General features: G+C 62.2%; 50 protein-coding genes, 2 tRNA genes, 1 other RNA gene and 1 pseudogene (1 of these 54 running past the window's edge). 33 read left to right on the top strand and 21 right to left on the bottom strand.

The window, feature by feature from the left end:
• A protein-coding gene (ccmC, locus tag BT108_RS02915) for a heme ABC transporter permease CcmC (RefSeq protein WP_072293056.1) crosses the window boundary here: on the bottom strand, positions 1-172 show its beginning. Its footprint begins 569 nt before the window's first position; only the first 172 of its 741 coding nucleotides appear in the window; its start codon is at positions 170-172; its stop codon lies beyond the left edge, outside the window.
• Between the two features lie 236 nt (positions 173-408).
• On the opposite strand from ccmC, the gene BT108_RS13765 reads away from it, so the two are divergent.
• From BT108_RS13765 to BT108_RS13920, 4 genes are all read left to right on the top strand, one after another.
• A complete protein-coding gene (locus tag BT108_RS13765; RefSeq protein WP_177257236.1) occupies positions 409-585 on the top strand; it encodes a hypothetical protein in 177 nt (58 codons plus the stop codon).
• Positions 586-632: 47 nt separating this feature from the next.
• A complete protein-coding gene (locus tag BT108_RS02910; RefSeq protein WP_072293055.1) occupies positions 633-896 on the top strand; it encodes a type II toxin-antitoxin system ParD family antitoxin in 264 nt (87 codons plus the stop codon).
• Positions 896-1,174 carry a type II toxin-antitoxin system RelE/ParE family toxin gene (locus tag BT108_RS02905; protein WP_072293054.1) on the top strand — a complete coding sequence of 93 codons (279 nt, stop codon included), beginning with the start codon at positions 896-898 and terminating at the stop codon, positions 1,172-1,174. The genes BT108_RS02910 and BT108_RS02905 overlap by 1 nt, the downstream gene beginning before the upstream one ends.
• Positions 1,175-1,671: 497 nt before the next feature.
• Complete coding sequence (locus BT108_RS13920; protein ID WP_369816915.1) at positions 1,672-2,220, top strand: SIR2 family protein; 549 nt, start codon at positions 1,672-1,674, stop codon at positions 2,218-2,220.
• Positions 2,221-2,561: 341 nt separating this feature from the next.
• On the opposite strand, the gene BT108_RS02895 is transcribed toward BT108_RS13920, so the two are convergent.
• Positions 2,562-2,638: transfer RNA gene (locus BT108_RS02895), tRNA-Arg, on the bottom strand.
• Between the two features lie 239 nt (positions 2,639-2,877).
• Here BT108_RS02895 and BT108_RS02890 point away from each other — a divergent pair.
• The 6 genes from BT108_RS02890 to rluB all read left to right on the top strand — a co-directional run bounded on the left by BT108_RS02890 (position 2,878) and on the right by rluB (position 7,947).
• On the top strand, positions 2,878-3,942 hold the full coding sequence (locus BT108_RS02890) for an ADP-ribosylglycohydrolase family protein (RefSeq protein WP_072293052.1): 1,065 nt from the start codon (positions 2,878-2,880) through the stop codon (positions 3,940-3,942).
• A 184-nt stretch (positions 3,943-4,126) separates the two neighbouring features.
• An RNA gene (ffs, locus tag BT108_RS02885) (signal recognition particle sRNA small type) lies at positions 4,127-4,225 on the top strand.
• A 146-nt stretch (positions 4,226-4,371) separates the two neighbouring features.
• Positions 4,372-6,063 carry a DNA polymerase III subunit gamma/tau gene (gene dnaX / locus BT108_RS02880; protein WP_083566155.1) on the top strand — a complete coding sequence of 564 codons (1,692 nt, stop codon included), beginning with the start codon at positions 4,372-4,374 and terminating at the stop codon, positions 6,061-6,063.
• A 15-nt stretch (positions 6,064-6,078) separates the two neighbouring features.
• The gene (locus BT108_RS02875) at positions 6,079-6,402 is read left to right on the top strand and encodes a YbaB/EbfC family nucleoid-associated protein (RefSeq protein ID WP_177257243.1); all 324 of its coding nucleotides are present in this window, start codon (positions 6,079-6,081) and stop codon (positions 6,400-6,402) included.
• Positions 6,403-6,472: 70 nt separating this feature from the next.
• Positions 6,473-7,075, top strand: a complete 603-nt coding sequence (gene recR / locus BT108_RS02870) for a recombination mediator RecR (protein ID WP_072293049.1) — start codon at positions 6,473-6,475, stop codon at positions 7,073-7,075.
• An 8-nt stretch (positions 7,076-7,083) separates the two neighbouring features.
• A complete protein-coding gene (gene rluB, locus BT108_RS02865; RefSeq protein WP_143142371.1) occupies positions 7,084-7,947 on the top strand; it encodes a 23S rRNA pseudouridine(2605) synthase RluB in 864 nt (287 codons plus the stop codon).
• A gap of 38 nt (positions 7,948-7,985) precedes the next feature.
• Here the strand turns inward: rluB and prmB are convergent, their stop codons facing one another.
• The 4 genes from prmB to dapC form a co-directional block, all read right to left on the bottom strand.
• Complete coding sequence (prmB, locus tag BT108_RS02860; RefSeq protein ID WP_072293048.1) at positions 7,986-8,897, bottom strand: 50S ribosomal protein L3 N(5)-glutamine methyltransferase; 912 nt, start codon at positions 8,895-8,897, stop codon at positions 7,986-7,988.
• Positions 8,898-8,933: 36 nt separating this feature from the next.
• Positions 8,934-10,082, bottom strand: coding sequence for a succinyl-diaminopimelate desuccinylase (dapE, locus tag BT108_RS02855; protein ID WP_072293047.1), 1,149 nt, complete (start codon positions 10,080-10,082; stop codon positions 8,934-8,936).
• A gap of 33 nt (positions 10,083-10,115) precedes the next feature.
• The gene (gene dapD / locus BT108_RS02850) at positions 10,116-10,937 is read right to left on the bottom strand and encodes a 2,3,4,5-tetrahydropyridine-2,6-dicarboxylate N-succinyltransferase (protein ID WP_072293146.1); all 822 of its coding nucleotides are present in this window, start codon (positions 10,935-10,937) and stop codon (positions 10,116-10,118) included.
• A 67-nt stretch (positions 10,938-11,004) separates the two neighbouring features.
• Positions 11,005-12,198 carry a succinyldiaminopimelate transaminase gene (gene dapC, locus BT108_RS02845; protein WP_072293145.1) on the bottom strand — a complete coding sequence of 398 codons (1,194 nt, stop codon included), beginning with the start codon at positions 12,196-12,198 and terminating at the stop codon, positions 11,005-11,007.
• A 375-nt stretch (positions 12,199-12,573) separates the two neighbouring features.
• Here dapC and BT108_RS02840 point away from each other — a divergent pair, with 375 nt between their 5' ends.
• The 3 genes from BT108_RS02840 to BT108_RS02830 all read left to right on the top strand — a co-directional run bounded on the left by BT108_RS02840 (position 12,574) and on the right by BT108_RS02830 (position 15,135).
• Positions 12,574-13,473, top strand: coding sequence for a DMT family transporter (locus BT108_RS02840; protein ID WP_072293046.1), 900 nt, complete (start codon positions 12,574-12,576; stop codon positions 13,471-13,473).
• 72 nt (positions 13,474-13,545) lie between these two features.
• Positions 13,546-14,508: a D-2-hydroxyacid dehydrogenase gene (locus BT108_RS02835; RefSeq protein WP_072293045.1), complete on the top strand. Its 963-nt coding sequence runs from the start codon at positions 13,546-13,548 to the stop codon at positions 14,506-14,508.
• 105 nt (positions 14,509-14,613) lie between these two features.
• Positions 14,614-15,135: a CNP1-like family protein gene (locus BT108_RS02830; protein ID WP_072293144.1), complete on the top strand. Its 522-nt coding sequence runs from the start codon at positions 14,614-14,616 to the stop codon at positions 15,133-15,135.
• Positions 15,136-15,147: 12 nt separating this feature from the next.
• Here BT108_RS02830 and BT108_RS02825 read toward each other — a convergent pair whose 3' ends face one another.
• The 3 genes from BT108_RS02825 to proB are packed head-to-tail and all read right to left on the bottom strand — an operon-like array spanning position 15,148 to position 17,396.
• A complete protein-coding gene (locus tag BT108_RS02825; protein ID WP_072293044.1) occupies positions 15,148-15,894 on the bottom strand; it encodes an MBL fold metallo-hydrolase in 747 nt (248 codons plus the stop codon).
• Positions 15,895-15,918: 24 nt separating this feature from the next.
• Positions 15,919-16,251 carry a protein tyrosine phosphatase family protein gene (locus BT108_RS02820; protein WP_072293043.1) on the bottom strand — a complete coding sequence of 111 codons (333 nt, stop codon included), beginning with the start codon at positions 16,249-16,251 and terminating at the stop codon, positions 15,919-15,921.
• Positions 16,248-17,396, bottom strand: a complete 1,149-nt coding sequence (gene proB, locus BT108_RS02815; protein WP_072293143.1) for a glutamate 5-kinase — start codon at positions 17,394-17,396, stop codon at positions 16,248-16,250. The genes BT108_RS02820 and proB overlap by 4 nt, the downstream gene beginning before the upstream one ends.
• Positions 17,397-18,102: 706 nt before the next feature.
• On the opposite strand from proB, the gene BT108_RS02810 reads away from it, so the two are divergent.
• A complete protein-coding gene (locus BT108_RS02810) occupies positions 18,103-18,888 on the top strand; it encodes a PEP-CTERM sorting domain-containing protein (RefSeq protein ID WP_072293042.1) in 786 nt (261 codons plus the stop codon).
• 104 nt (positions 18,889-18,992) lie between these two features.
• Here BT108_RS02810 and BT108_RS13760 read toward each other — a convergent pair whose 3' ends face one another.
• Positions 18,993-19,169 carry a hypothetical protein gene (locus tag BT108_RS13760; RefSeq protein ID WP_177257235.1) on the bottom strand — a complete coding sequence of 59 codons (177 nt, stop codon included), beginning with the start codon at positions 19,167-19,169 and terminating at the stop codon, positions 18,993-18,995.
• Positions 19,170-19,182: 13 nt separating this feature from the next.
• Between BT108_RS13760 and BT108_RS02805 the strand changes: the two genes are divergently transcribed.
• Both BT108_RS02805 and BT108_RS02800 read left to right on the top strand, forming a co-directional pair.
• Positions 19,183-21,462 (top strand): TonB-dependent hemoglobin/transferrin/lactoferrin family receptor, encoded by a 2,280-nt coding sequence (locus tag BT108_RS02805; RefSeq protein WP_072293041.1) that lies wholly within the window; start codon positions 19,183-19,185, stop codon positions 21,460-21,462.
• 92 nt (positions 21,463-21,554) lie between these two features.
• A complete protein-coding gene (locus BT108_RS02800) occupies positions 21,555-23,345 on the top strand; it encodes a sirohydrochlorin chelatase (protein WP_072293040.1) in 1,791 nt (596 codons plus the stop codon).
• 299 nt (positions 23,346-23,644) lie between these two features.
• Here BT108_RS02800 and BT108_RS02795 read toward each other — a convergent pair whose 3' ends face one another.
• From BT108_RS02795 to BT108_RS02785, 3 genes are all read right to left on the bottom strand, one after another.
• Positions 23,645-24,076 carry an OsmC family protein gene (locus BT108_RS02795; protein WP_072293039.1) on the bottom strand — a complete coding sequence of 144 codons (432 nt, stop codon included), beginning with the start codon at positions 24,074-24,076 and terminating at the stop codon, positions 23,645-23,647.
• Positions 24,077-24,178: 102 nt separating this feature from the next.
• A complete protein-coding gene (locus tag BT108_RS02790; RefSeq protein WP_072293038.1) occupies positions 24,179-24,700 on the bottom strand; it encodes a helix-turn-helix domain-containing protein in 522 nt (173 codons plus the stop codon).
• Between the two features lie 167 nt (positions 24,701-24,867).
• Positions 24,868-28,323 carry a bifunctional diguanylate cyclase/phosphodiesterase gene (locus BT108_RS02785; protein WP_072293037.1) on the bottom strand — a complete coding sequence of 1,152 codons (3,456 nt, stop codon included), beginning with the start codon at positions 28,321-28,323 and terminating at the stop codon, positions 24,868-24,870.
• 85 nt (positions 28,324-28,408) lie between these two features.
• Between BT108_RS02785 and BT108_RS13450 the strand changes: the two genes are divergently transcribed.
• Positions 28,409-28,639 (top strand): hypothetical protein, encoded by a 231-nt coding sequence (locus BT108_RS13450; RefSeq protein ID WP_218184800.1) that lies wholly within the window; start codon positions 28,409-28,411, stop codon positions 28,637-28,639.
• 264 nt (positions 28,640-28,903) lie between these two features.
• On the opposite strand, the gene BT108_RS02780 is transcribed toward BT108_RS13450, so the two are convergent.
• Both BT108_RS02780 and BT108_RS02775 read right to left on the bottom strand, forming a co-directional pair.
• Positions 28,904-31,501: a putative bifunctional diguanylate cyclase/phosphodiesterase gene (locus BT108_RS02780; RefSeq protein ID WP_072293036.1), complete on the bottom strand. Its 2,598-nt coding sequence runs from the start codon at positions 31,499-31,501 to the stop codon at positions 28,904-28,906.
• A 376-nt stretch (positions 31,502-31,877) separates the two neighbouring features.
• Positions 31,878-32,405 (bottom strand): DUF4142 domain-containing protein, encoded by a 528-nt coding sequence (locus tag BT108_RS02775; RefSeq protein ID WP_072293035.1) that lies wholly within the window; start codon positions 32,403-32,405, stop codon positions 31,878-31,880.
• Positions 32,406-32,988: 583 nt separating this feature from the next.
• Between BT108_RS02775 and azu the strand changes: the two genes are divergently transcribed.
• From azu to BT108_RS13755, 7 genes are all read left to right on the top strand, one after another.
• Positions 32,989-33,435: an azurin gene (gene azu, locus BT108_RS02770; RefSeq protein WP_072293034.1), complete on the top strand. Its 447-nt coding sequence runs from the start codon at positions 32,989-32,991 to the stop codon at positions 33,433-33,435.
• A gap of 578 nt (positions 33,436-34,013) precedes the next feature.
• The gene (locus BT108_RS02765; protein ID WP_072293033.1) at positions 34,014-34,763 is read left to right on the top strand and encodes an MlaA family lipoprotein; all 750 of its coding nucleotides are present in this window, start codon (positions 34,014-34,016) and stop codon (positions 34,761-34,763) included.
• 235 nt (positions 34,764-34,998) lie between these two features.
• Complete coding sequence (locus BT108_RS02760) at positions 34,999-36,711, top strand: autotransporter assembly complex protein TamA (RefSeq protein WP_072293032.1); 1,713 nt, start codon at positions 34,999-35,001, stop codon at positions 36,709-36,711.
• 37 nt (positions 36,712-36,748) lie between these two features.
• Positions 36,749-40,783, top strand: a complete 4,035-nt coding sequence (locus tag BT108_RS02755) for a translocation/assembly module TamB domain-containing protein (protein ID WP_072293031.1) — start codon at positions 36,749-36,751, stop codon at positions 40,781-40,783.
• Positions 40,784-40,971: 188 nt separating this feature from the next.
• The gene (locus BT108_RS02750; RefSeq protein WP_255369584.1) at positions 40,972-42,090 is read left to right on the top strand and encodes a sensor histidine kinase; all 1,119 of its coding nucleotides are present in this window, start codon (positions 40,972-40,974) and stop codon (positions 42,088-42,090) included.
• Positions 42,087-42,713 (top strand): response regulator, encoded by a 627-nt coding sequence (locus tag BT108_RS02745; protein WP_072293141.1) that lies wholly within the window; start codon positions 42,087-42,089, stop codon positions 42,711-42,713. The genes BT108_RS02750 and BT108_RS02745 overlap by 4 nt, the downstream gene beginning before the upstream one ends.
• A gap of 27 nt (positions 42,714-42,740) precedes the next feature.
• A complete protein-coding gene (locus tag BT108_RS13755) occupies positions 42,741-43,058 on the top strand; it encodes a hypothetical protein (protein WP_177257234.1) in 318 nt (105 codons plus the stop codon).
• 1,021 nt (positions 43,059-44,079) lie between these two features.
• Here BT108_RS13755 and BT108_RS02735 read toward each other — a convergent pair.
• A complete protein-coding gene (locus tag BT108_RS02735; protein WP_143142368.1) occupies positions 44,080-44,397 on the bottom strand; it encodes a hypothetical protein in 318 nt (105 codons plus the stop codon).
• 144 nt (positions 44,398-44,541) lie between these two features.
• Between BT108_RS02735 and BT108_RS02730 the strand changes: the two genes are divergently transcribed.
• A complete protein-coding gene (locus tag BT108_RS02730) occupies positions 44,542-45,876 on the top strand; it encodes an OprO/OprP family phosphate-selective porin (protein ID WP_255369583.1) in 1,335 nt (444 codons plus the stop codon).
• 46 nt (positions 45,877-45,922) lie between these two features.
• Here the strand turns inward: BT108_RS02730 and efp are convergent, their stop codons facing one another.
• Complete coding sequence (gene efp, locus BT108_RS02725; protein ID WP_072293028.1) at positions 45,923-46,489, bottom strand: elongation factor P; 567 nt, start codon at positions 46,487-46,489, stop codon at positions 45,923-45,925.
• 78 nt (positions 46,490-46,567) lie between these two features.
• On the opposite strand from efp, the gene BT108_RS02720 reads away from it, so the two are divergent.
• From BT108_RS02720 to BT108_RS02695, 6 genes are all read left to right on the top strand, one after another.
• Positions 46,568-47,248 (top strand): uracil-DNA glycosylase, encoded by a 681-nt coding sequence (locus BT108_RS02720; protein ID WP_072293027.1) that lies wholly within the window; start codon positions 46,568-46,570, stop codon positions 47,246-47,248.
• Between the two features lie 3 nt (positions 47,249-47,251).
• Complete coding sequence (locus BT108_RS02715; protein WP_072293026.1) at positions 47,252-47,440, top strand: tautomerase family protein; 189 nt, start codon at positions 47,252-47,254, stop codon at positions 47,438-47,440.
• Between the two features lie 5 nt (positions 47,441-47,445).
• The gene (gene uvrC / locus BT108_RS02710; protein WP_072293025.1) at positions 47,446-49,284 is read left to right on the top strand and encodes an excinuclease ABC subunit UvrC; all 1,839 of its coding nucleotides are present in this window, start codon (positions 47,446-47,448) and stop codon (positions 49,282-49,284) included.
• A 62-nt stretch (positions 49,285-49,346) separates the two neighbouring features.
• Positions 49,347-49,919, top strand: coding sequence for a CDP-diacylglycerol--glycerol-3-phosphate 3-phosphatidyltransferase (gene pgsA / locus BT108_RS02705; RefSeq protein WP_072293024.1), 573 nt, complete (start codon positions 49,347-49,349; stop codon positions 49,917-49,919).
• Between the two features lie 68 nt (positions 49,920-49,987).
• A tRNA-Gly gene (locus BT108_RS02700) sits at positions 49,988-50,062 on the top strand.
• 225 nt (positions 50,063-50,287) lie between these two features.
• Positions 50,288-52,240, top strand: coding sequence for a tyrosine-type recombinase/integrase (locus BT108_RS02695; protein WP_072293023.1), 1,953 nt, complete (start codon positions 50,288-50,290; stop codon positions 52,238-52,240).
• Between the two features lie 49 nt (positions 52,241-52,289).
• On the opposite strand, the gene BT108_RS02690 is transcribed toward BT108_RS02695, so the two are convergent.
• Positions 52,290-52,931 carry a substrate-binding domain-containing protein gene (locus BT108_RS02690; RefSeq protein ID WP_072293022.1) on the bottom strand — a complete coding sequence of 214 codons (642 nt, stop codon included), beginning with the start codon at positions 52,929-52,931 and terminating at the stop codon, positions 52,290-52,292.
• A 124-nt stretch (positions 52,932-53,055) separates the two neighbouring features.
• Here BT108_RS02690 and BT108_RS02685 point away from each other — a divergent pair, with 124 nt between their 5' ends.
• A complete protein-coding gene (locus BT108_RS02685; RefSeq protein ID WP_072293021.1) occupies positions 53,056-53,349 on the top strand; it encodes a helix-turn-helix domain-containing protein in 294 nt (97 codons plus the stop codon).
• Positions 53,350-53,354: 5 nt separating this feature from the next.
• On the opposite strand, the gene BT108_RS02680 is transcribed toward BT108_RS02685, so the two are convergent.
• The 3 genes from BT108_RS02680 to BT108_RS02670 form a co-directional block, all read right to left on the bottom strand.
• Positions 53,355-54,251 (bottom strand): LysR family transcriptional regulator, encoded by an 897-nt coding sequence (locus tag BT108_RS02680; RefSeq protein ID WP_072293020.1) that lies wholly within the window; start codon positions 54,249-54,251, stop codon positions 53,355-53,357.
• A 235-nt stretch (positions 54,252-54,486) separates the two neighbouring features.
• The gene (locus BT108_RS02675; RefSeq protein WP_072293019.1) at positions 54,487-56,160 is read right to left on the bottom strand and encodes a RimK family protein; all 1,674 of its coding nucleotides are present in this window, start codon (positions 56,158-56,160) and stop codon (positions 54,487-54,489) included.
• Between the two features lie 39 nt (positions 56,161-56,199).
• Positions 56,200-56,730, bottom strand: coding sequence for a GNAT family N-acetyltransferase (locus BT108_RS02670; protein WP_072293018.1), 531 nt, complete (start codon positions 56,728-56,730; stop codon positions 56,200-56,202).
• A gap of 719 nt (positions 56,731-57,449) precedes the next feature.
• On the opposite strand from BT108_RS02670, the pseudogene BT108_RS02665 reads away from it, so the two are divergent.
• A pseudogene (locus tag BT108_RS02665) lies at positions 57,450-57,671 on the top strand (helix-turn-helix domain-containing protein); the annotation flags it as partial.

Genomic DNA, 57,671 nt, shown 5'->3' with positions numbered 1-57,671 from the left:
AGATGATGCGGTAGGCTTCCCCCTGCTGGAAGTCGGTGGGAGCGACGAAGAATCCTATGTAGAGGCCTATCGCGCACAGCACGATGGCGGCGATCGAAAACCATGGAATCATCCTGCCCGCCAGCACGTAGAAACTCGCCGGAGAGGAATACTTGAACCAGTTTATCGCCATATTAAAGAAGTATGCGCTCCTTCGTTCACACGCCTTCCGCTGCCCATCCGGTTGTCCGGCCGATCGGCTCGCAACGCGTGCAACTCATAATTTTAACCTAAAAACCATGAATCCAGAACCGGTTTCTGTGGATCGGAAACAGGGAATATGGAGGGCCATTCCGTGAAGGCTGGAGGTCCACATCGGGAAATGCTGTGCAGGTGGGCAGAGTGAATAGAGTGAATTCGGCGGATTCCATGGCACACACCGCCGAATATGGTACAAAACAAGAATGCGGCTCCTCGAAGAACCGCATGAAATGGCGCGCCCGAGAGGACAAACTTCGGGATGAGTTGATTGACTGGAATGCCCGTCTTGAACGTTGCTTCCAGGCTCCACTTAGCCAAGAAAGCGGGCTTGCAGTTCAACCATGAGGGCGTATAATTAAATATCTATTATTAATAGTTAGTGGATATCAGCCATGCCTATTAGCGTAGCTCTCGGTAATCACTTCGAGGAATTCATCAAGGAACAGCTTGAGTCAGGACGTTTCAACAACGTCAGCGAGGTCGTGCGCGCCGGATTAAGGTTGCTTGAGGACGAGGAAAAGCTGCGTCAGATTCGTCACGCGGAACTCAAGGCTGCAATTCAAGAAGGGATCGACAGCGAAGATGCCGGCACGATTGAAGAAGTCATAGCCAGAAACCGTGCGCGGCGGCAGGCACGGGCGGCGCAGAACAAGTAATGCGCGTCCGCCTGTCGCGCTGGGCGGAGACGGATCTCATCGAGATAACGGACTTCATCGCTCTCGATAACCCCAAACGCGCCAGCGAGTTTGAAGATGAACTGCTTGAACACGCGCACAAGATTGCCCACGCACCGCTCGGCTACGTCGAACGGCCAGAGCTGAAAAAAGGGATTCGGTCCTGCGCTCACGGCGCCTACGTCATTTTCTTCAAGGGTGTACGTATCGAACGTATCCTGCATGGTGCGCGCGATCTGGGACCGCTGCTGAACCAGTAAACAGGCTGCAGAAGTGGCCCACATGGCGCAAGGCGCGTGAATCCGTCAAATTGACTCTGCCTGCAGCCAGATTCGCTGAGCAACAGCGCGGGCGCTGCAACACAGCCTAGAATCAGTCTCAGAACCAAAGCCAGATGGCTGAGACCCGTGCAAGTAGGGGCGGATCGCGAGAGCCCCAGAGCGTCCGTCCGGCAAGGGACGGACCACGTGACTTATTGATCTTCAATCATTTTTAAACCATTGTAAGGTTTTTGCATACGTGTCATCTGGGGCGGCCGGTCGATGGATTGTGGCGAGCTAATCGGAATCATCAGCGAACGTCCGCGCAACTTCGCTTGGCTTCTAGGCGCTGGTGCATCACGGCCGGCAGGTCTTCCGACCGCCACCGACGTCCTTTGTGGGACCTCAAGCGGCGCTACTACTGCCGCTCCGAGAACCAGGATATCTCTCAACAGGATGTTCAGAACCGAGCTATACGCGAGAAAATCCAGTCGTTCATGGCATCGAAGGCTTCCCTGAGCCTTGGGCGGACAACGAATATACGGCCTACTTTGAGAAAATATTCGGCGACGACCGCGAGCGGCAGAATGCCTACCTTCAAAAGATTCTCTCAGAGGACCGCGTATCGCTGTCCGTCGGAAACCGGGCGCTCGGGGCGCTCAACGCCATGGGCGAGGCACGCGCCCGTTTTTACGACCAATTTCGACACCGTGTTGGAGAAGGCCGTTGCGGAAGTATCGGGACGCCCGCTCGCCGCGTTTCACATCGAGGGTTCCTACGCCGCGAACGACGTGCTCAGCAACGAGCAGTATCCGATCTACTGCAAGCTGCACGGCGATTTTCGCTACCAGAGCGTCAAGAACCTCTCCGCCGACCTCAAAGCCCAGGACGACGAGCTGGGCAAATGTCTTGTTGCGCCCGGCACCGGCGCTGTTCCGCGTCACACGGGCAATGTTCAAAGACATCTGGAACCGGCGCCTTGCGACGGCGGAAACCAGCAGAAGCGGCCTGGAAACCGAGCTGGCGAAAGTCGAGCGCGACGTTGAGCAGTTCCTCGACCGGATCGCGCAGGCGCAACTGCCTTCGGTCATCGCCGCCTACGAAAACCGCATCCGCCGACTCGAAGAACGGAAGATCGAGATCAGCGAGAGAATCGCGAACTGCGGCCGTCCGCTACGCAGCTTCGACGAAGCACTTAGAACTTCGCTCGACTTCCTGGCAAACCCCTGGAATCTCTGGGCGTCGGAGCGCCTGGAGCACAAAAAAGCGATACTGAAACTGGCCTTCGCCGACCGGCTGGCCTACGTCCGGGATAAGGGGTTTAGAACTCCCGATCTCGCCTTATCTTTCAAGGTCTCAGCGGACATCAGAAGCTCCAAAAGCAAATTGGCGCGCCCGGCAGGATTCGAACCCACGACCCCTTGGTTCGTAGCCAAGTACTCTATCCAACTGAGCTACGGGCGCTTGAGAGTGAAACAGGTTTGAGTGTAATTGTGTTAACTTTACTCCAGATTGCCATGATGATTATATCAGACTGGCCGGCTGCCGAGTGCAAAGTGTCTTTTGCTCCGGGCATGCCGGGATGAGGGATGGATGGGGTTAGGGGGTGGCGATGCCCGAGGGCGTTGTCCATGGATGCACGGTTCGCTGCGGGCTCGCGTCGGGTTCACCGGGTGGGTTGCCTGACGGCACGGGAGGAAGGTATGGATCGAGTCTCGGGCGCCATCATGGGTGCCCTGGTTGGCGATGCGCTCGGGCTGGGGTGCCATTGGTACTATGACCTGGACGAGATGCGCAGGGACCACGGTCCCTGGATCGATGGCTACACCACTCCGAAACCGGGGCGCTACCACGATGGCATGCGCGCGGGCCAGCTTTCCCAGACGGGGCTGATCCTCGTCATGCTGCTGCGCTCGGTGGCGGAGCATGGCGCGTACCGCGAGGCGGATTTCACCCGCAGGCTCGACGAGGAGCTGTTTCCACTGCTGGATGGCACGCCCGTGTGCGGGCCGGGCGGATACACCAGCCAGTCGATACGAGAAGCGTACCGCAGGCGGGTGGAGCAGGGGAAATCATGGCGCGAGACGGGCGGGCATGCGGACACCACGGAGGCGGCGGAACGCTGCGTGGTGCTGGCGGCGCATCACGCGCTTGATCCGCGCCGGGTCGCCGAGACGGTATCCGCCAATTGCCTGCTCACCCAGGGGGACGAGGCCGTGGTCGCCATGACGACCGCCTACAACGTGATTCTTTCGCGGCTGGTCGCGGGTGAACGGCTGACGCCGGCGCTGTCGGACGCGCTCATGCAACGGGTGCACGACGGCGAATTGCCGTTCCATGCCGTGACCGGCGACGATCTTGCCCCGCCCCGTCCCGGCGACCCCGATCCGCCGCGCGCGGGCCGTTTTTCCTCGCCGGATGCGCTGCTGACGCCGCATTACATGGCACTTTCCGCGTTCGATCCGGATATCCGCATCGAGCCCGCGTGGAAGGTTTCCCTCGTCTACGGCATGCCCTGTGCCATCTACCACCAGCTTCCCGCGGCCTACTACCTCGCGGCGCGCTTTTCCGACGACTTCGAGTCCGCCGTGCTGCATGCCGTCAACGGCGGCGGGCAGAACATGTCGCGCGCATTGCTGACCGGCGCCCTGGTCGGTGCGCAGGTTGGACTCGAAGGCATTCCGGCGCGCTTTCTGGATGGGCTGGAAAATGGGAAGGAGTTGCTCGCGCTTGCCGGAAGAATCGGAGATGCGCGCGCGGGACGGTGATTTCCGGTCATGATAGTGGACGCACACACCGACTCGGGGCACAATAGGGATATCGGAAGATATGTGCGGTACTCTTGAAGATTCCGGATGGATTGTAGATAATATGATGATTGTCAAGGAATAGTTTTGTGTTTGGCAGGCCGCCCGCATGGGGCGGCAGGTGCCGGGTCTTTGGTTTTTTTATGGCGGGCCTCCCCGCATTGCATGGTAGTGAACCTGGTCAGGTCCGGAAGGAAGCAGCCACAGCTATTTCCTGCAAGTGCCGGGGGTTGGGCTCGCCACCCGTTTTCTCAAGAGGATGAACAGGGCCGAATCGGTATCGCAGCGGCTGCCGTTTCTGTTTCGCTCCTGAGTTTTTCGCAAGGCGTGTCCCGGCCCGACACGCCCATGGCGGTTTGCGTACGTCTTTTCGGTCATCATTCTCGCATCGTGTCGCAGTCACAGGTTCTCGCCCGTAAATGGCGCCCCAGGAGTTTCTCGGAGCTGACGGGGCAGGAGCACGTGGTCCGGGCGCTCACCAACGCGCTGGAGCAGAAGAGGCTGCACCATGCCTACCTGTTCACCGGTACCCGCGGCATCGGCAAGACCACCCTTGCGCGCATCCTGGCAAAGGCGCTCAACTGCCAGACCGGCATCACGCCCTCGCCTTGCGGCACCTGCTCCACCTGCACCGAGATCGACGGCGGGCGCTTCGTCGACCTCATCGAGGTGGATGCCGCATCCAGCACGCAGGTGGACGCGATGCGCGAGTTGCTGGAGAACGCGCTGTACGCACCCACCAGCGGCCGCTACAAGGTCTACATCATCGATGAAGTGCACATGCTGTCCAAGCAGGCCTTCAATGCCATGCTGAAGACCCTGGAAGAGCCGCCGGAGCATGTCAAGTTCATCCTTGCCACGACCGATCCGCAGAAGATTCCCGTCACCGTGCTGTCTCGCTGCCTGCAGTTCAACCTGAAGCAGATTCCGCAGTCCTTGATCGCCGCGCGCCTCGAGCATGTGCTGGAGCAGGAGGGAATCCACCGCGATGCCGCGTCGCTGCAGCTGCTGGCACGGTCGGCCCAGGGCAGCATGCGCGATGCACTGAGCCTGCTGGACCAGGCAATCGCCTTCGGCGAGGGGATTGTAGGAGAAGCGGGGGTGCGGGAGATGCTGGGTGTCGTCGATCAGGGCTATCTGTATGATCTGCTCGATGCGTTGTCGCAGATGGACGGTTCCCGCATGCTGGCGATCGCCACCGGGATGGAGGCGCGCAGTCTCTCCTTCGGCGTCGCCCTGCAGGAGCTGGCCGGCCTGGCGCACCGTATCGCCCTGGCACAGGTGGTTCCCGCGGCGATCGCCGAGGATGAATTGGAGCGCGAGCGCATTTTTGCGCTGGCGCAAGCATTCGCCCCGGAGGACATGCAGCTCTTCTATCAGATTCTCATCCACGGGCGTTCCGACCTGGCGTTGGCCCCGGACGAGTATGCCGGTTTCACCATGACGCTGATGCGCCTGCTGGCGTTCATGCCGGAAGGGATCCCGCGTGCCGGCGCATCCGGGCACGATGGCGGGGCGGGAAGGGCTGCCTCCATTGCTTCTTCCACGCCCATGCCCGTTCCTGCGCCCGCCAGGGCAGGTTCGCCGAAAACATCTGCCGTGCCTGCCGTCGACGGGTCATCCGGCGTTACGGGAGTGGGTCAGGAAGAAACGCACGGCGAGGCGGCAGGGGCACCCGATCCATCGTCCGGCGGGCATTTTTCCAGCGATGACTGGCCGGTGATAGCCGCCCGGCTCAAGCTGGCGGGGTTGCCGAGGATGCTGGCCCAGCACAGTGAAGTGAAGCGCGCATCCCAGGATGAAATCGAATTCTGCGTGCCGGAAAAGCACAGGGCTCTCTTCGACAGGAAGCACCAGCAGAAGGTGAACGCGGCGCTGGACGAATATCTGGGCAGGCCGGTACGGCTCAGGTTCTCGATCGGCACCGTCACCGGCCTGAATCCGGCTGCGCTGGAGGATCGTGACAGGCAGGACCGGCAGTCGCGGGCGGTTGCGGCCATCGAGTCGGATCCGTTCGTGCGCGACCTGATAGAGAAATTCGATGCGAAGGTGATTTCCTCCTCGATCAAATCCATTCAATAGCGGAGACGGCACATGATGAAAGGTGGCTTGGGAAATCTGATGAAACAGGCGCAGCAGATGCAGGAAAGCATGAAGAACATGCAGGAGAAGCTGGCGTCGATCGAGGTGGAGGGCCAATCCGGCGCCGGCCTGGTCAAGGTCGTGATGACCTGCCGGCATGATGTCAAGCGGGTGATCATCGACGACAGCCTGATCGGGGACGACAAGGACATGCTCGAGGATCTGGTCGCGGCCGCCGTGAACGATGCGGTGCGGCGGGTGGAGACCACCACGCAGGAAAAGATGGCGGGTCTGGCCTCCGGGATATCCCTGCCGCCGGGAATGAAGCTGCCATTCTGACATACGAGAATACGAGAGTGCGGCCCGACGGTCCGGACGCCATGCCGACAGCCTCCTTTTCTCATGGGTCATGAAAGCGCCCGCCAGTCTCGAGGACCTGGTCGAATCGTTGCGCTGCCTGCCCGGCGTGGGGCCCAGGTCAGCGCAGCGCATGGCCTACCATCTGCTGCAGCGGGACCATGCGGGGGCACAGCGGCTCGCCCATTCGCTTGCCTACGCCCTGGAGCATATCCGCCACTGCGAGAAGTGCAACAACTTCACCGAGGAGATCGTATGCGGCCTGTGCCGCTCCGAGCGGCGTGACGCGGGGCTGCTGTGCGTCGTGGAAATGCCGGCTGACCTGCTGATGATGGAGCAGGCGCACTGCTATCGGGGCATGTACTTCGTGCTGATGGGAAGGCTCTCGCCCCTGGACGGCATCGGCCCGCGGGAAATCCATCTCGATCGCCTGTTGCGGCGGGCCCAGGATGGACAGGTGCGGGAGATCGTACTGGCGACCAATTTCACCGTCGAAGGAGAGGCGACCGCACACTATATCGGCGAGATGCTGCACGGCAAGGGCATGAGAGTCACCCGCATCGCCCGGGGATTGCCGGTGGGCGGGGAGCTGGAGCACGTCGACAGCGGCACGCTGGCGCAGGCCGTGCTCGAACGCCGCGAAGTGCGGGAATAGGGCGCGCCTTGTCTTCCGCGAAGGCACGGCCATTCAGGCCACCCCGGTCACCCCGGCAATCCCCGCGGGGACGATCCGCCGCGAAACGGGATGACGACCCCGGCCGCAAGGGCACCGGCGCCGCTTTCCCTCCCGCGGCTCCCGTCACGCACAAGCTCCACAAGCTGCTGGCTCAGGCAGGCCTGGGCTCCCGCCGCGAGATGGAGGCGCTGATCGCCGGCGGCGGCGTCACCCTCAACGGAAAAGTGGCGACGATCGGAGATCGCGCCGGGCCGGGCGACCTCATCCGTGCCGGCAGGCGTACCGTCCGTCCCGCGCATGGTGGACGGGTGCCCCGGGTCATGCTCTATCACAAGCCCGAAGGGGAGATCGTCAGCCGCAGCGACCCGGAGGGCCGGGCGTCGGTGTTCGACCGGCTGCCGCAGCTGCGGTCCTCCAGATGGATTGCGATCGGCAGGCTGGACTACAATACCAGCGGCCTGCTGGTCTTCACCACGGACGGAGAGCTGGCGAACCGGCTGATGCATCCGCGTTTCGAGGTCGAGCGTGAGTATGCGGTGCGCATCATGGGGCGCCTGGCGCCGGAGACGGTCTCGCGCCTGACGACGGGCATCGCACTGGAAGACGGGCCGGCAAGATTCGAGGAGCTGCTGGATCAGGGTGGCGAGGGCTCCAACCACTGGTACCGGGTGATGCTGAAGGAGGGCAGGAACCGGGAGGTGCGCCGCATGTTCGAGGCGGTGGGCGTGACGGTCAGCCGCCTGATGCGGGTACGCTTCGGTCCCATCGATCTGCCGCCGCGCCTCAGGCGCGGGCAGTGGATGGAGCTGGACGAGACGCAGACCAGGCGCCTGCTGGATCTGGTTGCCTGACTCCCGCCGCGGCTGCATCCCGCGCAGCGCCACCGCGTTCAGGCGAGCTGGTCGCGCTTCAGCAGGAAGACGAATGGGTCCCCGGCGCTGGTTTCCAGCCATGTGAAGGGCAATCGCGGGAATTCCCGTTCCAGGGCGGCGCGGTGGTGGCCGATCTCGACAACCAGCAATCCCTGCTCGTCCAGGTGATGGATCGCCTCGCGCAGTATCCTGCGGGTGGCTTCCAGTCCGTCCGCCCCGCTCGAGAGCGCGATCTCCGGCTCGTGGCGGTATTCCTCGGGAAGCGCCGCCATCGCCGCCGCGTCGACATAGGGCGGATTGCTGAGGATGACATCGTAGCGCCGGCCCCGCAGCGCCGCGAACAGATCGGAATGCACGAGCCGGATCCGGTGCGCCAGGCCGTAGTCCTCCACGTTCCTGCGCGCAACCTGGAGTGCCTCGTGCGAGACGTCCGCGGCGTCGATGGCGGCGTGCTCGAACGCGTGCGCCTGCAGCACGGCGAGACACCCGGAGCCGGTACAGAGATCCAGGGTGGAGCGTACGGCTTCCGGATGCGCCACCCACGGCGCCAGCCGGTCGCTCAGCAGTTCGGCGATGAAGGAGCGCGGCACGATCACGCGCTCGTCCACGTAGAAGCTGAAATCTCCGAGCCAGGCCTCACGCGTCAGGTAAGCGGCGGGAATCCTTCGCTCCACGCGCTGACCGATCATGCGCAACGCCTGCTCCCGCTCCGGGATGGTGAGACGCGCGTCGAGGAATGGTTCCAGCCGGTCCGGCGGAAGATGGAGGCTGTGAAGCAGGAGGTAGGCCGCCTCGTCGTAGGCCGAGGCCGAGCCATGCCCGAAGAAGAGTTCCGCTTCATTGAAGCGGCTGACGGAGAAGCGCAGCAGGTCGCGCAAAGTGCGCAGTTGCGCCGCGGCGCCGGCATAGGGAAAGGAATCGTTCGCCACGGGACGCCGGGAAGGCCTACGGGAGGGACGCCCGCATCATGACTCCGGAAGGGACGCCGGCAGCAGTTCTTCGAGTACCAATCGGTAGATGGTCGGCAGCTGCTCCAGATCGCGCACTTCCACGTACTCGTTCAGCTTGTGGATCGTTGCGTTGCGCGGGCCCACTTCCACCACCTGCGGGCAGATGTCGGCGATGAAGCGCCCGTCGGAGGTGCCGCCGGAGGTGGAGAGCTCCGGTTCGATCCCCGTCACGCGCCGGATCGCCCGGCCGACGGCCTCCACCAGATTCCCCCGGGGGGTGAGGTAGGGCTTGCCGGAGCATTCCCACAGCAGGTCGTATTCCAGGCCGTGCCGGTCGAGGATGCCATGTACCCGGTTCTTCAGGGATTCTACCGTGCTGGCGGTGGAGAACCGGAAATTGAACAGCAGGGTGACCTCCCCCGGAATGACGTTGGTGGCGCCGGTACCCCCCTGGATGTTGGAAATCTGCCAGGTGGTGGGCGGAAAGTATTCGTTGCCCTCGTCCCATCGGGTATGCGCCAGCTCGGCGATGGCGGGCGCGGCAAGATGAATGGGGTTTTTCGCCAGGTGCGGATAGGCGATGTGGCCCTGGATGCCCTTGACGGTCAGGGTGCCCGAAAGCGAGCCGCGCCGGCCGTTCTTGACGGTGTCACCGAGATGGTGGACGCAGGTGGGTTCGCCCACGATGCAGTAGTCGATCCGCTCGCCGCGCGCGCCGAGCGCCTCCACCACCCTGACGGTGCCATCCACGGCGATGCCTTCCTCATCCGAGGTGACGAGCAGCGCGATGGAGCCGCCATGGTCGGGATGCGCCGCGACGAATGCCTCGATGGCGATGACGAATGCCGCCAGCGATCCCTTCATGTCGGCCGCGCCGCGGCCGTAGAGCCTGCCATCCCGGATTTCCGGAACGAAGGGGTCGCTGTCCCATTGATCGAGGGGGCCGGTCGGCACCACGTCGGTATGGCCGGCGAAGCACAGTACCGGAGCATTCGTGCCGCGCCGTGCCCAGAGATTGTCCACCTCGCCGCAACGCATTCTCTCGATGCGGAAGCCGATTCTTTCCAGGCGATCGATCAGGATCTGCTGGCAGCCTTCATCGGAGGGGGTCAACGAGCGGCGGGCGATCAGCGCCTGTGCGAGCGCCAGTACGGAATAGGGCATGGATGTTTCGCGTGGATGGGCGGGATCCGGAATCTAGATTCCGCGCAACAGTTCGTTGATGCCGGTCTTCTCGCGGGTCCGGGCGTCCACCTGCTTGACGATGACCGCGCAGTAGAGGCTGTACCGGCCGTCGGCGGAGGGCAGGTTGCCGGACACCACGACCGATCCCGGTGGAATGCGGCCGTAACCGGTTTCCCCGGTTTCCCGGTTGTAGATCTTGGTGCTCTGGCCGATGTACACGCCCATCGAGATCACCGAATTCTCTCCCACGATCACGCCCTCGACGATTTCCGAGCGTGCGCCGATGAAACAATTGTCCTCGATGATGGTGGGATTGGCCTGCACCGGCTCCAGCACCCCGCCGATGCCCACCCCGCCCGAGAGATGGACGTTCTTTCCGATCTGGGCGCAGGAGCCCACCGTGGCCCAGGTGTCGACCATGGTGCCTGTGTCCACGTAGGCGCCGATGTTGACGTAGGATGGCATCAGCACCACGTTGCCCGCGATGAAGGACCCCTTGCGCACCGCTGCCGGGGGTACCACGCGGAAGCCGCCGTTGCGAAAATCCCTGGAACTGTAGTCGGCGAACTTGGAAGGCACCTTGTCGTAATAATTGGAGAAACCACCCTTGATGAAGCTGTTGTCCTCCATCCGGAACGAGAGCAGCACTGCCTTCTTGATCCATTGGTGCGTGACCCAATTCCCCTCGATCTTTTCCGCCACCCGCAGGGTGCCGCTGTCGAGCAGTTCCAGTACCCGGGCCACGGATTCCTTGAGCCTGGCCTCGACGTTGCGCGGCGTGATTTCCGCGCGATGTTCGAAAGCGTCTTCTATGGTATTTCGAAGCTGATCCATCATGTTCCTTGTGTTCTCCAGGCAGGTGGTAGGGTGAAGCCAGGGTTGCCGGCCTGCGCAACCCGTGCTACAGACAAGACACCAGCATTTTTATGCGTGCGGCCGCCTCGATGCATTCCGCCAGCGGCTCGACCAGGGCCATCCGCACGAAGTTCTCTCCCGGATTGATGCCATGAGAATATCGTGCCAGATAGGTTCCCGGCAGCACCGTCACATTATAGTCATGATAGAGCTTGCGGGCGAATATGACATCGCTGATGGGGGTTTTCATCCACAGATAGAATCCCGCATCCGGCCGGGAGACCGGCAGGGTATCGACCAGGGCATCGATGACCGCGATGAACTTCTCCTGGTAAAGGCGGCGGTTCTCGGCCACGTGGGATTCATCGTTCCATGCAGCCTCGCTCGCCGCCTGTACGGCCGGGCTCATCGCGCTGCCGTGGTAGGTGCGGTAGAGCAGGAATTTTTCCAGCAGTGACGCATCCCCCGCCACGAATCCCGAACGCATGCCCGGTACGTTGGATCGCTTGGACAGGCTGTTGAAGGCCAGCAGCCGGGGATAGCCCGTGCGGCCGAGACGGTGCGCCATCTCCAGGGCGCCGGACGGGGGCACATCCCCCTCGAAATGGATCTCGGAGTAGCATTCGTCCGCTGCAATGACAAATCCATATCGGTCGGAAAGTTCGAAGAGCCGGCGCCATTCCTCTTCGGACAGGATTTTTCCGGTGGGATTGGCGGGCGAGCAGACGTATGCCAATTGGGTGTGTGACCAGGCATCGTCGGACAGCTGCGCGAAATCGAGGGCGAAGTCATCCTCCGGCAGGGTGTTGAGGAAACTGGGCGCGGCGCCGGCCAGGATGGCGGCGCCCTCGTATATCTGGTAGAACGGATTGGGGCACGCCACCATCGCCTGGGGAGCGGATGGATCGATGATCGCCTGGGCGATGGAGAACAATCCCTCGCGGCTGCCGTTCACGGGCAGTACCTGGGTTTCCGGATCCAGGTCGGGCAGGCGATAGCGCCGCGCCAGCCACGAGGCGATGCTGCTCCGCAGCGATGAGTTTCCAAGCGTTGTGGGATAATGCGCAAGGCCGGCGATGTGCTCGCTGAGGGCCTGGCTGATGAAGGCCGAGGTGGCGTGCCTGGGTTCGCCGATGTGCAGGTTGACCGGCGAGAAATCCTGATTGGGGGTGATACCCTCGAATAGCGCCTGCAGCTTCTGGAAAGGGTAGGGCTGAAGTTGGGCGAGCCGCGGGTTCAATTTCGAACTGGATTCTGCGGTTGAATACAGGACACCGGGAATCGTGCGCCCCGTTCCCATGGCGAAACGGCATGGCCACGGGGAGAGGGTGTCATGGATGGCGGCAGCGGGTCACGGGTGGGCGACGGGCGCAATGGGCGACGGTCCATCGGATCGGGTTCAGGGAGCTTCAGAGAGCGGTATGTATCGGATTATGCTGAATCTGTTTTCCTGCCCAGGGCGTCCCCTCGTTCAGGGAAGCCTCATGATGCAGCGGAATTATAAACCCAAATCCGGCCTCAAGCAGGGTATTTTTGGTTAACACCATGACATGCAATGATTTTGTCCTCCTTGGGATCTCTTCTGAAACGGGGATGAATCACGGCGCTTCCGGCCATGCGCCCTGATCCGGAGCGGCGGATTCTGCTGCCCGTGGCGGCCCTGTTCACGGGAGCCGTGGCCTGGGGGCTGCTCTGGTATCCTTACCGGGTACTGGAGCAGGCGCAGGTCAACGGTGCGGTGGCTGCCGCGGCGACCTATTTCATTGCACTGCTGCTGGGGCTGGGGGCATTCCGCGGAGAACTGCGCATGGCCCATGTCCTTGGTGGGGAATGCTGGCTGCTGCTGGGAATCGGGCTGTTCGCGGGATGGAGCAATCTCGCCTACGTGCTGGGCGTCATCCATGGCGAGGTCATGCGGGTACTGCTGTTGTTCTATCTCGCTCCGCTGTGGACGGTCCTGTTTTCGCGATTCTTCCTGAGGGAGAGACTGAGCGCTCCGGGATATCTGGTCATCGCCGTCTCGCTGGCGGGTGCGGTGACCATGTTGTGGGAGCCGGCGAGCGGCTCCCTGCTGCCTTCCAGCTATGGCGACTGGATGGGCGTGTCGGCGGGGTTCATGTTTGCGCTCATGAACGTGCTGAGCCGCAAGGACCAGCGCCACACGGTGCGGTTGAAATCCGTGGCGGTATGGGTGGGGGTGACCCTGATCGGGTTTGCATACAGCCTGTTCCTGCCGGGGGGGCTGCTGCCGGCAGGCATTTCCGCCGGCCATTGCCTGCTGCTGCTGGGCCTTGGCGTGATCGTGTTCGCGGTGAGCATCGCGATGCAGTATGGCGTCACGCACGTGCCCGCGAACCGGGCCATCGTGATCATGCTGTCCGAGCTGGCGGTTGCAGCCGTGGCTGCGCACTACCTGACCGATGAGGTCATGACGCCCCGAAGCTGGGTGGGAGGCACGCTGATCGTGTCGGCGAGCCTGTTCTCCGCGAGAATGAACCGGGCGCCGGACGGATGATATCCTGTTGCCCACATTTGCATCGGGGCGTGCGCAAAACATCCGGAGAGCGGTAGACGGAGGAGAAGGAATATGCGTCATCATGTCGTGTTTCTGGAGCGGGACTCCATCCGGCTGCCCATGCACCGCCCGGGCTTCGAGCACACCTACGAGGAGTATGCCAGCACTGCGCCGGATGAAGTGGTGGCGCGCCTGCAACGGGCGAGCGTGGCCATCATCAACAAGATCGTGTTGGATCGCCGCGTCCTTGCGGAGCTTCCGCGGCTGAGGATGATCGCCCTCACGGCGACGGGCTACGACTGCATCGACGTCGCCGCCTGCCGCGAACACGGCATCGCCGTGGCGAACGTCCGTGGTTACGCGGTGCATACCGTGCCGGAGCATGTGTTCATGCTGGTGCTCGCGCTGCGCCGGAACCTGCTGGGCTACCGCCAGGAGATCGAGCACGGTGCCTGGCAGCGATCGGAGCAGTTCTGCCTGTCCACCTACCCCATCTCCGAGCTTTCCGGTTCCGTCATGGGGATCGTCGGCGCGGGCGCCATCGGCCGGGCGACGGCTGCCATCGCGCGCGGGTTCGGCATGCGGGTGCAATTCGCCTTGCATGCGTCGCGCTCCGATCGGTCCCGGGCGCCGGAGGCCGGATTCGTGCCGTTCGACCGCCTGCTGGCGGAGTCGGACGTCCTGACGCTGCACTGCCCGCTGACGCCGGCCACGCGCCACCTCATCGGCATCGATGAGCTGCGCCGGATGAAGCGGAGCGCCCTGCTGGTCAACACCGCGCGCGGCGGCCTGGTGGACGAGGCGGCACTGGTGCGGGCGTTGGAAGAGGGTCTGATCGCAGGGGCGGGTTTCGACGTGCTGTCCGAGGAGCCGCCCGCCGGCGGGAATCCCCTGCTGGCCCTGCGGCGCCCGGACTTCATCCTGACGCCGCACATGGCCTGGGCATCGGATGAGGCCATGCGGACACTGGCCCGGCAGGTCGTCGACAATATCGAGGCCTGGGCGGCAGGGACCCCGCGCAACCTGGTCACGTGAGGCGGAATCCGCGCATGCGGTACAATGCGGCGTACCGGGCGGCTGGCCAGGGGGAAGCGCCCCGGCTGCGCGCCGCTTTCGTGCCGTCTTTCATGGATGATGGACATGTTGAGAAAATTCGCGATGGTCATCGGCCTGCTTCCCGTCATGGCCCATGCCCAGCAGAACAAGTTCGAGTACGAATTCGACCATGAACGCCCATGGGTCGAACTGCAGACGCAGCTGCCGGGGTATCCCCAGCCCGAGAACCTGCTGCAGTTTGATCCCGGGCCCGTCAGCGACAATACGCATCTGGTCGACGCTTCGTCCATCGCGGTGGGCGAGGACGGCGTGGTGCGCTACAGCCTGGTCATCCGTTCGCCTTCGGGGGCGATGAACGTGAGCTACGAGGGGATTCGCTGCCAGACGGCGGAGAAGCGCACCTACGCCTATGGGCGCAACGACGGCACCTGGGCGCGGGCACGGCTGTCCAGGTGGGTGGACCTGGAGAATCTCGCCCAGAATTATGCGCAGCGGGCGCTCTACCGCTACTACTTCTGTCCCCTGGGCATCCACATGGTGAGGGATGCCAGGGAAGCCGTCGATGCGCTCAAGGCGGGGGTGCATCCCCGCGCTGTGCGCCACTGACCCGGTATCATTCTATCCTTGGGGGCTTTTTTCCATGTGGCCGCAGTACTTCTGCAGATCCTCTGGCAGTTCCTCGGGACAGACGCCGCACCGGCGGTTGGCCGGCACGGCGTAGTCCATGAAGATGGGGTAGGGAAGGTCCAGGCGCGCCATGATCTCCCGGAATTCCGCCAGGGTGCGGCCTCCCAGGCGCGGGTTGCGCGCTTTCTCCTGCGCGATGGATGAGACGCGGCGGCCATGGTAGTCGTGCCCGGGAAACACCAGACAGTCGTCCGGCAGGGAGAACAGCTTTTCCGTGACACTGCGGTACAACGTATCTGTGTCGCCATTCTGGAAATCGGTGCGTCCGCACCCCTCGATCAGCAGCGCATCCCCCGTGAAGACCCGGTCATCGCAATGATAGGCGAAGTGGCCGGCGGTATGGCCGGGCGTATGCAGAGGGTTCAGAATGACGTCCCCCATCCGCAGGGGAATGCCTTCCTGGATGCCGGTGTCGGTGCAGGTCAGCCGGTCGATCGCCGGGGCGGCGATGCGGCTGCCGGTCCGTTTCCTGAGCTCGAGCGCGGACGTGACATGATCGGCGTGGATGTGCGTATCCACGCTGTACACCAGCTTCAGTCCCAGCCGCGCGAGTTCGGCCAGGTCGCGCTCCAGCGTGGCGATCACCGGATCGATCAGCATGGCCTGGCCCGTTTCCGCGCAGCCGAGCAGGTAGGTGTAGGTGGAGGACACGGGTTCGAACAGCTGCCGGAATATCATGATGCCTTGCGTCCGGGCCGGTCGTCAGCGTGAGCGTTCGTAGAGTATCCGCGACCGGATGCCGAGCCGGCAATAGCCCAGGATCGGGCCGGGCAGACCGGCGATCGCGCTCCTGAAATCCTTGATTTCCACAGGGCCGATGCGTCCCGGCGTGACGGGGACATAGGCGAACGCCAGCCCCATCCGGGTTGCTTCCGCTTCCATTTGGCGGTGGTCCGGGTGCACGCCGCCATCCTCCTCGTCCGGCCGGTTGCAGACGATGCTGTGAAACCCCGCGGCCTTGATGTGTGCCAGATCCTCCAGGCTGATCTGTGGACTGGTCGAGAAGTGATGGTCGAGGTGCGTCAGGGGTTTCATGGAATCGTTCCTTTCGAGGTGGCGGATGACAGCAGCACCAGGTTGTCCCGGTGGATGAGTTCGGATTCACCGACGTAGCCCAGGGCCGCTTCGATTTCGCGGCTGGTCCTGCGCAGGATGCGACGGGTCTCGGCCGAGTTGTAGTTGGTGAGCCCGCGCGCGATTTCCCTGCCTGCCGGATCGAGGCAGCCGATCGCCTCGCCTCGCTCGAAATCGCCACGGACGTCCGTCACGCCTATCGGCAAAAGGCTTTTGCCGCTGAGCGTCAGCGCCTCCACCGCGCCGGCGTCGAGCACCACGCTGCCACGCATCTGCAGGTGGTCGGCAAGCCATTGCTTGCGAGCCGCCAGTACCGGAGTTGCCGCCAGCAGTCGCGTGCCGATGGCTTCCCCCTGCACCAGGCGCAGCAGCACGTCGGCCTCGCGCCCGGAAGCGATGATCGTGTGGGCGCCGCTGCGCGCTGCGCGCCTTGCCGCACCCAGCTTGGTCAGCATCCCGCCGCGCCCGATGCTGCTGCCGGCGCCGCCCGCCATCGCTTCCAGCGCCGGGTCGCCGGCACGGGCCTCGCGAACCAGGGTAGCGTCGGCATGCCTGCGCGGATCCGCCGTGAACAGGCCGTCCTGGTCGGTGAGAATGATCAGCGCGTCGGCTTCGACCAGATTGGCGACCAGCGCGGCCAGGGTGTCGTTGTCGCCGAAGCGGATTTCGTCGATGGCGACCGTATCGTTTTCGTTGATGACGGGAATGACGTTCAGGTTCAGCAGCGTGGTCAGGGTCGAGCGTGCGTTCAGGTAGCGCTTGCGATCCGCCAGATCCTCGTGGGTCAGCAGGATCTGCGCAGCGTGGATCCCGTGCTGGCGGAAGCAGGACTCGTACGCCTGCACCAACCCCATCTGTCCGACCGCGGCGGCGGCCTGCAGGTCATGCAGCGCCCGTGGGCGCCGGTTCCAGCCCAGGCGCTGCATGCCTTCCGCGATCGCGCCGGATGAAACCAGCACGACTTCCTTGCCGGTCTTCCTGAGCCTGGCGATCTGCTCCGCCCAGCCTGCCAGCGCAGCGTGATCCAGTCCCTGCCCCTGGTTGGTGACGAGGCTGCTGCCGACCTTGACGACGATGCGTCGTGCGGATTCCAGGGTGAATGGCATGAGGCGGGGGCGGATGTCGATGATGACGTCATGTCCGCGCGCACCGACGGCTCGGATGCCTTCCGGAAGCACGGACAGAGAGCAGTATAATCGCTGGCCTCCATCTTATAAAGGCCGCCGTTCCGATGCCTGCCTGATTCTGTTGCACCACCGGTTTTTTTGTGTATAATAATAAAAATAATTCTCATTAAAATATACCTGCATGGAGCCATCCGAGCTGTCCGATGCAGGCAAAGGGAGTCAGGCCGTGTCTTTCGTTGGTTTCCAATCGCTTTCCCCCGATTCCATTGCGCATGCGCCAGGCGTGTCCTGCGGGCATCGCCGTGCGCTGCAATCGTGACCCTGCCGGTCACGTGACGTGCGTGGGCAATACCGAAAGGCCCGGATCACCAGCCGTTTTTGTTATTGACAATGATTCTTATTATCACTAGACTGATTGCAACGGATACCAATACCCCAGCGCTATCCTAGCCTGGCGTAGCACATTCATCGGTTCATTGCCAGCCAGCCGGACCTTCACTTCCCGCAGCCAGCCTTGCAACGGAAAGCCCTTTCATTGGAAAGAGGAGGGTTTTCCGCATCTCCTGCCAGCCAGTCCTCGGCAACTCTCGGACCAGCCAGCCCATTAAGCGGTATGTCCCGTGCCGCGTGCGCGGGTTTTCATACGTAAGCTATCTATATCGATGTTTTTTTGGAGGGATTTTCCATGAAACTGAAAGCGATTGCAGTTGCAGCAGGTCTGGTGCTGGCGGGTCCGGCGCTTGCCGATTATGGCAATGGTCCCGATCCGTATGCGCCGGGCTACGGGTTCGATACGCCTACCGAGGCATCCTGGGGCGGCTGGACCCGCGGCGACGCGGGCACCGTCTACGCCGAGTGGGATAGTTTCACCGGCGGTTCCGCCGGTACGGGTTCCCGTGAGGCCGATTACGGGTTTCTGGGCGCCAACACCGCCACGCTGAGCTGGAACAACGCCTTTGTCGCCGGTTCCGGCAACCTGTACGCCTTCAGCGGGACGGTGCAGAGCTACACCATCAACGTGACGCCCACCACGGCATTCAGCGGGCCGGTGACGGTGGCGCTGCAGTTCGAGACCTGGGGCACCCCGATCGACTATAACAGCGTGAAGCTGAACGGTCTCGCGCCGTCGAACGTCGGCACCGGGCCTACGCCGCCACCCCCCGGGGAGGGATTCCCTTCTAATCCCGTCTGGATAGACATTCCCGGGGACGTGACGTACTTCGGGCCGACCAGCAGCAGCATCGGTGCCGTCGACCTCAGCCAATACCTGGCGGTGTGGACCCTGGATTCGGCGCCGGCCAGCTTCGACTTCGCCTTCAACAGCACCTACGTGCACCAGAGCTTCGCGCAGGTGGCGGTGGACATCGCAGCGGCCCCGATTCCGGAGCCGGGCGAGTGGGCCATGCTGCTCGCCGGCCTGGGGCTGATGGGCGCGATCGTGCGCCGCCGCAACACCGGCGGCAAGGCCTAGCAGGAAGCAGGGCGTCGGGCATCACCGCAGGCGGGCAACCGTATGGTCGGTACGTACAGGGGCTGCCTGCCGGCGGGGGTGCTGCTCGTTCTGGCGTCGCTCGCTCAGGCCGACACCACGGCCGCGAGCGGAGGCGCGGGAGCGGTTGCTTCATCCGTTTCCCCGGCGTCCTCATCGGTCCTTCCTCCCTGCACGGGGCGCGTACCCAGCAGCGCGCCTGCCGCTACATCCTCCCCCTCCGAGGCTGGTTCCCACCAGCCGGTAGCGGGTACACCGTGCAAGGAGCCTCCGCCCATGGGTTCGGGGGAGGCAGGGGCTCTGCCTGAAAACACGTCTGGAAGCGCTCCCGAAAACACATCCGAAAGGATTCTGCTCGCCGACGCGAAGGAGGGCGAGCCTGGCGGCAACGTGCTGCGCACGATATCGGTGACTGCGCCCAAGGTCGAGAAGGATCCGAGCCGCGCACCGGTCACCCTCAACGTCATCTCGGTGGAGGAGATCCAGGAAATGGTCGCCACCTCCATCAAGGACGTCATCCGCTACGAGCCGGGCATCTCGGTGAGCAACAACGGCTCGCGCTTCGGCCTGGGCAGCATCAACATCCGCGGCCTGGACGAGAACCGGATCCTCATACAGATGGATGGCATCCGCCAGGCAGACAGCTTTACCATCGGTGGGTACTCAAGCGCCGGGCGCAACATGGTCGACGTCGGCATGCTATCGGGAGTCGACATCCAGCGCGGCGCCGGCTCCGCCCTGCAGGGCTCTGAAGGCATAGGCGGGGTGGTCTCGTTCCGCTCGCCCGAGCCGGAGGATTTTCTGCGGGGACGTTCGTTCGCTGTGAGTCCCGAGGCCATCTACCAGGGCGTGGACCGTTCCCTGGGGTTGATCGGCACGCTGGCGGTGGGCAACGATCTCGTCAAGCTGATGCTGCGCGGGGTGCAGCGTCGCGGGCAGGAATTCGCCAACAAGGGCGACGTGGGGGGCTTCGGCTTCGAGCGCACCAAGCCCAACCCACAGGACGTCAATACCCTCAACGGCCTGGCCAAGCTGGTGTTCACGCCGTTTCCCGGCTACCGCGCCACGCTGGCCGCGGAGGGCTTCGAGCGGGTCATCGATACGGACTACATGTCCTTCCCGCGAGGAGGAGGTACCGGCAGGATTGCCGTCGATGCGACGGACACCTACCGGCGCGGGCGCTTTTCATTGGACCAACGCCTGTCTGGCAGCCGGCTGGGGACGATCGACCTCAAGTTCTACCGGCAGGTCAGCCGTACAGGCCAGCTTTTTTTCGATGAGGGGCGTCAGATGTATCGCGGCAGCCTCAAAAAAACATTAACCGAGCGTGAATTCTTCTTCGAGCAGATCCTGACCGGTACACGGCTGCAGACCGAGTCCATCTTCGAGCTCTTGGGCGCGCACACCCTCATATGGGGGGCGGAAGCCTTCCGCACCGACACCCGGCAGATGCGTGATGGCATGTTTTTGCTCTCGGACGGATCGATCACCAAGGAAGTCGGTCCCGATATCATGCCTACACGCGATCTTCCGCCCTCCAGCACCACCCAGGTGGCGCTGTTCTTCCAGGACAACTGGCTGCTGATGGATCGCCTTACGCTGGTGACCGGCCTGCGGTACGACAACTACCACCTTGATCCCAAACCGGATGGGTTGTTCATTGATCGCAATCCTGGCGTTGCCTCATCTGGGGTCCGGTTCGATGCCTTCTCGCCCAAGGCGTCCCTCATTTTCGACGCGGGATGGGGATTCTCCTTCGTTGCCCAGTACTCGCAGGGGTTCCGGCCACCGCCCTACAACAACGTGAACATCGGTTTCACCAACGTCGGGCTGGGCTATGTCGCAATCCCCAATCCCGATCTCAAGCCGGAGATCGTGCGCGGGGTGGAACTGTCGGTGCGCCACCATACCGATCGCGGTTACGCGATGTTCACCGCCTACGACAATCGTTACGAGGACTTCATCAACCCTTTCATCACGCTCGATTGTCCCGCGAATCCGCTGTGCGTTTCCAATCCTCAATATGTGCCGAATAGGCCCAACCAGAATGTAGGGCCCTATCTCACCACGTTTCAGGCAGGTAACCTTCCGCGGGTGCGCATCTACGGCTTCGAGGGTCGGCTGGACCAGCGGCTGCCCTGGGGCTTCCGCCTGCGCGGCAGCTTCGCCTGGACCAAGGGGCGCGACCTGGACAGCGGCCTGCCCATCATCCAGGTCAATCCCCCTACCGGCGTGCTGGGGCTCGCTTACGAGCACGGCCCGTTCAGGATCGAGGGGCTGGTCACGGCGGCGATGCGCAAGACCCTCAAGGAGTCGCGAGGGGTGACGCGCATGATCCAGCCGCCCGCCTACTCGGTGGTGGACCTGCTGGCGCAGTGGCGCTTCAGCCCCAATGGCCGGCTGAACGTGGGGATATTCAACCTGTTCGACAAGAAGTACTGGCACTGGGCCGACGTCCCGGTGCAGGACGTGCACGTGGCCGAGACCCAGGGCGGGCCGGATCGCTACACCCGGCCGGGCCGCAGCTTCTCGATCAGCATCAGTCATCGTTTCTAGCCGGAGGGATTGACGTCGGGTGCGGTGCGAGCGGTCCTTTCGCCGGTGCCGTACGTAGCATACAATCACAAGGACCATCTATGAGGAGAGCCATGAGCATGCAGCACATCACGCGGGAATTGACGCACGTTTGGCGCGTTTTCGGGGTCGCCCTGGCGCTGGCGCTGATCGGGACATCGATCCGGCCCGGTTTCGCGCAGGAGACGGGCCAGGAGGATAAACGCACCGGGTTCCTGGTGGTGGCGGCGGATCGCGGCTTCATCGGGAATGAGGAGATCATCGACGAATTCCAGGCCTTCGCGAAGAGCCGCAACGTGGCGCTGACCTTCGTCACGGACGAGCGCACCGAGAAATACCTGAAGAAGAACCTGGACGCGTTGCTGCAGGGCGGTGCGGAGCGGATCGTGGTGGCGCCCCTGTTCCTTTCGGCTGCCGAGCCGCGCTTCGTGCTGGCCAGGGCGCTGCTGGAGCGGAACAAACCCGGCGTGCCGCTGGTGTACGCGCGTCCCTACGGCGAAAGCTATTTTGCGGTGGAAGATCTGGCGGACCGGTTCCGCGGCATCCAGGCGCCCAAGGAGGCCCGCGTGGTGGTGATCGGCTATGGGGCGACCGGGGATGAAAATGAACGGAAGATCAAGGCGGATCTGGCGCGCATCGCGGACAAGGCCGCGGCCGGATTCGGCTTTGCGTCGACCCGTGTGCTGGTTGGGCACGACAAGACCGAAGAGGACGACATCGAGGTGCGCGCATCCCGGCTGCAGAAGGAACTGACCGCTGCCGCGGAGGAGGGTGGCGCGGCCGGGAAGTCGATCGTGGTGCCGTTTCATCTGGGTCCCAAGCTCGACAGCATGATGTCCTTCGACAGCAAGCTCAAGTGGCTGCTGCCGGCCGGGGCCGATATCCTGGCGGAGGGCGACCGTTCCTCGCCGGCAAGCGGGCTCTCCGTCTGGCTGCAGCGCGAGGCCCACCGGAGCCGGCCTTACGCCGCCGAGGACGTGGGCGTCGTGCTGCTGGCGCATGGATCGGATTTCAACTGGAACGAGACCATGCGCGAGGCGGTCGAGCCGCTGGCGCAGCGCTACAAGATCGAGTTTGCATTCTCCATGGCGGATCCGGTGACGGTGGAACGGGCACTGCGGCGGCTGGAGCAGCGGGGCGCCAAGGCGGCCGTCATCGTGCGCGTGTACGGCATGGAAAGCAGCTTCCGCAAGGATATCGAGCGCATGGTGGGGCTGGATATCGAGGAAGGCGACGCGTCCGGCGGTTCCGGCTACGGCGGGTTCATGCATGGGCACGGCGGCGGTGCGCCGACGCATCCCGCGCCGCGCATCCGCACCGCGCTGCCGGTGCAGACGGTGGGCGGGGTCGGCGCCAGCCCGCTGTTTGCCGCGGCGCTGCTGGACCGGGCGCAGGCGCTGTCCAGGAATCCCGCGCGCGATACCGTCATCCTGGTGGCGCACGGTTCCGGCAGCGATCACGTGAACGAGATGTGGAACAGGCTGCTGGAGGAGATCGCGGGCCATATGCGCAAGGCGGGCGGCGACAAATTCCACGCGATCAGGGTGGCGACCTGGCGCGAGGATTGGCCCGACAAGCGCGCGTCGTGGATCGAGAAAATCCGCGGCATGGTGACGGAGGCCGGAAGCCGTGGCGGCAGGGCGATCGTCATCCCGGCACGCACCACCGGAGAAGGACCCGAGAAGCAGTTTCTTTCAGGGCTGGAGTATGACCTGGGCAGTGGATTCGCGCCGCACCCCCTGTTCGTGCGGTGGGTGGATGAAAACATCCAGGCCGGCCTGGCGCGCCTCGACAGTGCCCGCCAAGCCGGAGTGGCCCAGTCGGAGAAGGAGCGGGCGTCCTATCTGGAGGGATGGCTGAGGTGACGGCGCGTACGTTCCGGGTTGTACTTCAGTCCAATGGACAGCGTTTCCGGAAAGTGTAGGATACGAGGCGGGAAAGGTTCAAGCTTTCCTTCTTCTCCGATGGGATGGTAATAGGGTGGCAGTAGGGTGAAGCGACCCGGCACGGGCAAACCCGCCTGTGCCGGGTTTTTCTCCGGGTCATCGAAGGTTGGCGGGAAAGGCAGCACGGATTTCCAGCACCCATCCCATCCCTGCCGATTCGCTCCACGCCATTCCACCCTGCACCCTTCTTCGCCCGTCGAGGCGCATGCTGCCTGAGGCTATGCGGTTTCCAGCCTTGCGTCCAGCGTGATGTTCGCCTTGAACAGCCGGGAGACGGGACATCCCGTCTTGGCCTTGTTGGCGATCTCGTCGAACTGTGCCGGGTCCACCCCCGGGATCCTTGCAGTCACGTCGAGGTGGATCGCGGTGATCTCGAACCCTTCGGCGGTCTTGCTGAGCGTTACCGCGGCGTGCGTTTCGATTTTCTCCGGGACCAGCCCCGCCTCGCCGAGAAACAGCGAGAAGGCCATCGAGAAACAGCCGGCATGCGCCGCACCGATCAGTTCTTCCGGGTTGGTGCCTGGGCCACCCTCGAACCGCGATGCGAAGCCGTAGGGCGCTTCCCGCAGCACGCCCGTTTCAGTGGAAATCGTACCGCTGCCGTCCTTGATTCCGCCTTGCCATACTGCCCACGCTTTTTTCGTTGCCATGGCTCCTCCTCGTATCTGAAGAAAGGAAAAAAGATGCATCCCGCGTGCCCCTCCGATGCGGAGCCGCGACCCGGATGACTGTGCCGGGCGGGCCGAGGACGGTCAGCGGTGCGTCAGGCTGCCTTCGTACCGCCTCCTGTCCTTGACGCCCTGCCAGTTCGGGTTGTCGGCCTGCCTGCGCTCGATCACCCTGCGATCCGCCCAATAGGGGGACGCGGCGGCATGATGGGTGGGGTGGGATGCGAGGCCGCGAGGGACATGCATGCTCTCCGTCTTGGCGAGATGGCGTTCCTTCCGGCTGATTTTCCGGCACAACTCGGCCATGAGGCGCATGTCCTCCGACGACATGGAGCGCATCGCGCTCACGACTTCCTGGATGAACGGATCACCCGGCTGATCCGCCTGCAGGCCCGTGCTCATGCGGCCTTCGCCGGTGGCGATCCACGTCGGGTAGGCGCCGATCCGGGCTTCGATCTCCACCAGGTTCTTTCGCGGCACGCCCCGGCTCTTCCAGTTGTGCAGCGCCTGCTTGGAGACGTCGAGCAGCACCGCGACAGCAGCCTCGTTCCTGGCTCCCTTGAGCTCCCGGGCCGCCTTGAGCAGGCGTGCATAGCTGTCCTTCATTGCGGCGGATCGAGTCATGGGAGAGATGGGACGATTCTGTTTCCTGGTTCGGGATTCATCCGGGCAGGCCATGGCGCACTGTTGTCGACAATTTATCACAAGTAGGGAGAATAAAAAACAAAGCGAGATTCGAGGTGTCCTGCGGCGGATGGATCGGCACACGCATGTCAGGCGATGATCCTGGTCAGATAAAACGCTTCGAACTGCTCGAACGTCAACGGATGGCTGAAGAGATATCCCTGGTAGGCGTCGCAGCCCCGTTCCGCGAGGTAGTTCCGCTGCGCACTGGTTTCCACGCCTTCCGCCATGACGGACAGCCCCATGCTCTTCGCCAGCACCAGGATGGTCTGGACGATCGTCGCATTCCTGGGATCGGTGAGCGCATCCCGGATGAAGGAGCGGTCGATCTTCAGCCAGCCCAGCGGCAGGCGATTCAGCGAGTAGAGCGAGGAGGAACCGGTGCCGAAGTCGTCCAGGGCGAATTCCACGCCTCGCGTCTGCAGCCTGGACATCTTCGCGAGAACGTCCTCCACGTTGCTCGCGAGCAGGGCCTCGGTGAACTCCAGCCTGAGTCTCTGCGGATTGGCACCGGTGTGATCGAGCGTGGAGAACACCTGTTCCACGAAGTCGGGGTGGCGGAACTGGCGGGAGCTGACGTTGATCGCGACGTTGAGACGCGCGGTCTCGGGCCGCGCGGCCCAGGTCGACAGCTGCAGGCAGGCGGTTTCCAGTATCCAGCGGCCGAGCGGATAGATCAGACCGGTCTCCTCCGCGTGGGGAATGAATTCCGACGGTACCAGCAGGCCGCGTCGGGCATGCCGCCAGCGTACCAGGGCCTCGACGCCCATCACCTGTCCGCGGCCATCCACCTGGGGCTGGTAGTAGAGGACGAATTCTCCCTTTTTCAGTCCCTTGCGCAGATCGGATTCGAGAGTCATGCGTACGTTCACGCTTTCCTGCATCGATGCGTCGAAGAAGCGCAGCGTATTGCGGCCCGCCGCCTTGGCCTGGTACATCGCGAGATCCGCCTGCTTGAGGAGCTCGTCCAGCGTGGTGGCGCGATCGCCGAACAGCGCCACGCCGATGCTGGGCGTGGCATGATGCTCGTAGGCGTCCAGATGGAACGGCTCGTCGAATGCGGCGAGGGTGCGCTCGCATACCACCCTGATCTGGGCAGGCGCCTCGGTGGTGGGTCCCAGTTCGCTGGCCAGGATGACCACGAACTCGTCTCCCCCCAGGCGCGCCACGGTGTCGTTTTCGCGTACCGAGGCGATCAGGCGCGGAGCGACCTGGCGCAGCAGCTGGTCCCCCATGTCATGGCCCAGCATGTCGTTGAGCGCCTTGAAGTGGTCCAGGTCGATGAGCAGCAGCGCGCCGAGACTGTGGGTGCGCGAGCTTGCCTTGATGGCCTGCCGCAGGCGGTCCAGCAGGAGCTGCCGGTTCGGCAGCTGGGTCAGCGGATCATAGAAGGCGAGCTGATGGATTTCCTGCTCCGCCATCTTGCGCTGGGTGATGTCCGTATTGATGGTCAGGATCGATTGCGGCTGCCCTCGTTCGTTGCGCACCAGGGTCCAGTGGCACTCTGTGGTCAGAGTCGTGCCGTTCTTGCGATGCTGCACCAGTTCGCCACGCCATTCATCGTCGCGCAGCAGCAGGTTCATGGCTTCCTCGAAAGTCCTGGAATCATCGTACAGCAGGGTCTTGATGGACTGGCCCAGCGCCTCCTCCGAGGTCCAACCGTAGAGGCGTTCCGCTCCCTGGTTCCAGAACTGGATGCGGTGGTCGGTGCCGCGCACGATGATCGCATCCCTGGCCTTGTCGAGCAGGGAGGCCTGCTCGCGGATGCGTGCCTCGGCCTCGCGGCGTGCCAGTTCCGCGTCCTTGCGCTGCGTGATGTCCGAAAAGATGACGACGGTGCCGGTCGTCGTGCCCTTCTCCAGGATGGGGTGCGAGGTGAACTCCACCGGCAGGCGTGTTCCATCCTTTCTCCAGAAGGTGTCGTCATCCATGTGGCTGGGCCATTCGGCATGGAATTCCCGGAAGGCGGAGGGCTGCTCGCCTTCGTGGATCAGGCTGCTGGCATAGTGGCTGTGCGTCAGCGTATGCATGTGCTGGCCGAGTATCTCCGCCACCGAATAGCCGAGCATGCGCGCCGCCGCGCTGTTGATGAAGGTGCAGCGGCCTTCGAGATCGACGCCGTAGATGCCCTTGCCGGTGGATTCCAGCAGCAGCGATTTCTCCTGGTACAGCTTTTCGCGCTCCGCCTCGGAGCGCTTGCGCTCGGTGATGTCGCGGAAATAGACGGCCAGTCCTTCCTCGGAAGGATAGATGTGCACCTCCAGCCACCGGGCGAGCGGCGGATAGAAGTCTTCGAAAGCCACGGAGACGTTCTCATGGAAGGCCTTCTGGAATTTGTCGCTGAGATGGCCTTCCGCATCCCCCGCAAATTCCACGCAGATGCTTTTTCCAAGCAGTGCGCCCCGCTCCCGTTGCAGCAGCCTTTCGGCTTCCCGGTTGAAGTAGGTGAACGACCAGTCGCGGTCCAGCGTGAAGAATGCGTCGGTGATGCTCTCCAGTATTCTCTGGGTGCGCTGCCTGGAGCTCGACAGCTCGGCAGTGGCGATGCGCTGGTCCTCGATGGCGGCGAGCAGTTCCCGGTTGGCCTCCCGGATGGCGTCGACCTTTTCGCGGTTGACTGCCAGCATGAAGAAGACGACGGCCGTCAGACCGCTTACCAGGATGCCCCCGAGCAGCACCAGCAGGGGCTCCTGGCTGGCAACGGCCTGCTCGAACGGAGGCCGCGAGGCGGCTTCGATCGTCCACTGGCGGCCGTAGACCGGCAGAGTCAGGGTCTTCCTGAACCTGGGCGCGGGGGCCTGCGCCGGATGATGCGCGGCGCTGTCGAACAGCAGCGCGTCCTGTGGCGCGGCATCGGTGTCGGAGATGATCAGGTCGAGCTCCTCGAGCTCGGCGTGCAGGGTGGTCCGGATGAAATCGTCCATCCTGAACGGCGCGTACACGTAGCCCACGAGCGACACGCGCCTGGCGTCGACCGTCCCCGGATCGAGGTGGCCATGATAATACGGCATGTACAGGAGCACGCCCGCCTGGCTGTCCGCCCCGCTTTCCTGGACCAGCCTGACCTTGCCGGAAAGTATCGTCTTCGCGGTATCGCGTGCGCGCGACATCGCCGCACGGCGCACCGGATGCGAGAACATGTCGTATCCCAGCGCGCGCAGGTTCTTTCCCGGAAGGGGCTCCAGGTAGACGATGGAAGTGTATTCTTCGCGGGAGCCCTCCGGCCACACCCGGTATGTGGGAAAGCCCTCGGCGCGGACGTCGGCAATGTGGGCGGCCAGGTCTTCCGGCAGGATGCGCTTCGTGAACCCGATGCCGAGCAGTTCAGGATGGTTGGCATCCATCTGCAGGGTGTCCACGTAGCGGCGCCACTCTTCCCGCGTGACGGAATCGGAGGCTAGCAGATGCGCCAAGGCGCCTGTCAGTACACGCTCATAGCCTGACAGCCGGGTCTGGATGCGCGACGTGGCGTCCGCCACGCGATTGTCGAACCGGATGTGGGCGTTGCGTTCCTGCAGATCCCGCACGATCGACCAGCCCGTCACGGTCAGGATCAGGAAAGCGATACCCGTCAGGAGGGCGACGAGGTGCCGTGATGACAGTCCTAGGACGAGCGGCCGGCTTTTATGGGTGTCGATGCTGGTCTCCGATTGGATCGAGGAGGGTGGTCAATTCATGGGCAGTGAAATTTCAGTACAGTATATGTGGCGTGACGGACCTGCCTGGAGAGAATGTTCGATTCCATACCGGCAGGGCCGGATGGGTACGTTTTCCAGGCCGGCCATCGGTGAGCGCACCCGCATGGTGGTGCTGCCGATCACCTTCCGTGGCGGTGGCGATTCCTGCACCATGGCTGGATGACCATGCAAGCCCTGCTGTGCGGGCATACTTCAAGCGTCGCTCGCCATATGTTAAACAATATGTTTACTAATGTAAACATATTGTTTAAATAAATTCCCGCGCAGGCCGCGGCATCGAACCCGGAGTTGCGGTGCCTGCCCGCGCTGACCCGCGACTGGCGAGCGGATTCAACCTGGCCTGCAAGGAATTGTCGACGATCTTTCGGGCAGCCGGATGCTCCATGCCTTTCCGGGTTTCGGTTCCGCAAGCGGAATGGAGCCGCATCTACTCACGTCCATACCATTTGCGCATCATTCCTTCGAATTCCTCCACCGACAGGGGCCGCGAAAACAGATTGCCCTGGCCGTAATCGCACTCGGAAGCCGCCAGCAGGCTGCACTGCTCCTTCGATTCGATGCCCTCCGCGATCACCTTGATGCCGAGTTTGTGCGCCATGACGATGATCGCCTCGCATAGTGCCTGGTCGCTGGAATCGAAGGTCAGGTTCTGTACGAAGGATTGGTCGATCTTGAGATAGTCGATATTGAATTTCTTGAGATAGCCGAGGGACGAGTAGCCGGTGCCGAAGCCGTCCATGGAGATCCACATGCCGGCATCCCTGAAGGCCTGCAGTTTCGAAGTCACGGCCGTACTCGCGTCCATCAGCAGGCCTTCGGTGATCTCTATCACGACGCTGTGTCCGGGCAGCTTCAGTTCCTGCAGGAATTTGAGCCATGTCTTGTGAATGTCGACGTCCCTGCGGTACTGTACCGGAGACGTGTTGATGCTCACCTGAAAATCCGGATCGTATGCCGTGTGCCAGCGCTTGACCTGCTGGAGCGCCGTCCGATACACCCAATCGCCGATGTCGACGATCATTCGGGTTTCCTCGGCGATGGGGATGAAGTCCACCGGATTGATCATGCCCAGATCCGGATGGTACCAGCGCAGCAAGGCTTCCGCCTTGCGAATCCTGCCGGTTTCCAGGTCGAAGATGGGTTGGTAGTACAGCTGCAGCTGGTCTCCGGCCAATGCATCCCGGAGGTCGCTGGCCAGCCGCATGCGGGCTTGGGCGGTTTCATGCAGGGCGCGGGTGTAGTAGCTGACGCAGTTGCGTCCCTGGCTCTTGGCGGCGTACATGGCCTGGTCGCCGTTGCTTACCAGTACCCCGATGGTATCCGCATCCTGCGGATAGAATGTGACGCCCACGCTGGCCGATACGTAGATGATCTTATCCCCGAGCTGGAAGGGTTCCGCCATCGCATGCAGGATATTCCTTACGACCCGATTGATGCTGATGGTGTTGTGCAGTCCACCCAGGATGACCGAGAACTCGTCGCCTCCCAGCCGTGCCACCGTGTCGACCCCGCGTATGCAGCCGCCTAGGCGCACCGCCGCTTCCTTGAGCAGCAGGTCGCCGACGTCATGCCCATAGGCGTCGTTGATCTCCTTGAAGTGGTCCAGGTCGAGCAGGATCAGTGCGATCGAGCTGCCCGCCCGCCGCGCCTTCTTGATTTCTTCCTCCAGGCGGTGATAGAACATGTAGCGATTGGGCAGGCTGGTGACGGCGTCGAAGTTGGCCTGCTTCCATATCAGCTCCTCGGATTTCTTCTTCATCGTGATGTCCGAGAACAGCGTGATCCACCGGTGCACCGAACCATCTTCGTCGTGGGTGGCATTGATCTTGCGCCATTCCGAGTAGATTTCCCCATTCTTGCGCCGGCTTGTCACCTCGCCCTCCCAGTGGCCGCTGGTTTCGAGCGATAGCTGCATCGCCTGGAAAAACGACTCGTCATGGCAGCCGCTGGCCAGCAGGTCGGGATTCTTCCCCAGCACCTCCTCCCGGGTATAGCCGGTGATCGTGGTGAAGGCCGGGTTCACGCTGATGATGGCATGGTCCGGATCGGTCACCATCATCGCCTCGCTGCTGTTTCCGAATATGAGCGTGGCCTGGCGCATGGATTCCTCCGTCGCCCTGCGGGTGACGATGTCCCGCTCGATGGACGATGCCATGGAATTGAGCGTATCGCCGAGCTCGGCCAGTTCGTTTCGCGTTGCGATCGTACATCGGGCCGTGTAGTCGCCCTGCATGAGCTGTGCGGCGTAGTGGTGCAGCTGGACGAGCGGCTTGAGTATGGTGCGGCGCATATAAAGCATTGCCGCCATCAGGATCAGTATCGTGGTGAGGACCAGTCCCATGATCCACAGGATTTGGCGATGCAGGCGCGTCAGCTCTTCGGCGACCCGCATGCGGGTGCGCGCATCCAGCCGCTCCATGAATTCCTGGATCGGCACCATGATGGCGGTTTTGTCGGCCATGTATTGATCGTTGAAGAGCAGGTCGATGGTGACGCTCATCTCGGGTGTATGGCGGATGACGGAATCATGGTGACGATCTCCGTACAGTTCGCCCAGGGTTGCGATCACCCGTTTTTCCAGCTTCGTCAGCTTCTCGGAGTTCTCCAAGGCCTTCTGCATCAGCGCGATTTCCTGCTCATCCAGGCCTTCTTTGCGCATCATGTCCATCAGGGAGATGGCTTCCTTCGGTTCGGCGGCGGGTTTCGCTGCGGCATTCTTGAGGTACCAGTAGGTTCCGGAGTAATGGCCGGGGCGTGGACGGGTTCCCTCGCGAATGCCCAGTATCTCGAAATAGTGGCGCTTATGGGCCGGGTTGCCGGTGAGCGCGTAGAGGCGCACCATGCGGGTGAGCTCTTCCGAGCTCTGGAGCAGCTCGTTGGCGAGCAGCAGGGAGCGATAGCGGTGTTGCTCGGCGGCATCGATATCTCCATGGATATCGAAGGCCCGGTACACGATGACGCCGATGACGCAGAAGAGCAGCAACAGGGCTGCAGTGAAGAGCTTGGAGAAAAAGCTGATTCTCATGACCTCCCTTTCGAAATCTTTGACGCGAAAATCCCTGGTTTCGGCGACGGAAACCCCCTTCGCTGCATGGTCCGTTCCTGGTTGCAGGACGGCCCGAGGACATGGAGGGGGACGGAAGCGGTCAACATCTCCTTTTTGTCATGGATTCAACAAGGTGTTTACATCGGATTGTACTCCATATGGAATCCCAGTTGTAACCGAACTCCGCTGTTTGTGACACGGCACGTGAATGGCATCCGGGATGGCGGGCAGAGGCCCTGCCTGCTTGGGAGGGGAGTATGATGATGAAATCGCTTCACGGCAAGGCGGTTTCCAGCGACGCGTCGAAAACCCCCTGCCGAAGCAGGGGGACGAGCAATGATCGTCTGGCAGGGTTTTATTTTCCGAGCAGCGATCTTACCTGTCTCGCGTATTCCGCGTGAGAGATGAACGCCGGCCGTACGCTGACGAGCAGGGCCTTCAGTTCCTCGTTCCTGGCATTGGGGATGAGGGTCTTGTCGACCGCGTCGAGTACCTGCTCATGGTAGGCGATCTCGTGGTCGATGTACGCTTTGTCGAATTCCGCCCCGCTCAGTTTTTTCAGGCGTTCGATGTTCTTGTCTCCATCCGCTTTCAAGCTTTCGCTGGTTGGATTGTTCTCCGGGGTGACCTTGAGCCGGGTCACCAGTTCCGTTGCCTGTTTGTTCACGCCGGTATGATCCGACGCCATGCGTTGAGCAAAGGCCTTGACGTCCGCGTTGGACGCCTTGGTTTCCGCCAGCTTGCCGGCGTCGACGTCGACCTGGTTGGCAACCACGACGATGGCGGCGATTTGTGCGTCGTTGGGAGCGGTTGCCTGGGCCGTGGATACCACAAGCATGGGAACGGCCAGAGCAACCGCAAATATGAGCGTAGGATGCTTCATGATTCCTCCTCGATGGAAAGGTCGATCGAAGGATGAGAAGGTGTATCTCATCCGGAAATGGTACGCCCGTCCGGACCTCGTTTTCCTCCGGCTGCACACGGCGAAGGCGCAAGGCCTGCAGGATCGGCCGGCCGGAAACGGATGCCCTCTCAGGATTCGTACCCCTGTCATGGTACACGTTAATTCGATTCGCCACCCTATTTTTGGAGGCAAGTCATTATTTCAATAATGGTTATTCGATACGGGAAGTATGCTTCGATCATGCGGGATATGGAGGGGGTGGGTCGGAGGCCGTGCTCATGGAAGCCGGATATCCGGCTTGACTATGGAAATAGGAATCACTACTATCGAATCGCAGGTCATGACAGGAGCGGGAATTCGCTACGAAAAAGAAGTACCAGTCGGCTTACCGTGAGCGAGCATGAGACCGGGTTCGGATGGCAGTCCGGTCGTGCGGCGACCATGGTGGACGGGACTCCATTGCATCGGGCGTCTCGACCCTCCGGGCGGTCATGGGAAAAAATTTCATCGCTGCAAGGGGTTGTTGGCATGAATCTGTCTTTTATATAAAAGGAGAAAGAGCATGAAAAAGTGTAAATTCGCGGGACTGATGGTATTGACGATGCTGGCGGGACCGGCGCTGGCGGCTTGCGAAATCGAAGTCGAGAGCAATGATGCGATGAAGTTCAACAAGAGCAGTATCGACGTGCCGCAAAGCTGCAGCCAGTTCGTGGTGAAGCTGAAGCATGTCGGCAAGATGCCGAAGACGTCGATGGGCCACAACTGGGTGCTTGCCAAGACCGCGGATATTCAGGGCGTGATCAAGGACGGGATCACCGCGGGACTGAACAATCAATACGTCAAGTCCGGCGACGCGCGCGTGATTGCACATACCAAGATCATCGGCGGCGGTGAGAGCGATACGGCGACGGTTGATGTAGGCAAGCTGAAGGCGGGCGAAGGCTACACGTTCATCTGTTCGTTCCCCGGTCATTCGGCCATCATGAAGGGTACGCTGCAGGTCAAGTAGCGCTCCTCCACCGGGCTTCCGTGCGGGAGGCCCGGTAAACCGGCCATTATTTCCCGCTGACCGTTTCGCTCACCCGCCTCATCGGGCTGTTCGCGCGCGTTCCGCTTCACGCGCATCCCGCGATTCTTTTCGGATCCCTCCCATTTTTCTGGCCACCCTGAAAATCGACGGGCCACCGATCCCGGAGATCGAGGCACGGGGTCGCATAGCTTGTGTATTCCATCGCACAGAGTCATGCGGAGCTTGCGAGGGATAATGCGTCATGAAATTGGCGTGCCGGCGTTTCCCATGGGCAAAAAAGAACCCGCGCGAGGCGGGTTGTCAAGAGGGAGATGAAAAAGGGAATGAAAACGATTTCCCAGTTTCGGAAGTGATTGTATCGTGAAGTCAACGCCGTGTGTAGCTGTAAAACTTTACAGGTGTGCCAGGAAGCCTGAAAGCGGCGATTCCATGTTCGTGGTGTTCCGCTCCCGCCGATCGTTTATAATGACCCTGTGCGGGCACGGCGATCCCTTGCTTTCCGCCTTTCCTCTATTTGCCTACAGATCATGAGAGATGGCCATCCGGCGATTGCCGTGATGCTATGGTGTGCGGTATCACTGGGTGGCTGCGCGACGACGCAGCCCCATGATGGCAATGCGCACACGGATCAGATCGATCCCTATGAGGACATCAATCGCAAGTCCTACACCTTCACGGATACGATCGACCGGAAAATCGTGGCGCCTGTTGCGGATGCCTACAGCGAGAACGTTCCCGAGCGTCTGCAGCGCATCATCGGGAATTTCTACGACAACCTCGCGTATCCCAACGTGATTCTCAACAGCTTTCTGCAAGGCAAGGTACGCCAGGGTTTCCAGGATACGCTGCGTTTCACGGTCAACTCGACCATCGGATTGGCAGGATTGTTCGACATGGCCACGCCCATGGGTCTGGTCCAGCATGACGAGGATTTCGGACAGACGCTGGGAGTCTGGGGCGTCGATGCCAAGACCTACTACTTCATTCCCCTGCTGGGGCCGAGCAGCAATCGCGATGTGCCCGACATCCCGCTCAGCGTGGTGACGAACGGGTTGTTTTACGCCGGAATCTACATGATCAGCGCACCTGTCACGGTCCCGCTCACGATTCTCGGTGCCGTCGACAAGCGTGCCCGACTGTCGGGGCCCATGCGCCTGCGCGATGATGCGGCGGTGGAGCCCTATCTGTTCGTGCGTGATGCCTATCTGCAGCAGCGCAAGCATCTGATATACGATGGCAACCCGCCCCCCGAGGCCTACGAGGACCCGGACATGTACGACGCTTCTCCGGACGAGGGGACGCACTGAAGGGCGGATGGATCGCAACAGGTAGAACGGGAGTTTCCGTCTCGGCGAATCCGGGGAAGGTGGGTAGCACGCAAGTCCGGGCGCTCCGGATCGCTTCCCGGGAATGCATCCCGAGCGGTGCGTCGATAGGGTTTGCCGGTATGTATTCCCTTTCTCCCCCTCCTTCGCCGGCCAGTTGATCGTTCGACGAATCTCGCGAGCGGTTTTCCCGCTCCTTCTGATATTTGCAGGTGGCATGCCGGGCGGCAGCGCCGCCGACTCATCGATGCCGCATCGATCGGAAACCGGCGACGGGCCATCCGTCATCATTTCCGCACCGCCACCCTTGCAAGGCCTGCTCGAAACCCATTTTCAGCTGCCCGTGGAGCCGATCGCGGATGATATCGCCCGTGCCGCGCTGATGCGCCGCGCACGCCAGGAGATGGGCGAACTTCTGGCGACGGAAGGCTATTTCACTCCGTCCCTGTCACTCCATGCAGCGCCGGGCGCCGTGCCGGTGCTGACGATCGAGCCGGGCGTGCGCACCCTGGTCGCCGAAGTGCGCATTGATTTCAAGGGAGATCTCGCCATCGACACACCCGAGCGGCGCGCACGCATCGAAAGCCTTCGAACGGCATGGTCCCTGGGGGTCGGCAGCCCCTTTCGCTCGGGGGCCTGGGAAGAGGCCAAGGCGGCATTGATCTCGAGCGTGTCGCGGGATGACTACGTCGCCGCCGTCATCGACGAGAGCCGGGCAGAGGTGGATCCCGTGTCGGCGCGCGTGCGCCTGTCGGTCGCCGTGGATTCGGGCCCAGCCTTTCGGTACGGGCCCGTGGTGATCAAGGGTCTGGATCGCTACGATCAGAAGCTGATACACAATCTGGTTCCCTTCCAGGCTGGGGATCCTTACCGCCGTGACCAGCTGCAGGCTTTCCAGGCGCGGCTTCAGAACCTGATCCAGTTCGGCTCGGCACTGGTCAGCGTGGAACCGGACGTAGCGGCGCACCAGGCTGTCCCGGTCGAGGTGGCGCTCTCGGAAGCGCAATCGCAGCGCGTCTCGCTGGGTGGGGGCTACAGTTCCAATACCGGTGTGCGTGGCGAAGCCAGCTATGCGAATCACAACTTCCTGGGCAGGGCGCTGCGACTGGGCAGCCTCCTGCGACTGGAGCAGAAGCGGCAATCGCTGTCGGTGTCGGTCGATGGTGTCGTGAACCGGGAAGGCAGGTGGTATTCCCTGGGCGCAATCGTCGACCGAACCTCCATCCAGGACCTTGTGACCCTGCGCGAGAAGGTGGTGCTGAACCGGAATCAGCGCCTGGGAAATACCGAAACACGGATCGGAGTCAACTGGCAACGGGAAGACCGGGATCCAAAGGGAGGCCTGCAACAGACCAACGAGACGCTGGTTCTGGATGGACAGCTGCGCTACCGCTCGGTGGACGATCCTCTGTTCCCGCGCGATGGCAGCATGGTGGAGGTACGCGTCGGCGGCGGCAGCAGGCACGTTCTGTCAGACCAGAGTTTTTTGCGTACCTACTTTCGCCACCAGTACTGGCATCCGGTGGGTTCGCGGCACGTGCTGTTCCTGCGCGCCGAGGCCGGCTACACTTTCGCCGGATCCCGCTTCGGCATTCCCCAGGAGTACCTGTTTCGCGCGGGGGGCATCCAGTCCGTGCGAGGCTACGCCTTTCAGAGCCTGGGAGTGAGGGAGGGGAGCGCGGTGGTGGGAGCAACGGCGATGGCGACGGGCACCGTGGAGTACAACCATTGGATCACACCCGGCTGGGGCGCGGCGGTATTCGTCGATGCCGGGGATGCCGCCGACGGCGTACGCCACCTCGATCCGGTCGTCGGCTACGGCGGCGGGGTTCGCTGGCGCAGTCCGGTGGGGCCGCTCGCGCTGGACCTCGCGCGTGGTCATCGCGACGGCAAGCTGCGGCTGCATTTCTCGATCGCAGTGGCATTCTGACCATGCCGCATTCCGCCGCCGTCCATGATGTGCTGCCATGATACCTGTTGATCCAGGAGAGGTGCCGCGCGACGCGCCATCCTCCCGGCCGGGGAAGCGGCGGTGGGGATCGGCCGCATGGCTCATCGTGCTGCTCCCCGGAATCCTGGCCTGGCTGTTCCTTACTGCCCCCGGGCTCGTGCTGCTGGGTGCGATCCTGTCCATCGCGACCGGCGGCGGCGTGAGATTCGATGGATTGGAGGGTACCCTGTCCGGCCCGCTCGCTGCGCGCAGCGTATACCTCGCGAGCGGGGACACGCGCATCGTTGCGCGGGATGTGCGCCTGGATTGGGAGGCGGATGCGCTGTTGGACGGGCGATTGGAGATCATCGCGCTCACGGCGGGCGACGTTGAAATCGCTGCGCCTGTCACTTCCACCGCGGCATCCCTGCCCTCCAGCCTGGAATTCCCGCTGGCGCTGTCGGTGCGCCAGCTTGCCATCGGCAGGCTGCGCATGCTTCAGGCCGAGGCCGCCGTGGTGGATTTCGAGGCCATGGACCTTGCGGCCGTCCTTGCAAGCGACGGTCGCGGGCATCGATTCAGTCTGGATGCCCGAATCGGATCAGGCAATCTGACCGCATCCGGGGAACTGCAGGGTACCCTGCCATTTGCGCTGGACGTCCGTGCCGGGTTCGGGGGGGGCAGCCCGGGCACGATGTTTTCTCATTTGCCCCAGCCGCCCGACATCCAGCTTATGGCCCACTTTACCGGCAGCCTGGAGCAACTCGACGTCGACTGGAAGATGGAGGAGCGGAACACGGATCTCGCCGCCGCCGGCAGGGCGAGGTTGCGCCCATATGCAACGCATCCGATCGCAGCCTTGCAGTTGTCGGTCAGTCATCTCGATCCGCGGGCGATCTGGCCGGGAGCGCCGGCCGCCAGCCTCGCAGTCCAGGCCGATGTGCACGAGACGCATCCCGGACAGCTGGAAGGTGGAATGACGATGGAGAATCGGGCTGCGGCTCCGCTCGATCGCGGCGGCTTCCCGCTGCAACGGATGCGCGCCCGCATCATGCTGTCCGGGGAATCGCTGCGGCTGGGGGAACTGGTGCTCGCCTTTGAAGGGGGAGGCCGGATCTCCGGGGACGTGGCGTGGCTGCGAGGCGTCGATCAGGCCCTGGCAGACTTGGCGCTCGACCGGATCGACCCCGCCACCCTGGATAGCCGTCTGCATGCGGCCCGCCTGAGCGGGGTCATGAGGCTGGAAGGGGATGCTCATGCCCAGCGGGCATCGCTGGCGCTTCGGGACCAGGCGCTGGGGATCGACCTCATGGCGGAAAGGACGGGCGATACGCTGGCGCTGAGCAGTCTGCGACTCGGTCATGGCGCGTCGACACTGACCGGCCACGGCGTGCTGGAGCTCGATGGGCGCCAATCCTTTGCGTTCGAGGGCGGACTGCGGCAGTTCGATCTGTCGGCATTTGCGCGGGTACCACCCACCCGTCTCGACGCGACACTCGAATTGCGAGGCGAGCGGGTGCCGCGGCTGTCCGGCACGATGCGCTTCGACGTGCGCGGCAATTGGGTGGCCGGGCAGCCTGTGCGAGGGGAGGGAAGGATCGGATTTTCTGGCGAGACCCTTGCGGCGGCGCAGGCTTCGGGGAAGGTGGATCTCCGGGTGGGCGTCAACCACCTGTCTGCGCAGGGAGAGCTGGGCCGCAAGGGCGAGCGCCTGCAATTGGCGTTGACGGCCCCCATGCTGGAGCAGATCGGATATGGACTGGGCGGTTCCCTGACGGTGGCCGCCAGCCTGAAAGGGCGGGTTGCGGGGGGCGAGCGGGTATGGCCGGACGTGGTCTTCAGCGCGCAGGGGAACACGCTGGTTTTTCCAGGCTGCCATCGCTTGCGGCATTTCCAGGCCGATGGCAGGCTGCAGGGGGATGTTGTGGCGCTGGAAGCGGCTGCAGCCGACTATGCAACAACAACGGGAACCCGGCTCCAGGAGCTGCGCCTCACCGTAGACGGCAGCCGGGCGCGGCACCGGCTGCAGGCAATCGTGCGTCAGGAAGGCCGCCGCCTGAACCTGCGGGCCGAGGGCGGGATGCAACCGCCGGAAAAGCCTGCGGCATGGACGGGGACGCTCGTGGAGCTCAGCGTGGAGAGTGGATTGCCGTTGCGCCTGGTGCGCAGCGTCCCCCTGGAGATCGGGGAGCGGCGCGCCACGCTCGGGGCGGCGGAATTCGCCGTGGCCGGGGGCAGCCTGAAGCTCGTCGAGACAGCGTGGGAACCTGGGCGTTGGGTCAGCCGCGGCATGTTCAGCGGTATGCGTCTGCGCCTGGCCGACCTGGTTGTGACGGATGAGGAGGGAACTGGCCCTGCGTTGCATCTGGGCGGAGACTGGAGCCTGACATCGGCGGCCCAGCTGGTGGGCAGCCTCAAGGTCGGGCGCGAGCAGGGGGACTGGGTGCTTCCCGGAAGTGCGTCTTCCCGCCACCTCGGCTTGCAGGTCCTGCAGCTTTCCGCCCGCGCCGGGGAGGGACGCGTCACCGCACAGCTCGATGTGCAGGGCGAGCAGTTGGGCGCCATGCGCGCCCGAGTTTCCGCGCCGCTGGGCTCGGCCGCGGAGGGGAGCGCCGATGGGGTATTGCCGCCTGGCGCGCCTGTCGATGGCCAGCTGTCGCTGGAGATGGAGGATGCCTCCTGGCTGGGGCCGCTCGTCGACATCAATCTGAGAAGTGGCGGGCGTATCCTGCTGGAGGCGGATGTGGTGGGGACCGTGGGGAGGCCACGGCTGAAAGGGCGGATTCAGGGCGATGGGCTGGTCCTCGCACTCCTGGACCAGGGCGTGCGGCTCGAGCAGGGCAGATTGGCGGCACGCTTCGATGATGAGGCGCTACACATGGATGTCCTGAGTTTTGCCGCCCCGCATGCGCCGCCTCCGGCCGATCGCCTGCTCAGAGGCGCGGGCATGCCGGCTGAGACGGCAACTTCACGGTTTTCGGGAATTACCGCTTTCCTGGGGGAATACGGCGGATTTGGCGAGGCGTCGCCACGGAGCCGTCCGTCCGATGACCGCATCTCGGGGGAGATGGCGCTGCCGGACGGCCCCGGCAGCCTTCAGGCATCCGGCACCCTGAACTTCAGGGATGACTACGGCAATCTGGAATTCGCGCTGGTGCGCCTTCCCGTTTCGCAGCGGCCGGATCGATGGGTCATCCTGTCGGGAAAAGGGCGGGCCCGTTTCGACAGGAATGCCCTGACCCTGGACGGGAATCTCGTGGCGGATGCCGGGCTGATCGCGCAGCCGCAGGGTGGCCGCCCGCAACTGGCGGAAGACGTCGTCGTGACAGGGCGGGAAGTCTCCGAACGAAAGGCGCTGCGTATCAGGCTGGGTGTGGAACTCGATCTTGGAAGGCAATTCTATATACGGGCATCGGGCCTGGAGGGGCGGCTGGACGGCCGGCTGCACGTCAGTGGAGAACCCGGCCAGTCGTTGCGGACCACCGGTACGATCACTGCGCGCAACGCCAGTTTCGAGGCCTATGGGCAGCGTCTGGCAGTGGAGCGCGGCATCGTGAATTTTCAGGGCGCGATGAACGATCCGGGCCTGAACGTACTGGCAGTGCGCAAGGGGCTGCCGGTGGAGGCCGGTGTCGAGGTGACCGGCAGCGTGCGCCAGCCCGTGGTCCGGCTGGTATCCACCCCCGCTGTCTCCGACCTGGAAAAGCTTTCCTGGATCACCCTGGGGCGCCCCCCGGAAGGAAAGGCCGATGCATCATTGCTGCTGACCGCCGCCAATGCCATCCTCGGCAGCCAGTCCGGCGGGGTCACGGAAAAGATCGCGCAGGTACTGGGCGTGGATGACATCTCCATACGGCAGGCGCAACCCCTCGGAGGGGATGTGCTTGCCGGTCAGATCGGCACCGTCGGCAAGCGCCTGTCGAGCCGTGCCTATATCAGCTACGAACAGGCGCTGACTGCGGCAGCAGGGATCACCAAGCTTACCTACAGCCTGACGCCGAGGATCACGATCGTTACCCGGGCGGGTATCGACAACGCGATAGATGTGCTCTACACTCTGCGCTTCGACTGAGGGAATTATTATTTAATAATTAGATATCTATCGATGCGCAGGCCAGGGATGGCGGCTCCGTCATTCGTGGCGGGAGGTATCGGTTCCACCGGAGTTGATGCAAGGATGAGAGATCGGATGCGCGTACGGATATCGATCGGGAGGGAAAGCAAGGGCGTTCCGGAGGGAGCAGCCCGAGGAGCCCAGCCTTGAGCGGAGAAGAGGGATTGCAGCCGCTGGAGATCGTCGCCAACGCCCCTGGCATGGTGTTCCAATATGTGAGGAGCGAGGATGATCAGGATCGCATACCCTTCGTCAGCGACCAGTGCTTCAATCTGCTCGGCATTCCCGCCGAAACCCTGCAGGCGAATCCGGGTCTGTTCATGAGCCTCGTGCTGGAGGAAGACCAGGAGTCGCTGCGGCGCTCCCGCAGCCAGTCGGCGATCCATCTGAGTACCTGGAGCTGGGAGGGACGCCTGAGGATCGAGGCGTTCCATGACGTGAAGTGGGTAAGCCTGCGGGCCAGTCCGCGCAGGGAACCGGGCGTGGGCGTGATATGGGAGGGAATCCTCGTCAATGTCACCCAGAGCAGGCAGCGGGAAACCCGGCTCAGGCAATCCCACGATCGCCTGCGGGAGGTTTCGCTGCACGTCATTGCGGCGAGAGAGCATGAACGCATCCGCATCGCCCGCGAAATCCACGACGACCTCGGAGGCAATCTTACCGCGATCAAGATCGACCTGGATTGGCTCACCCGCCACATCGCCGATGACGACATGCTGCTGCTGGAAAAGCTTCGTACCGTGGAGCAGTTGATCAATCGCACGATCGATTCGATACGGCGCATATCGCGAGACCTGCGCCCGGGCATCATGGACTTCGGCATCGTCGCGGCGATCGAATGGGAAGCCAGGGAGTTCAGCAGGCGACTGGGTATTGCCTGCGACGTCCGTTGTGGCGACCAGGATATCGAGCTGGACCAGGATGCGATGGTCTCCGTCTTCCGCATCCTGCAGGAAGCCCTGACCAACATCGCCAAGCACGCGCATGCCTCGCACGTATCGGTACGGTTGAACCAGGTGGAGCCGCCGGGATCCGCTCAGCCAGAGCTGGTGCTGGAAGTGCGCGACGATGGATGCGGCATCACGCCGACAGGACGCGAGAAACCTGATTCCTTCGGCATACGCGGGATGGTGGAACGCGCCGGGCTGCTCGACGGCGAACTGGTCGTGGAGGGAGCGCCGGGAAAGGGCACCACGGTGCGCCTGTCGATGCCGCTTCCCGGTACGTGCGGCCGGTCGCGATCGTCGCTGCGGCAGAGATCATGAATATCCTGATCGTGGACGATCACGCCATCGTCCGCCAGGGATTGCGACAGATCCTGCTGGAAAGCAGCGAGGCTGCCGCGATCGGGGAGGCGCACTCCGGCTCGGATGCAATCCGGCAGATTCGCGAGGGCTCGTGGAGCGTGGTGATCCTGGACATTTCCCTGCCGGACAGAAACGGCATCGATATCCTGAAGCAGATCAAGAAAGAATGCCCCAAGACCCCGGTGCTGATGTTCAGCATGCATGACGAAGGCCTGTATGCGATCCGGGCGTTGAAGGCGGGCGCATCGGGGTATCTCACCAAGCACAGCGCTCCCGATGAGCTGATGACGGCGATCCGGCAGGTGATGCGGGGACGCAAATACCTCACGTCGACCCTGGCGGAGGCGATCGCCGACAGCCTTGGCGTCGACCACGAGCGCTCTCCCCATGAGATGCTGTCCGAACGCGAGTACCAGACCCTGTGTCTGATCGCCTCGGGCAAGAACCTGACCACCGTAGCCGAGGAGATGAGGCTGTCCGTCAAGACCGTCAGCGTCTATCGCGCACGCCTGCTGGAGAAGATGAGGCTCAAGAACAACGCGGAGCTTACCCGCTATGCCATCGAGAAAGGCCTCGTCTGAGCGGCGTCAGGCTAGCTGCAGGGGGCCATGGTCGTCGCAGTGCCCACCATGAGGGTGGTGCAGATGGCCGGCGACGAGATAATCGACATGATCCCCGTGCGGGACGGACTCATGGCCGCAGCCGGGGCCATGAGCGTGCGTGGACACATGACCGCCGCAGGGATGCCCGGAGGTGCATGCATCCGGGTTGACGGCGCTTATCTCGAGTATATGTTCATCGACGTGATCCCTGTGCGGGTGGTGCAGGTGGCCGTCGTGCAGATAGTCCACATGTCCGTGGTGGAGCACGCCGGTGTGGCCGCAGCCCGGTCCATGTGCATGCGCATGGCCTTCGTGCCGGGATAGATCGCATCGCGTCATGTCGTTTCTCCTAGTGAACGCAAACTGGGTCGCAGCCGGATCCGCCACTCGCGCGGAGCGCCTTGTCCATATCGGCGTATCCTTCAGGTTTCGGCCGGCCGTATCCCGATATGTCCCTGGATTCTTTCGTCCTTCCCATCTTCCGTCCGGAAGGCAACGGGTTCGCGCCGCCACACTCTGGATTGGGAATGCCTGAACATCTTCTTGATGAAAATTTCCGCGCCGTGGTCGATCAAGGGGCCGGGAGGGGTTGCAAGTGCATCATCCTGGTCGTGTTTCTCCACTGTTTCCTCCAATTCGAAGCGTAAAGAACACCGGAAAGTTCAGCACCCCCGTGCCATACGGCTCGAACTTCATCCAGCAGGCCATGTCCCGATACCAACTTGCTGCGATATGCCACCGCGTCCTTGTATACAGACGTACCCGGCCCCGACGTCTTCACCAAGATGGATACGACGCCGCCTCACCGGTCCGGCGGCGGCATATAAGGATTAGTCCGTCCGGGAGAACCTTTGGTTCCGCGCAGGCAAGAGAATCAAGAAACCGCTGGATAGGGGTGGGTCTTTCGCCCACGGATGCGGAGGGGAAAATCGGAGTCGCCTAAACGTTCGGTTGTTCACACTAGCTGTGGATAAATATGTGGATAAGCTATGGGTAGGGAGAGTAAGTCGGCTTGTCACATTGAAATTTCGTTATTTGCCCATTTTTTGAACGTTATGATTATATCAATTTAAACATGTGCTTATCATTTCATATCGAATCCATGCGGGTTTCGATTCGCCATTGCTCATTTTTTGTGACGAATGTGGATTATTCTGGAATGTCAAGCGATATTCGAAGATGATGCGATGACAAGAACCGGGAACCAGCCAGGGCCTGTCAACATTTTCTGTTGCAGTTGAAATCGGTCACCGTTGCGAGCGTGAAACGAGTGTTGACCGGCCCTGGCGTATCCCGCGTTCGAACCGACTTGCGCAGCACTCTGCCATCGGAGAAAACCGTGGCTTCAGTATCCGCCCTTGGGTTGGGAAGGATTATCGTGCGGTTTCGTCGTATCGTTCCGGGTGTCGCGCTCCTTGCTTTCATTCCGGTGGCGCCCGAGTTCATTATCCCGGGCATTTTCGCGACGATCCTGACCCAGTTCCTCCTCGGGTATGCCGGGGCCGGCTCCACGGGGCGAGGATCCTTGCTCCTGGATCGTGTATTCATCGGTCTGCACAGGCGGGGTGCCGATGGGGTAGTCCTGCGCCTGCACGGTCCCCGCGAGGGCCAGCACCCCCATCCATCCCCAAGCTCGTGCAGACAAAACCGAAAGTGATTTCATGATCGTCTCCCTGAATTGATCCATCAAGATTGCTGCACGTATAATAGTCATTTTCTTCTTACGGCACAGTGCGCTATCACACGGACACGCCGCTCGGAATCAATTATTCCGTCATGAAGCCCGGACGGATGCGATCAGCGGATCGTGCCGGGTAACGACGGAAGCCAGCCGATCTTCCAGCAGGGAACCATTGGTGGCGTGTTGAGATATCGTGCGTTTGCCTTATTTGTCGTTCTGGCCAGCCTGAGCATCGTCCAGGCATACGCATTCGATATCACAACCCAGGATGGTTTCAGGATTCTGGCGGATGACGGCAATCTCGAAGTGATCCTGGGAGCGCGTGCGCACCTTGATGTCCACGCGTTCAACGACGACAGCGCCAGGCCGGGACAGCTGCCCTTCGGCAGCCAGGTGCCCGGTAGCCATCCGGACGGCGGCTTCAACTTCCGGCGCGGCTATACCGATATCACGGTCAGGTTTCATGACCTGAGCCTCAAATTCCAGAATGATTTCGCTGCAGGAACCTTTCCGGGCAGCCTGCGGGAAGCCTGGGTGGGAGCCAGGGTGGGTCCGGGCCAATTGACGATTGGCCAGTTCAAGCCCTACCGCGGCATGGAGGAACTGGCGAGCTCGAATGAGATCACTCTGCTGGAACGCCCCTCGACTTCGTCCACCGGGGTCTATGCCGGCAGGCAATGGCTGATGGGGGTGGGATACAAGGGCTTGTATGCTGAAAAGGTGGGCTATGCCGCACATGTCATGAGCATGACGCATTTCGGTATGCCGGTAGCCGGGTCGAGCATCGGCGGACGGCTGTTCTGGGCGCCATTGTCGGAAGAAGGAAACACGCTGCATCTTGGATTTTCCTACAGCATGGATCATTCGGAGGCGGATTCTCTGCCTGCGAAAGTCGTCGATATCTACGGCGGACGACGTGGAGTCAGCTTCTCCCTGGGCACCGCCGGCAGTGCGGGCTCATCCGGGGGCGGCGACCAGTCGACCTTCGGCGCGGAGGCCGCCTATGCCCTGGGGCCGGTGACTCTGCAGGGAGAATATGTGAGTTCGAGGCTCGAGCACACCCACGCGACAGGAGGCATGCCGAGGAACTCCACGGTACAGGCATACTACGTGCAGGCCAGCTGGTTCGCCACCGGAGAAAGATCGATCTACAGCAAGGAGCGGGGCGCCTTTGGCAAGCCCCGCCCGCTTCGCAAGTGGGGCGCGCTTGAGTTCGCCGCACGCTACGACAGGGCAGAGAATCTGAATCAAAGCCTGCTGGCGGACCCCTGTCGCACCGGTACATCGAAATGCCAGGTACAGATCATCACGCTGGGAATCAACTGGTATGTGCGCAAGAATTGGCGCTTCATGCTCAATTACTACTTTACCGATGCGGCGATCGGTCATGCGTCCATGCACGCGCAGAATCGGAACGATACGCTTTCGGCAGTGTCTTTCCGTACCCAGTTGGGCTTCTGAGCCATGCCGGCGGTGGCCGGCTGGCCTGCCACCGCCGCGACCTGCGCTACATGCGCTCGATATATTCGCCGCTGTCGGTGTTGATCTTGATTTTCTCGCCCTCCAGAATGAAGGGTGGAACCATGACGACGAGCCCCGTCTCCATCGTGGCCGGCTTGTAGGAGCTGGTGGCGGTCGCGCCCTTGAGATTGGGCTCGGTGGCGGTGATGGTCAGTATCACGCTGGGGGGAAGCTGCACCCCGATGGCGCGTTCGTTGTGGAAATTGACCTGCACGTCGGTGTTCGGCAGCAGGAACTCGTACTGGCCCTCCAGGAATTCCTGCGACAGGTTCAGCTGCTCGTAGTTTTCCTTATCCATGAAGATGTAGCCATCGCCGTCCTGATACAAAAATGTCATGTCGCGCGGTTCCACGAAGGCACGTTCCACCTTGTCCTCGGTGCGGATGCGCTGGTTGGTCTTGGTGCCCGCCTCGATGTCCTTCATCTCCACCTGCATGAAGGCGCCACCGCGTCCGCCGACATGGACATGGTAACATTTGAGGACACGCCAGATACGTTTGTCCCATTCGATCAGGTTGCCGACCCGAATTTCCGTTGCTAAGACCTTGGCCATTGTTTTTCCAGTGAATTCAATCGATGTGGAGTGGAAGTGAAGAGCGTGCATTCTACTATAAAAGGTCGATCGGAGCCGATGCAATCCACGTTTTCGGCGGAATGCCGGCAATGCCCGCGGCTGGCCGGTTTTCTCGATGAGGTGCGGAGCCGTCATCCCCGCTACCACGCCCGGCCCGTTCCCGCCTTCGGCGATGCCGCACCGCGGCTGCTCATCGTCGGCCTGGCGCCGGGCATGCACGGGGCCAACCGCACCGGCAGGCCTTTCACCGGCGACTTCGCCGGCATCCTGCTGTACCGCACGCTGTACAAGTTCGGCTTCGCCAGCCACGAGGGTTCGGCCGATCCGGGGGATGGCCTGCGCCTGGTGGATTGTCGCGTCACCAACGCGGTGAAGTGCCTGCCGCCGCAGAACAAGCCCGAGCCGGCCGAGGTACGCCGCTGCAACGGCTACCTGGCGGCAGAGATTGCCGCTTTCATGCGTACGGGGGGCGTTGCCTTGCTCGCCCTGGGCGCGGTCGCGCATCGCGCCGTACTCATGGCCCTGGGGCTCCGCGGGGCGGATCACGCTTTCGGACACGGCGCCATCCACACCCTCCCGGATGACCTGACGCTGTATGACAGCTACCACTGCAGCCGTTACAATACCCAGACCCGGCGCCTGACCGCCGGGATGTTCGAGCAGGTGTTCGCGAACATCCAAGCCGACCTGGCCACGCGTTCCATCCTGCAGGATCGGGACTCAAACCAATGGAGATGATGCATGCCCTATGTCAACATTCGCATCGCCGGCTCGCTCAGCCGCGAGCAGAAGCAGGAGATCGCCCGGGAGATCACGGAAACGCTCGAGCGCGTCGCCCATAAGCCGAAGTCCTACACCTACATCGCCTTCGACGAATTGCCTGGCGAGAACTGGGCCATCGCAGGCAATCTGCTGGGCAAGGAAGACTGAGCGCATTGCCGGAGGCCCCACCTTTCGACGCCAGGGCATTCTGCGCCGGCCTGCCCGCGCAGCCCGGCGTCTACCGCATGCTGAATGCGAAAGGGGAGGTGCTTTACGTCGGCAAGGCGGTCGACCTGAGAAAGCGCGTCGCTTCCTATTTCCAGAAGACGGGCCTGGCTCCCCGCACCCGGCTGATGGTGTCGCAGGTCGCCGGCGTCGAGACCACGGTGACGCGCTCCGAGGCGGAAGCGCTCCTGCTCGAGAACAACCTGATCAAGGCGCTGTCACCCCGCTACAACATCCTGTTCCGGGATGACAAGTCCTACCCCTATGTGGTACTGACGGGACACCGGTTTCCCAGGCTCGGCTTCTACCGGGGCGCGCTGGACAGGCGGCACCGCTACTTCGGTCCCTTTCCCAATACGGGCGTGGTACGGGAGAGCATCCAGCTGCTGCAGAAAGTATTCCGGCTGCGCACCTGCGAAGACAGCGTCTTCAGCAACCGCACCCGGCCCTGCCTGCTCTACCAGATCAGGCGCTGCAGCGGCCCGTGCGTGAACCTGATCGGCGAGGACGCCTACGGTGCGGATGCCAGGGCCGCGGCCTTGTTTCTGGAAGGCAAGCAGACGGAAGCCGTGGAGAGCATCACGAGAAAGATGCAGGAGGCCGCAGCTGCCCAGGCGTACGAGCAGGCAGCGGTGTTTCGCGACCAGATCCAGTCGCTCCGCAAGATCCGGGAGCGGCAATTCGTCGACAACGGCAGGGCGCTCGATGCCGATGTCATTGCATGTGCCCTCGAGGGCGACGGAGATGACGGGAGCATCGGGAGCGGCCGGGTATGCGTCAACCTGGCGATGATCAGGGGAGGGCGCCACCTGGGCGACAAGAGCTTCTTCCCGCAGAATGCTGAAGGCTGCGACCCCGCTTCGGTGGTGGAGGCCTTCCTGGCCCAGCACTACCTGCAGCGGGAGGCGCCGGGCCTCGTCGTCGTGGGCGAGAAGATCCGGCGGGAGGCCTTGCAGGCGATGCTTGCGGGAGCATCCGGCCGCCGGGTGACCATCAGCACCGCTCCCACTGGCGAGCGGCGCAGGTGGCTGGACATGGCGGCAGAGAACGCACGGATCGCCCTGGAGCAGATGCTGGGCAGGCAGGCGAGCCAGGAAGCGCGTCTGCAGGCGCTGCAGCAGGCGCTGGATATGCCGGGGATCGGGCGTATCGAATGTTTCGACATCAGCCATTCCCAGGGAGAGGCCACGATCGCTTCCTGCGTGGTCTACGACAACCATGCCATGCGCAACAGCGAGTACCGCCGCTACAACATCGGCGGATTGGCACCCGGAGACGATTACGCGGCGATGCGCGCCGCCCTGTCGCGGCGCTACCACAGAGTCGCCGAAGGCGAGGGCAGGTTGCCCGACCTGATACTGATCGATGGCGGAAAGGGGCAGGTGAGTGCGGCGCAGGAAGCGCTCGCCGAACTCGGGGTGAACGACGCCAACCTGCTGGGCGTGGCGAAAGGGGAAATGCGCAAACCGGGACTGGAACAACTGGTTTTCCCCGGGATGCAAAAGCCGCTACAATTGCCACGGGATCATCCTGGACTGCACCTGATCCAGCAGATTCGCGACGAAGCCCATCGCTTCGCCATCCATGGCCATCGTGCCAGGCTCGGCAGGTCGCGTACCCGTTCGAGCCTGGAGCAGATCGAAGGTGTCGGCGCCAAGCGCCGCCAGAACTTGCTGGCGCGGTTCGGCGGATTGAAGGGCGTGCTGACCGCCAGCATCGAAGAGTTGCAGCAGACCGATGGAATCAGCCGATCACTGGCGGAAAGGATCTACAAGGAACTGCACTGAGGCCACCGGCCTTCGCTCATCCTGTGCCCTGGCCGCCGGATCCGGGCACGCATCGCGAACCTATGTCCCTTAATCTTCCCAATGTCCTGACCTGGATGCGCATCCTCGCGATTCCGCTGTTCGTCGGCATCTTCTATTTCCCGCCCGCATGGCTGTCGCAGTCCGACCAGAACCTGATCGCCACCATCATCTTCACCGGCGCCGCCGTGACCGATTGGCTCGATGGCTATCTTGCGCGGGCGCTCAAGCAGACCTCCGCATTCGGGGCCTTTCTCGATCCGGTGGCGGACAAGCTGATGGTGGCCGCTGCCCTGATCGTGCTGGTCCACTTGAGCCGCCTGGATGCGTTGATCGCCTTCATCATCATCGGCCGCGAGATCACGATCTCGGCCCTGCGCGAATGGATGGCGCAGATCGGCCGTGGCAAGGGATTGGCGGTTTCCTTCCTCGGAAAACTGAAGACGACGTCGCAGATGGCGGCCATACCGCTGCTGCTGTACCACGACAGGATAGGCGAGCGTTTCGATCCCCAGGTAGTGGGGACGTGGCTGATCTACCTGGCCGCGATCCTCACGCTGTGGTCGATGGGATACTACCTGAAGGTTGCGATCCCGCAGGCCCTGAAGCACGGCTGATGCCCCGCGCCGCGCCGCCCTTCCTTGACAAAGGGTGCAGCATCCTTATAATGCCAGCATTGTTTTTCGCGGGAATAGCTCAGTGGTAGAGCACAACCTTGCCAAGGTTGGGGTCGCGAGTTCGAGCCTCGTTTCCCGCTCCAAGTTATGATCTACAGACTTCCACTGACGTCTGTAAGTCGTTGAAAAGAGGGGCTTCGGCCCCTTTTTTCATTCCAGCGAGCGCCACGGAAATCCACCCACAGCTACCGTTTTTGAGTGACCAATTGAGGCACAAGAATGCGGTTGGGACGGCTGCCGGATAGTTGCTGGGGCTGAGCGGGAACCATGACGAGCATAGGCCTAAGTCATAACTTAGGAGCCTCGAAATGGCACTCTCTGATCTGACCGTCCGGCAGGCAAGGACCACCGGCAAGCGCTACACCCTCTCCGACAACGACTGCCTGGGCCTGATGGTCTCTGCCGCAGGCGGCAAGTCGTGGATTTTCCGCTACTACTGGCTGGGCAAGCAGAAGCGCTTGTCCCTCGGCGGCTATCCCGCCCTCAGCCTGCGCGAGGCCCGCGGGGAGCGGGACAAGGCCCAGGCCCTGCTCGCCCGGGGGGTCGATCCTCAAATCGAACGCGACCAGCGTCGGCACGCAGCCAAGCTGGCGGGCGAATACACCTTCAAGATTGTTTTTGATGCCTGGGTCGAGCATCGCCGCAAGGAACTCAAGGAAGGCCGCCAGAGCACGCTGTCGCAGATCCTGCGCATCTTCAACAAGGACGTGCTGCCCACCCTAGGGAAGATGTCGATCTACGACATTCGCCGGCCCCAGCTTGTGGGCGTCGTGGCGGCGATCGAGAAGCGCAAGGCGTTCACCACCGCCGAGAAGGTGCGCACCTGGTTCAACCAGATGTTTCGCTATGCCCTGGTCATTGCAGAGGGACTGGACGTCAACCCGGCTGCGGACCTGGACGTGGTAGCTGAACCCAAGCCTCCGGTGGCGCACAACCCCTACCTGCACCTTCCCGAACTGCCAGAGTTCCTTCAGAAGCTCCGGCTCTACAACCCCCGTGGCTGGCAGACCCAGCTTGGCGTCCGTCTGCTGTTCCTGACGGGGGTGCGCACAGGCGAGTTGCGGCTGGCCGAACCTGAGCAATTCGACCTCGACCGCGGCTTGTGGATCATCCCGCCGCAGGTCGTCAAGCAGCTCCAGGACGAAATGCGCAAGGCCGGCAAGCGGCCGCAGGACGTGCCGCCCTACATCGTGCCCTTGTCCCTGCAGGCCATCGAGATCGTGCGCTATCTCCTGGGCGTGATGCGGCCGGCGCAGAAGTACCTGCTGTCGCACCGCAGCGAACTCAAGAGGCGCATCAGCGAGAACACCCTCAACAAGGCCGTGCAACTCATGGGGTATGAGGGGCGCCTGACCGGCCATGGCATCCGCGGCACCATCTCGACGGCGCTCAACGAGATCGGCTACCCGAAGATTTGGGTGGACGCACAGCTTTCGCACTCCGATCCGAACAAGGTCAGCTCGGCCTACAACCACGCCAAGTACGTGGAGCCCCGCCGCCGGATGATGCAGGACTGGGCCGATCGCCTCGACCTGCTCGAACAGGGCGAAGTGGAAGCCGCGAGTGCGCACCTGACCATCCGCATCGACGGCGTGCCGGCGATGGCTGAAGTGGAGGAAGCGCTGGGTGCGGTGGGTGCCGCCCCCACGGCGGCCGAGCCCGCTGTCCCCGGCGTGCCGCCGGTGGTGGCCACGCCCATCGTCGTGACCCCCAACAGCGGCGGAATCACGTTCCAGCGGCTGTCGCAGGTGCCGCCGCCTCCGATGCATGCCCCGGAGCCGGAAGTCTCAGCGATCCAGCGCGAGCGCGAGGAAATGCTGGCCGTCTACGAGTCGCCGAACAATCTGCCGGTTCCTCTGTTCGGCAAGCTGGCCGGCAAGTCCAAGGACCAGATCAACCGCGAGCTGAAGGCGGGCAAGCTCCTGTCGATCAGCCTGGGCAACCGGGGGCAGCGGGTTCCCGACTGGCAACTGGTACCGCTCAAGCACAAGCTGGCCCAAGTGCTCATGAACCAATGCCTGCACGCGGATTCGTGGGAGCTGTACCGCATGCTGACCGAGCCTCACCCCGACCTGGGTGATCGTGCGGCTATCGATGCGGTCACGCCGACCAACGTGCCCGCGATCATCCGCGTCATCATGGGTGACTACCAGCGCCACGAGGATGGGCCCGAGGCCGTTGCCTTGCGGCCCATTCCCGAGGATGTGCGGCTGAGCGTCCGTCGGCTGGTGGACAGCGCGGCAGTACTTGAGGGGGCCTAACCCCCTTCAAACTACGGCCGGGGTCATAGCTCCGGCCGTAGGGATGTTATTACGTGGCTTCGGCCCCGGCGACTTGCATCGCTCTGCGCTCGAACCGCTCCGAAGCGGAGTCGGTTTGCGCGTGGCGTCGCTGCAGGTAGGTCACGATTTCATAGGGGCCGTCGGCGAGCGGTCGCATGGTGATACCCCAGCCGTGGGCACGCTCGATGCGCGTTTGCGCAGATACCCCGATGCCATAGCCGGCCGCAACCCATAGCGCCAGCATCTCGAATGAAGTCACCCGCTGGATGTTCTCCTCGTCCAACGGCATGAGGGAGGCCAGCCTTCCATCCAGCAGAGGACAGTCCTCGGCCTGCCAGCGATAGATCGGGTAGTCTTGAAGACCGGCGACGGTGAGCTTTGCCCGGTCGAGTAAATGGAACCGCAGCGGCACGGCGACAGCCATGCTCTCGGCCCACAAAGGTTGCGTCTTGAGGCCTGGGTCGCTGGCCCCCTGAAGCGACATTCCTGCGTCGTAGCGACCGTCCTGAATACCCGCGACCAATTCGTCACCTGTTACCGCAGAAAACGTGAGCCTGACGTTTGGCTCTTCTGCGCGCTGTAGGGCCAGCAACTTGGAGAGCTGAAACGACGGCACACCCGGCGCGATGGCAAGCCGGAGGCGGGATGATCGGCTGGTGATGCTGTGCATAAGCGCCGCGCAGAAGAGAGGCTAGGCAGGTCGAGGTGCGAGCTAGCATGACGGGAAAGAGAGAAGTTTAACGTCTCCAAACTTAACGTGGTTAATTTTCGCAGTTTGATCGACCCTTCTGCCGATGCAGAAGACCACTATTCAGCCTGGACGTCCGTCTGGCACAACCACGTATGACTCCAAGCCAGCATTGGCATTCGGACAGGCCGTGCGCGCGGCTCGCGTCGCGCAAGGCGTCGCACAGGATGAGTTCGCTTCTAGGGCAGGCATTGCACGCTCGCATATGGGAAAAATTGAACGTGGAGAACATGTACCTACGCTTCCGCTCATACTGAAAATTTCTATAGCACTCGGAATAAGTGCGGCCGAGCTTATGGCCGCAACCGAACACAATCTGAGTTTAAGCGCTGATTCGTGAGAAAATTATTTCAGTCGATCGTCGAAACCCTCACGCAGTCGGGAAATAAAACGCTCCAATGAAGCACTCAAGTCACTACTTGCTGATCGTAGTAGGTAAGTAGTGATTACTGCTGATTTCACCGCCAGGGGGCGGATCACTACATCCTGACGTTGGCTGACCGGAATCTTGTTTGCAGAGATAAAGCCGACGCCGTAACCTGCTCCCACCAGAGTCAGCATCATGTCCAGTGAGGACACGTGTTCAACGACATTCTGATTCCCCACTGGCCCCAGGAGTCGAGTCAGCTCGCGGCAGTAGCCCTCGCATATCCGCGGGTCACACAACACAAGTGGGTGGCCTCCCAGTTTATGAAGTGGAATCTCCTTATGGGCAAGCAACTCATGTAGTGCGGGCAAAGCGATCACAATTGGATCTCGCCAGATTGGCACGGCGACAATGCCATCGCTGACTTCATCGGTGTGCGCGAGACCGATCGTAAAGTCGCCCGACCGAAGCCCGCGCAACTGTTCGGCCAAGGGCACTTCGCACATACGTATCTCCATTTCCGGCTCTTCCACACGGCAGCGAGCCAAGAATGCTGACAGTCGGGGATCGAGAGCTCCATCGGATACGGCGATGCGCAGGCTGCCCCGCCTACCTGCTGCGATGGCCCTGGCATTCTCTTGCGCTTGTTCCAAGACCGTGAATAGTCGGCGAGTGTCTTGCAAGAATGCAGCTCCGGCTGCTGTCAGGCGCGTACCTCTGCGATCCCGATCAAAGAGCACAACCCCCAGTTCGTCTTCCAGCTCTTTGATCGCTCGCGACAATGGCGGCTGCTCGATATGTAGGCGCTCAGCAGCGCGTGTGAAGTGCAATTCCTCGGCCAATGCGACAAAGCAACGAAGATGGCGTAGTTCCATGTACCTTATTTCCTAATCTCAAGCACATCGGGCCACATATCTTCAGACGGCCTTGGTAACTTCGAGCCAAGTGATGAGTGCAGGTCATCTGCAAGAACAGCATGCTGCCTGCATTGAGTTCTTCGCTGCATCTGTCGGACCGCAAGCGCGAAGAGGCCACGGCAAGAGGCCCCGCAGCTTACTGCAAACGCAAAGTCCAGCAATCACTTGAAAAATGAGCTGGCGACGCTGCTATTCAAGGCGAGACGGAAAGTTTCTCTCCATCCACTTTTTTTCCAATTTTCAAAGCGTTCTTGGCATCCGGGTTGCCATGTAAGGATGAATGAACGCTGATCACGGATTTCGACTCGGCGTGGTGTGAACTCTGTGTGAGATTGCCAGCACCATTATTCGTAGAAATGTTGTGCCGCAGTTCAAAGCGATAAAGCAGATGAAGCAATATTTTTCGATATACTTCATCGCCCTCGTGGGCATCTTCCATGCCAATATCGATGTTTGGATTGTCATTGACCTCAATAACAAACGACTGTTCTCCGTTGGATTTGATGTCAATGCCGTAGAGTCCATCGCCGATTAGATTTGCCGATTTACTCGCCAGCTCCAGTATCGATAAGGGCACGTCCGACAACGGGACGGATTCAACGCGCCCCTCCTGGAAATTGCCGTTGGCGGCGTGCTTGATGATCTGCCAATGGTCTTTGCACATGTGGTAGCGCGCCGCGAATAACGGCTTGCCATCCAAAACACCGATCCGCCAATCGAAGGGTGTATACATGAACTCCTGTGCCAGAATGACGTCGGATTCCTTGAGCATTTCACGCGCGATCTCAACCAATTGCGTCGCGTCCTCCGCCTTTTTGACGCTGAGACTAAAGGCGCCATCAGGCACCTTCAGCACCACCGGATAAGGCAGCAATCTGGCCGCCGTGTTCAGACTGTGCTTGCTCAACAAGAACGTCTGAGGTGTCGGCACGTCGTGGCCTTTCAGAAGTTCTGCAAGATACGCCTTGTTGGTGCATCGCAAGATCGACGTTGGATCGTCAATCACAGGCATATTGGCCATTTCTGCCTTGCGTGCAAACTGGAACGTGTGATCAGATACTGCAGTCGTTTCCCGGATGAACAAGGCATCGAATTGGGTCAAGCGAGAAAAATCTTTCTTTTCGATCAATTCGACGGAAATATCAAGCTCTTCTCCAATATCGACAATCTTGCTCAGTGTTTTCAGGTTCGATGGAGGCAGAGGATCTTTCGGGTCATGCAGTATGGCGACCGCCATGCGGTACGTGCGGGGTCGCGGAGCTGGATTCCAGGTCCTTCGGGTGAACTTGGCGAGGCCTCGCGTAAAGACGCCATCCTGTTCCGCACTGATGTCCGCAGGCTTGAGCGGTTGTATGGCCGCGACCTCCCACACTTCCGACTTGGCTGCGCGCTCCACTTCAATCTCCAATAGCGGGCACTGGAACATTTCGAAGCTCTTGCGGGCAAGATTGGCAAGCTGCGGGTCCTCTATTTCTCCGAAGAACACGTGCAGGGTGAGGCTGCGGACTGATCGAGGAACCTCTTTCAGCGGGCCGACAAGGGAGTTCAGCGTCGGCAGCATGCTTGCCTGCGGCTTGCGGCGTGCGAGATCCAGGATGGTTTCGACGCTCGGAGTCACTCGATCTCCGCGAGCCTCCGCGAGCAGCGAACAGTAGTACCCGACACTCAGGTAACTGTAGCTACGGCACAAATTGATGATCTTGCGCGGCCGGCTTCGTATTCGCGGGCCATCCGCAAGGAAGTGTTCTGCCGTGACGACCTCCATGTCTGGGTCGCTCCAGCGAAAATCGCTTGGTTTCTCGACGATGATCAGATGGTCCGAATTCATTGGGAGCTCTAAATGCAAAAGAATCGTTGCTCCGGCCATCGATCATGGCCGGAATGGGGGGCGCTCGAACTGCGTGGCCTAACCAGGCGGCGCCTGGTTCCAGTCGATGTTTGAATTGTCCGCTTTCCTGACGGCCGCTTTCGTGGCGATATCAGGACGCAACTGCTTGCGAAAACGGATGGCACTCGCGCCATCGGCGTAGTAATTGCGGATTGGAGCACCAAATGGCGTGTAGCCTAGTGCGCGAAATAGCGCGTGCGCGCGCACATTGTCAATGCGACTTTCCAGACGCACTTCGGTGCAACCGTGCGCCGTTGCTGCGCGGGAAACTTCATTTGTGAGAAGGTGGCCGATTCCGGAGCGTTGGCAGCCGCTCTTGACGGCAATCGAATAAAGGCGAGCAATCTGAGATCGCTTGCGCATGAGAATTACCGCACTACCTACGACCATGGCGCCTGCCTCTGCCACCAGTACAATGGCCGAGGCACTCTTTGATAGGGCGCGCCAGCTTCTTCGCGATATTCGATCAAAAGCGAACGATTGTTCTTCAAGCTCTATGAGCTGCTCGATATCCTGGTGGTCGGCCAGCCTAATGCGGGTTTTTGTCATCTGCTTTGTGAAGAACTCGAACTTCGCTTGCGGCGCGTGGGGTACTCAATGAGCACCCATGCAAGAAGCAGCGGAACCACAATGGCGAGAATAGCCAGCATGAAGTGTAGAAACTCATTCAACACGATGAGATTCCAAATGCTTGGGCGCTGATCGGTTCGCGCGCCATTTCTCGACGCGGTTGGCCAAGCGGAAGAACGCGATGAACCCGACGACGACGACGGCTACAAAGGTAATGTCCTGGAGGAATTGAGGCACTGGGGGGGCGTCCGATGGTCCTTGATAGTCACCTAAACCATACGCCGCGGCGGTCAAGAGCGTCGTAAATTCGGCATAAAGTCTCGCCCTGTAGGCGGTGCCGCGAGGCGTTCCCGTAACACTGACTCCCTGCCGCAGGGCTTCTCAAGCGGCACCCCTCATCAAATTTACGCAGAAGTTATGACGCGACCAAGGACTTAGGCGAATACTGCTGCATGGCAATTTCGCCATTCGATTGCGAAAAAGAACATGCGCGCTCAAATCTTCAAGTCCCTGGCGGGCGTCGCTGCGGTATGCGGCGGTGTCATGGTTGCTACGCTGCCGTCTGTAGCAACCGCACAAGTCACTGGCTGTCGCATCCCGGACGATTGCATAGACTCTAAACGCTATCCCCTCTTCATGGCCAGAGCGGTCCTGCAAGAGTTGATAGAGTCCTTGCAATCTACCCAGGGAGTAAAGCCATGTTGATTGCCCTGCACAAGAACGCCCGCACCACGCCCGCCGTGCGTGCCGAGATCGCAGCCAGCAACGAGCCAGCCAACGTCCTGGCCCTGCGCTTCGGGATCACTGAGCAGACGGTTTACAAATGGAAGAAGCGCGATGTTTTTGCAGACCGCTCGCATACGGCCCATCACCTGCAGACCGTGCTCACGCCTGCGCAAGAGACCGTGGTGCTCCACCTC

This window comes from Nitrosovibrio sp. Nv17 (genome assembly GCF_900119085.1).
GTDB lineage: Bacteria > Pseudomonadota > Gammaproteobacteria > Burkholderiales > Nitrosomonadaceae > Nitrosospira.
Note: the sequence above shows the minus strand (reverse complement) of the source record. Positions and strands in the feature narration are given on the sequence as shown.

Bases quoted from the DNA above. Each gene is read 5' to 3' on its own strand.
- BT108_RS13765 (WP_177257236.1), top strand. From the start codon at position 409: ATGGCACACACCGCCGAATATGGTACAAAACAAGAATGCGGCTCCTCG.
- BT108_RS02910 (WP_072293055.1), top strand. From the start codon at position 633: ATGCCTATTAGCGTAGCTCTCGGTAATCACTTCGAGGAATTCATCAAG.
- BT108_RS02905 (WP_072293054.1), top strand. From the start codon at position 896: ATGCGCGTCCGCCTGTCGCGCTGGGCGGAGACGGATCTCATCGAGATA.
- BT108_RS13920 (WP_369816915.1), top strand. From the start codon at position 1,672: ATGGCATCGAAGGCTTCCCTGAGCCTTGGGCGGACAACGAATATACGG.
- BT108_RS02890 (WP_072293052.1), top strand. From the start codon at position 2,878: ATGGATCGAGTCTCGGGCGCCATCATGGGTGCCCTGGTTGGCGATGCG.
- BT108_RS02875 (WP_177257243.1), top strand. From the start codon at position 6,079: ATGAAAGGTGGCTTGGGAAATCTGATGAAACAGGCGCAGCAGATGCAG.
- recR (WP_072293049.1), top strand. From the start codon at position 6,473: ATGAAAGCGCCCGCCAGTCTCGAGGACCTGGTCGAATCGTTGCGCTGC.
- dapE (WP_072293047.1), bottom strand. From the start codon at position 10,082: ATGCCCTATTCCGTACTGGCGCTCGCACAGGCGCTGATCGCCCGCCGC.
- dapD (WP_072293146.1), bottom strand. From the start codon at position 10,937: ATGGATCAGCTTCGAAATACCATAGAAGACGCTTTCGAACATCGCGCG.
- BT108_RS02840 (WP_072293046.1), top strand. From the start codon at position 12,574: ATGCGCCCTGATCCGGAGCGGCGGATTCTGCTGCCCGTGGCGGCCCTG.
- BT108_RS02835 (WP_072293045.1), top strand. From the start codon at position 13,546: ATGCGTCATCATGTCGTGTTTCTGGAGCGGGACTCCATCCGGCTGCCC.
- BT108_RS02830 (WP_072293144.1), top strand. From the start codon at position 14,614: ATGTTGAGAAAATTCGCGATGGTCATCGGCCTGCTTCCCGTCATGGCC.
- BT108_RS02825 (WP_072293044.1), bottom strand. From the start codon at position 15,894: ATGATATTCCGGCAGCTGTTCGAACCCGTGTCCTCCACCTACACCTAC.
- BT108_RS02820 (WP_072293043.1), bottom strand. From the start codon at position 16,251: ATGAAACCCCTGACGCACCTCGACCATCACTTCTCGACCAGTCCACAG.
- proB (WP_072293143.1), bottom strand. From the start codon at position 17,396: ATGCCATTCACCCTGGAATCCGCACGACGCATCGTCGTCAAGGTCGGC.
- BT108_RS02810 (WP_072293042.1), top strand. From the start codon at position 18,103: ATGAAACTGAAAGCGATTGCAGTTGCAGCAGGTCTGGTGCTGGCGGGT.
- BT108_RS02805 (WP_072293041.1), top strand. From the start codon at position 19,183: ATGGGTTCGGGGGAGGCAGGGGCTCTGCCTGAAAACACGTCTGGAAGC.
- BT108_RS02800 (WP_072293040.1), top strand. From the start codon at position 21,555: ATGAGCATGCAGCACATCACGCGGGAATTGACGCACGTTTGGCGCGTT.
- BT108_RS02795 (WP_072293039.1), bottom strand. From the start codon at position 24,076: ATGGCAACGAAAAAAGCGTGGGCAGTATGGCAAGGCGGAATCAAGGAC.
- BT108_RS02790 (WP_072293038.1), bottom strand. From the start codon at position 24,700: ATGAAGGACAGCTATGCACGCCTGCTCAAGGCGGCCCGGGAGCTCAAG.
- BT108_RS02780 (WP_072293036.1), bottom strand. From the start codon at position 31,501: ATGAGAATCAGCTTTTTCTCCAAGCTCTTCACTGCAGCCCTGTTGCTG.
- BT108_RS02775 (WP_072293035.1), bottom strand. From the start codon at position 32,405: ATGAAGCATCCTACGCTCATATTTGCGGTTGCTCTGGCCGTTCCCATG.
- azu (WP_072293034.1), top strand. From the start codon at position 32,989: ATGAAAAAGTGTAAATTCGCGGGACTGATGGTATTGACGATGCTGGCG.
- BT108_RS02765 (WP_072293033.1), top strand. From the start codon at position 34,014: ATGCTATGGTGTGCGGTATCACTGGGTGGCTGCGCGACGACGCAGCCC.
- BT108_RS02760 (WP_072293032.1), top strand. From the start codon at position 34,999: ATGCCGGGCGGCAGCGCCGCCGACTCATCGATGCCGCATCGATCGGAA.
- BT108_RS02755 (WP_072293031.1), top strand. From the start codon at position 36,749: ATGATACCTGTTGATCCAGGAGAGGTGCCGCGCGACGCGCCATCCTCC.
- BT108_RS02745 (WP_072293141.1), top strand. From the start codon at position 42,087: ATGAATATCCTGATCGTGGACGATCACGCCATCGTCCGCCAGGGATTG.
- BT108_RS13755 (WP_177257234.1), top strand. From the start codon at position 42,741: ATGGTCGTCGCAGTGCCCACCATGAGGGTGGTGCAGATGGCCGGCGAC.
- BT108_RS02735 (WP_143142368.1), bottom strand. From the start codon at position 44,397: ATGAAATCACTTTCGGTTTTGTCTGCACGAGCTTGGGGATGGATGGGG.
- efp (WP_072293028.1), bottom strand. From the start codon at position 46,489: ATGGCCAAGGTCTTAGCAACGGAAATTCGGGTCGGCAACCTGATCGAA.
- BT108_RS02720 (WP_072293027.1), top strand. From the start codon at position 46,568: ATGCAATCCACGTTTTCGGCGGAATGCCGGCAATGCCCGCGGCTGGCC.
- BT108_RS02715 (WP_072293026.1), top strand. From the start codon at position 47,252: ATGCCCTATGTCAACATTCGCATCGCCGGCTCGCTCAGCCGCGAGCAG.
- pgsA (WP_072293024.1), top strand. From the start codon at position 49,347: ATGTCCCTTAATCTTCCCAATGTCCTGACCTGGATGCGCATCCTCGCG.
- BT108_RS02695 (WP_072293023.1), top strand. From the start codon at position 50,288: ATGGCACTCTCTGATCTGACCGTCCGGCAGGCAAGGACCACCGGCAAG.
- BT108_RS02690 (WP_072293022.1), bottom strand. From the start codon at position 52,931: ATGCACAGCATCACCAGCCGATCATCCCGCCTCCGGCTTGCCATCGCG.
- BT108_RS02685 (WP_072293021.1), top strand. From the start codon at position 53,056: ATGCAGAAGACCACTATTCAGCCTGGACGTCCGTCTGGCACAACCACG.
- BT108_RS02680 (WP_072293020.1), bottom strand. From the start codon at position 54,251: ATGGAACTACGCCATCTTCGTTGCTTTGTCGCATTGGCCGAGGAATTG.
- BT108_RS02675 (WP_072293019.1), bottom strand. From the start codon at position 56,160: ATGGCCGGAGCAACGATTCTTTTGCATTTAGAGCTCCCAATGAATTCG.
- BT108_RS02670 (WP_072293018.1), bottom strand. From the start codon at position 56,730: ATGACAAAAACCCGCATTAGGCTGGCCGACCACCAGGATATCGAGCAG.